This is a genomic window from Rhizobium sp. RAF56, from assembly GCF_052113965.1.
In the GTDB taxonomy this organism is placed as follows: domain Bacteria; phylum Pseudomonadota; class Alphaproteobacteria; order Rhizobiales; family Rhizobiaceae; genus Rhizobium.
In genome coordinates this window covers 55,791-110,732 of sequence record NZ_JBFRDU010000002.1, presented here as the reverse complement: position 1 = coordinate 110,732, position 54,942 = coordinate 55,791, and the positions used below count along the sequence as shown (strand labels likewise).

56 protein-coding genes and 1 tRNA gene (2 of these 57 running past the window's edge) are annotated in these 54,942 nt (G+C 62.1%); 31 read left to right on the top strand and 26 right to left on the bottom strand.

The features are described 5' to 3' along the window. From AB4048_RS02440 to AB4048_RS02420, 5 genes are all read left to right on the top strand, one after another. Window positions 1–251, top strand: the 3' end of a protein-coding gene (locus AB4048_RS02440) for a TonB family protein (RefSeq protein ID WP_442200320.1). The gene continues 982 nt to the left of window position 1, outside the view; only the last 251 of its 1,233 coding nucleotides appear in the window; the start codon falls outside the window, past its left edge; it ends in the stop codon at window positions 249–251. A gap of 111 nt (window positions 252–362) precedes the next feature. Continuing rightward, window positions 363–755 (top strand): DUF2325 domain-containing protein, encoded by a 393-nt coding sequence (locus AB4048_RS02435; protein WP_442200319.1) that lies wholly within the window; start codon window positions 363–365, stop codon window positions 753–755. Continuing rightward, window positions 752–1,024 carry a hypothetical protein gene (locus AB4048_RS02430; RefSeq protein WP_442200318.1) on the top strand — a complete coding sequence of 91 codons (273 nt, stop codon included), beginning with the start codon at window positions 752–754 and terminating at the stop codon, window positions 1,022–1,024. The genes AB4048_RS02435 and AB4048_RS02430 overlap by 4 nt, the downstream gene beginning before the upstream one ends. 10 nt (window positions 1,025–1,034) lie before the next feature. After that, the gene (locus tag AB4048_RS02425) at window positions 1,035–1,349 is read left to right on the top strand and encodes an antibiotic biosynthesis monooxygenase family protein (protein ID WP_442200317.1); all 315 of its coding nucleotides are present in this window, start codon (window positions 1,035–1,037) and stop codon (window positions 1,347–1,349) included. Window positions 1,350–1,351: 2 nt separating this feature from the next. Further along, entirely contained in the window at window positions 1,352–1,723 is a 372-nt protein-coding gene (locus AB4048_RS02420) for a bleomycin resistance protein (protein ID WP_442200316.1), read from the top strand. On the opposite strand, the gene AB4048_RS02415 is transcribed toward AB4048_RS02420, so the two are convergent. Together AB4048_RS02415 and AB4048_RS02410 are read right to left on the bottom strand one after the other, a co-directional pair. Then, window positions 1,724–2,101 carry a DUF423 domain-containing protein gene (locus tag AB4048_RS02415; protein WP_442200315.1) on the bottom strand — a complete coding sequence of 126 codons (378 nt, stop codon included), beginning with the start codon at window positions 2,099–2,101 and terminating at the stop codon, window positions 1,724–1,726. Beyond that, a complete protein-coding gene (locus AB4048_RS02410; RefSeq protein ID WP_442200475.1) occupies window positions 2,098–2,499 on the bottom strand; it encodes a group II truncated hemoglobin in 402 nt (133 codons plus the stop codon). Before AB4048_RS02410 ends, AB4048_RS02415 begins: the two co-directional genes overlap by 4 nt. Window positions 2,500–2,705: 206 nt before the next feature. On the opposite strand from AB4048_RS02410, the gene AB4048_RS02405 reads away from it, so the two are divergent. The 4 genes from AB4048_RS02405 to AB4048_RS02390 all read left to right on the top strand — a co-directional run bounded on the left by AB4048_RS02405 (window position 2,706) and on the right by AB4048_RS02390 (window position 5,634). After that, window positions 2,706–3,269 (top strand): TetR/AcrR family transcriptional regulator, encoded by a 564-nt coding sequence (locus AB4048_RS02405; RefSeq protein WP_442200474.1) that lies wholly within the window; start codon window positions 2,706–2,708, stop codon window positions 3,267–3,269. A 20-nt stretch (window positions 3,270–3,289) separates the two neighbouring features. Further along, on the top strand, window positions 3,290–3,631 hold the full coding sequence (locus tag AB4048_RS02400; protein WP_442200314.1) for a DMT family transporter: 342 nt from the start codon (window positions 3,290–3,292) through the stop codon (window positions 3,629–3,631). A 165-nt stretch (window positions 3,632–3,796) separates the two neighbouring features. Beyond that, window positions 3,797–4,582 carry a ThuA domain-containing protein gene (locus tag AB4048_RS02395; RefSeq protein WP_442200313.1) on the top strand — a complete coding sequence of 262 codons (786 nt, stop codon included), beginning with the start codon at window positions 3,797–3,799 and terminating at the stop codon, window positions 4,580–4,582. Between the two features lie 8 nt (window positions 4,583–4,590). After that, window positions 4,591–5,634: a Gfo/Idh/MocA family protein gene (locus AB4048_RS02390; RefSeq protein ID WP_442200312.1), complete on the top strand. Its 1,044-nt coding sequence runs from the start codon at window positions 4,591–4,593 to the stop codon at window positions 5,632–5,634. A 267-nt stretch (window positions 5,635–5,901) separates the two neighbouring features. On the opposite strand, the gene AB4048_RS02385 is transcribed toward AB4048_RS02390, so the two are convergent. Further along, on the bottom strand, window positions 5,902–6,297 hold the full coding sequence (locus AB4048_RS02385; protein ID WP_442200311.1) for a DUF1236 domain-containing protein: 396 nt from the start codon (window positions 6,295–6,297) through the stop codon (window positions 5,902–5,904). 332 nt (window positions 6,298–6,629) lie between these two features. Between AB4048_RS02385 and AB4048_RS02380 the strand changes: the two genes are divergently transcribed. Together AB4048_RS02380 and AB4048_RS02375 are read left to right on the top strand one after the other, a co-directional pair. Next, a complete protein-coding gene (locus tag AB4048_RS02380; RefSeq protein ID WP_442200310.1) occupies window positions 6,630–7,223 on the top strand; it encodes an ankyrin repeat domain-containing protein in 594 nt (197 codons plus the stop codon). A 14-nt stretch (window positions 7,224–7,237) separates the two neighbouring features. Further along, window positions 7,238–7,753 (top strand): YHS domain-containing (seleno)protein, encoded by a 516-nt coding sequence (locus tag AB4048_RS02375; RefSeq protein ID WP_442200309.1) that lies wholly within the window; start codon window positions 7,238–7,240, stop codon window positions 7,751–7,753. Window positions 7,754–7,766: 13 nt separating this feature from the next. Here AB4048_RS02375 and AB4048_RS02370 read toward each other — a convergent pair whose 3' ends face one another. The 5 genes from AB4048_RS02370 to xylF form a co-directional block, all read right to left on the bottom strand. Beyond that, entirely contained in the window at window positions 7,767–9,965 is a 2,199-nt protein-coding gene (locus AB4048_RS02370) for an adenylate/guanylate cyclase domain-containing protein (protein ID WP_442200308.1), read from the bottom strand. Between the two features lie 282 nt (window positions 9,966–10,247). Then, window positions 10,248–10,324, bottom strand: a tRNA-Arg gene (locus tag AB4048_RS02365). 160 nt (window positions 10,325–10,484) lie between these two features. Continuing rightward, on the bottom strand, window positions 10,485–11,270 hold the full coding sequence (locus AB4048_RS02360; protein WP_442200307.1) for an ATP-binding cassette domain-containing protein: 786 nt from the start codon (window positions 11,268–11,270) through the stop codon (window positions 10,485–10,487). Window positions 11,271–11,283: 13 nt separating this feature from the next. Beyond that, window positions 11,284–12,597 (bottom strand): sugar ABC transporter permease, encoded by a 1,314-nt coding sequence (locus AB4048_RS02355; protein WP_442200306.1) that lies wholly within the window; start codon window positions 12,595–12,597, stop codon window positions 11,284–11,286. A 258-nt stretch (window positions 12,598–12,855) separates the two neighbouring features. Continuing rightward, on the bottom strand, window positions 12,856–13,896 hold the full coding sequence (xylF, locus tag AB4048_RS02350; RefSeq protein WP_442200305.1) for a D-xylose ABC transporter substrate-binding protein: 1,041 nt from the start codon (window positions 13,894–13,896) through the stop codon (window positions 12,856–12,858). A gap of 232 nt (window positions 13,897–14,128) precedes the next feature. On the opposite strand from xylF, the gene AB4048_RS02345 reads away from it, so the two are divergent. Continuing rightward, on the top strand, window positions 14,129–15,373 hold the full coding sequence (locus AB4048_RS02345; protein WP_442200304.1) for an ROK family protein: 1,245 nt from the start codon (window positions 14,129–14,131) through the stop codon (window positions 15,371–15,373). 113 nt (window positions 15,374–15,486) lie between these two features. Here the strand turns inward: AB4048_RS02345 and AB4048_RS02340 are convergent, their stop codons facing one another. Both AB4048_RS02340 and iolG read right to left on the bottom strand, forming a co-directional pair. Beyond that, window positions 15,487–15,837: a hypothetical protein gene (locus AB4048_RS02340; protein WP_442200303.1), complete on the bottom strand. Its 351-nt coding sequence runs from the start codon at window positions 15,835–15,837 to the stop codon at window positions 15,487–15,489. A gap of 199 nt (window positions 15,838–16,036) precedes the next feature. Then, a complete protein-coding gene (iolG, locus tag AB4048_RS02335) occupies window positions 16,037–17,029 on the bottom strand; it encodes an inositol 2-dehydrogenase (RefSeq protein ID WP_442200302.1) in 993 nt (330 codons plus the stop codon). 151 nt (window positions 17,030–17,180) lie between these two features. Here iolG and AB4048_RS02330 point away from each other — a divergent pair, with 151 nt between their 5' ends. Next, on the top strand, window positions 17,181–17,435 hold the full coding sequence (locus AB4048_RS02330) for a hypothetical protein (RefSeq protein WP_442200301.1): 255 nt from the start codon (window positions 17,181–17,183) through the stop codon (window positions 17,433–17,435). A 9-nt stretch (window positions 17,436–17,444) separates the two neighbouring features. Here AB4048_RS02330 and AB4048_RS02325 read toward each other — a convergent pair whose 3' ends face one another. The 3 genes from AB4048_RS02325 to AB4048_RS02315 all read right to left on the bottom strand — a co-directional run bounded on the left by AB4048_RS02325 (window position 17,445) and on the right by AB4048_RS02315 (window position 19,649). Continuing rightward, entirely contained in the window at window positions 17,445–17,966 is a 522-nt protein-coding gene (locus AB4048_RS02325) for a hypothetical protein (RefSeq protein WP_442200300.1), read from the bottom strand. A gap of 338 nt (window positions 17,967–18,304) precedes the next feature. Beyond that, a complete protein-coding gene (locus tag AB4048_RS02320; protein ID WP_442200473.1) occupies window positions 18,305–18,532 on the bottom strand; it encodes a CopG family ribbon-helix-helix protein in 228 nt (75 codons plus the stop codon). A gap of 115 nt (window positions 18,533–18,647) precedes the next feature. After that, window positions 18,648–19,649 (bottom strand): LysR family transcriptional regulator, encoded by a 1,002-nt coding sequence (locus AB4048_RS02315; protein WP_442200299.1) that lies wholly within the window; start codon window positions 19,647–19,649, stop codon window positions 18,648–18,650. A 276-nt stretch (window positions 19,650–19,925) separates the two neighbouring features. On the opposite strand from AB4048_RS02315, the gene chvE reads away from it, so the two are divergent. The 5 genes from chvE to AB4048_RS02290 all read left to right on the top strand — a co-directional run bounded on the left by chvE (window position 19,926) and on the right by AB4048_RS02290 (window position 26,504). After that, complete coding sequence (gene chvE, locus AB4048_RS02310) at window positions 19,926–20,990, top strand: multiple monosaccharide ABC transporter substrate-binding protein (RefSeq protein WP_442200298.1); 1,065 nt, start codon at window positions 19,926–19,928, stop codon at window positions 20,988–20,990. A 108-nt stretch (window positions 20,991–21,098) separates the two neighbouring features. Next, window positions 21,099–22,637, top strand: a complete 1,539-nt coding sequence (gene mmsA, locus AB4048_RS02305; RefSeq protein WP_442200297.1) for a multiple monosaccharide ABC transporter ATP-binding protein — start codon at window positions 21,099–21,101, stop codon at window positions 22,635–22,637. Beyond that, window positions 22,634–23,830 carry a multiple monosaccharide ABC transporter permease gene (gene mmsB, locus AB4048_RS02300; protein ID WP_442200296.1) on the top strand — a complete coding sequence of 399 codons (1,197 nt, stop codon included), beginning with the start codon at window positions 22,634–22,636 and terminating at the stop codon, window positions 23,828–23,830. The genes mmsA and mmsB overlap by 4 nt, the downstream gene beginning before the upstream one ends. 178 nt (window positions 23,831–24,008) lie before the next feature. After that, the gene (gene araD1, locus AB4048_RS02295; protein ID WP_442200295.1) at window positions 24,009–25,007 is read left to right on the top strand and encodes an AraD1 family protein; all 999 of its coding nucleotides are present in this window, start codon (window positions 24,009–24,011) and stop codon (window positions 25,005–25,007) included. Between the two features lie 63 nt (window positions 25,008–25,070). Further along, on the top strand, window positions 25,071–26,504 hold the full coding sequence (locus AB4048_RS02290) for an aldehyde dehydrogenase family protein (RefSeq protein ID WP_442200294.1): 1,434 nt from the start codon (window positions 25,071–25,073) through the stop codon (window positions 26,502–26,504). Window positions 26,505–26,594: 90 nt separating this feature from the next. Here AB4048_RS02290 and AB4048_RS02285 read toward each other — a convergent pair whose 3' ends face one another. The 3 genes from AB4048_RS02285 to AB4048_RS02275 are packed head-to-tail and all read right to left on the bottom strand — an operon-like array spanning window position 26,595 to window position 29,777. Further along, complete coding sequence (locus AB4048_RS02285; RefSeq protein ID WP_442200293.1) at window positions 26,595–27,410, bottom strand: transglutaminase family protein; 816 nt, start codon at window positions 27,408–27,410, stop codon at window positions 26,595–26,597. An 8-nt stretch (window positions 27,411–27,418) separates the two neighbouring features. Then, window positions 27,419–28,360, bottom strand: a complete 942-nt coding sequence (locus tag AB4048_RS02280; RefSeq protein ID WP_442200292.1) for an alpha-E domain-containing protein — start codon at window positions 28,358–28,360, stop codon at window positions 27,419–27,421. 7 nt (window positions 28,361–28,367) lie between these two features. Continuing rightward, entirely contained in the window at window positions 28,368–29,777 is a 1,410-nt protein-coding gene (locus AB4048_RS02275) for a circularly permuted type 2 ATP-grasp protein (protein ID WP_442200291.1), read from the bottom strand. 367 nt (window positions 29,778–30,144) lie between these two features. Between AB4048_RS02275 and AB4048_RS02270 the strand changes: the two genes are divergently transcribed. Then, the gene (locus AB4048_RS02270) at window positions 30,145–31,053 is read left to right on the top strand and encodes a DMT family transporter (RefSeq protein ID WP_442200290.1); all 909 of its coding nucleotides are present in this window, start codon (window positions 30,145–30,147) and stop codon (window positions 31,051–31,053) included. Between the two features lie 52 nt (window positions 31,054–31,105). Here the strand turns inward: AB4048_RS02270 and AB4048_RS02265 are convergent, their stop codons facing one another. Continuing rightward, the gene (locus tag AB4048_RS02265) at window positions 31,106–32,707 is read right to left on the bottom strand and encodes a DEAD/DEAH box helicase (protein WP_442200289.1); all 1,602 of its coding nucleotides are present in this window, start codon (window positions 32,705–32,707) and stop codon (window positions 31,106–31,108) included. A 327-nt stretch (window positions 32,708–33,034) separates the two neighbouring features. Further along, window positions 33,035–34,624: a trimethylamine methyltransferase family protein gene (locus tag AB4048_RS02260; protein WP_442200288.1), complete on the bottom strand. Its 1,590-nt coding sequence runs from the start codon at window positions 34,622–34,624 to the stop codon at window positions 33,035–33,037. 234 nt (window positions 34,625–34,858) lie between these two features. Between AB4048_RS02260 and AB4048_RS02255 the strand changes: the two genes are divergently transcribed. Next, the gene (locus tag AB4048_RS02255; protein WP_442200472.1) at window positions 34,859–38,680 is read left to right on the top strand and encodes a response regulator; all 3,822 of its coding nucleotides are present in this window, start codon (window positions 34,859–34,861) and stop codon (window positions 38,678–38,680) included. Here the strand turns inward: AB4048_RS02255 and mnmD are convergent. Next, window positions 38,669–39,394, bottom strand: a complete 726-nt coding sequence (mnmD, locus tag AB4048_RS02250; RefSeq protein ID WP_442200287.1) for a tRNA (5-methylaminomethyl-2-thiouridine)(34)-methyltransferase MnmD — start codon at window positions 39,392–39,394, stop codon at window positions 38,669–38,671. The two genes, AB4048_RS02255 and mnmD, sit on opposite strands and share 12 nt — an antisense overlap. Between mnmD and AB4048_RS02245 the strand changes: the two genes are divergently transcribed. The 8 genes from AB4048_RS02245 to uraH all read left to right on the top strand — a co-directional run bounded on the left by AB4048_RS02245 (window position 39,393) and on the right by uraH (window position 44,425). Next, window positions 39,393–40,571 carry an NAD(P)/FAD-dependent oxidoreductase gene (locus AB4048_RS02245; RefSeq protein ID WP_442200286.1) on the top strand — a complete coding sequence of 393 codons (1,179 nt, stop codon included), beginning with the start codon at window positions 39,393–39,395 and terminating at the stop codon, window positions 40,569–40,571. The genes mnmD and AB4048_RS02245 overlap by 2 nt on opposite strands. 98 nt (window positions 40,572–40,669) lie before the next feature. Beyond that, complete coding sequence (locus AB4048_RS02240; RefSeq protein ID WP_442200285.1) at window positions 40,670–41,377, top strand: DUF1045 domain-containing protein; 708 nt, start codon at window positions 40,670–40,672, stop codon at window positions 41,375–41,377. Window positions 41,378–41,499: 122 nt separating this feature from the next. Continuing rightward, window positions 41,500–42,423, top strand: a complete 924-nt coding sequence (gene puuE / locus AB4048_RS02235) for an allantoinase PuuE (RefSeq protein ID WP_442200284.1) — start codon at window positions 41,500–41,502, stop codon at window positions 42,421–42,423. Then, window positions 42,420–42,917: a 2-oxo-4-hydroxy-4-carboxy-5-ureidoimidazoline decarboxylase gene (gene uraD / locus AB4048_RS02230; protein WP_442200471.1), complete on the top strand. Its 498-nt coding sequence runs from the start codon at window positions 42,420–42,422 to the stop codon at window positions 42,915–42,917. The genes puuE and uraD overlap by 4 nt, the downstream gene beginning before the upstream one ends. Window positions 42,918–43,008: 91 nt before the next feature. After that, the gene (locus AB4048_RS02225; protein WP_442200283.1) at window positions 43,009–43,209 is read left to right on the top strand and encodes a hypothetical protein; all 201 of its coding nucleotides are present in this window, start codon (window positions 43,009–43,011) and stop codon (window positions 43,207–43,209) included. Then, window positions 43,206–43,568, top strand: coding sequence for a HepT-like ribonuclease domain-containing protein (locus AB4048_RS02220; RefSeq protein WP_442200282.1), 363 nt, complete (start codon window positions 43,206–43,208; stop codon window positions 43,566–43,568). Before AB4048_RS02225 ends, AB4048_RS02220 begins: the two co-directional genes overlap by 4 nt. Window positions 43,569–43,571: 3 nt before the next feature. Then, entirely contained in the window at window positions 43,572–44,072 is a 501-nt protein-coding gene (locus AB4048_RS02215) for an ureidoglycolate lyase (protein ID WP_442200281.1), read from the top strand. After that, window positions 44,069–44,425 carry a hydroxyisourate hydrolase gene (gene uraH, locus AB4048_RS02210; RefSeq protein ID WP_442200280.1) on the top strand — a complete coding sequence of 119 codons (357 nt, stop codon included), beginning with the start codon at window positions 44,069–44,071 and terminating at the stop codon, window positions 44,423–44,425. Before AB4048_RS02215 ends, uraH begins: the two co-directional genes overlap by 4 nt. A 26-nt stretch (window positions 44,426–44,451) precedes the next feature. On the opposite strand, the gene AB4048_RS02205 is transcribed toward uraH, so the two are convergent. Further along, window positions 44,452–45,594 (bottom strand): alpha-hydroxy acid oxidase, encoded by a 1,143-nt coding sequence (locus tag AB4048_RS02205; protein WP_442200279.1) that lies wholly within the window; start codon window positions 45,592–45,594, stop codon window positions 44,452–44,454. A gap of 434 nt (window positions 45,595–46,028) precedes the next feature. Here AB4048_RS02205 and AB4048_RS02200 point away from each other — a divergent pair, with 434 nt between their 5' ends. Further along, window positions 46,029–47,240 carry an MFS transporter gene (locus tag AB4048_RS02200; protein ID WP_442200470.1) on the top strand — a complete coding sequence of 404 codons (1,212 nt, stop codon included), beginning with the start codon at window positions 46,029–46,031 and terminating at the stop codon, window positions 47,238–47,240. 33 nt (window positions 47,241–47,273) lie between these two features. On the opposite strand, the gene guaD is transcribed toward AB4048_RS02200, so the two are convergent. From guaD to AB4048_RS02185, 3 genes are all read right to left on the bottom strand, one after another. Then, entirely contained in the window at window positions 47,274–48,581 is a 1,308-nt protein-coding gene (gene guaD, locus AB4048_RS02195; protein ID WP_442200278.1) for a guanine deaminase, read from the bottom strand. Window positions 48,582–48,734: 153 nt separating this feature from the next. Continuing rightward, on the bottom strand, window positions 48,735–49,151 hold the full coding sequence (locus tag AB4048_RS02190) for a COG3650 family protein (RefSeq protein ID WP_442200277.1): 417 nt from the start codon (window positions 49,149–49,151) through the stop codon (window positions 48,735–48,737). Next, entirely contained in the window at window positions 49,148–50,389 is a 1,242-nt protein-coding gene (locus AB4048_RS02185) for a urate hydroxylase PuuD (RefSeq protein ID WP_442200276.1), read from the bottom strand. Before AB4048_RS02185 ends, AB4048_RS02190 begins: the two co-directional genes overlap by 4 nt. Before the next feature lie 291 nt (window positions 50,390–50,680). Here AB4048_RS02185 and AB4048_RS02180 point away from each other — a divergent pair, with 291 nt between their 5' ends. Continuing rightward, complete coding sequence (locus AB4048_RS02180; RefSeq protein WP_442200275.1) at window positions 50,681–51,013, top strand: hypothetical protein; 333 nt, start codon at window positions 50,681–50,683, stop codon at window positions 51,011–51,013. A gap of 52 nt (window positions 51,014–51,065) precedes the next feature. Here the strand turns inward: AB4048_RS02180 and AB4048_RS02175 are convergent, their stop codons facing one another. Next, a complete protein-coding gene (locus AB4048_RS02175; protein WP_442200274.1) occupies window positions 51,066–51,959 on the bottom strand; it encodes a LysR substrate-binding domain-containing protein in 894 nt (297 codons plus the stop codon). A 103-nt stretch (window positions 51,960–52,062) separates the two neighbouring features. Between AB4048_RS02175 and AB4048_RS02170 the strand changes: the two genes are divergently transcribed. Then, on the top strand, window positions 52,063–52,269 hold the full coding sequence (locus AB4048_RS02170; protein ID WP_442200273.1) for a hypothetical protein: 207 nt from the start codon (window positions 52,063–52,065) through the stop codon (window positions 52,267–52,269). Here AB4048_RS02170 and xdhC read toward each other — a convergent pair. Together xdhC and xdhB are read right to left on the bottom strand one after the other, a co-directional pair. Next, window positions 52,245–53,051: a xanthine dehydrogenase accessory protein XdhC gene (xdhC, locus tag AB4048_RS02165; RefSeq protein ID WP_442200272.1), complete on the bottom strand. Its 807-nt coding sequence runs from the start codon at window positions 53,049–53,051 to the stop codon at window positions 52,245–52,247. The two genes, AB4048_RS02170 and xdhC, sit on opposite strands and share 25 nt — an antisense overlap. A 190-nt stretch (window positions 53,052–53,241) precedes the next feature. Continuing rightward, window positions 53,242–54,942, bottom strand: the 3' portion of a protein-coding gene (gene xdhB, locus AB4048_RS02160; protein ID WP_442200271.1) for a xanthine dehydrogenase molybdopterin binding subunit. Its footprint extends 639 nt past the window's final position; 1,701 of the gene's 2,340 nt are visible here — the last part of the coding sequence; the start codon falls outside the window, past its right edge; it ends in the stop codon at window positions 53,242–53,244.

The window sequence follows — 54,942 nt, the reverse complement described above, 5'->3', positions numbered from 1 at the left end:
TCCATCGATCGGTGAAGGTGCCTTCCGAATACAAGCAAATGACCCAGGCTCTGCGCGTACGCGTGCGCCTGACAGTCGGCAGCGGCGGCGAGCTCAGCGGACTGCAGCTGGCAAGAAGCTCCGGTATTCCCGAACTCGACCAGTCCGTGCTTGCCGGTGTTCGGTCTGCTGCGCCTTTTCCGCCGTTGCCGCCTGAGTGGAGAAAGCCGAGCTGGACCTTTACCCAGGAGGTGCAGGTCACCGGCCGTTAAAAGTTATAAAAGATGATAAAAATACTCATCTTTATACTTTACTGAAAATGTCATGTTTTGTATGGTCGCCTCGCATCGCCGGAATCGGCGACCAATCAGGAGAGGGACAGCATGGCGCGCAAGGGCAAAAAGGACTTCGATCACAAGGGGAAGCAGCCCGAGGTCAGCGCGGAGCCCAAAACCGGTCTCGACGGGCGCAGCTTTCTCTATGTCGGCGGCCGCGATTGTCAGGTCGCGCATCTCAGGCAGATCGCCAGCAACTTCGGCGCGGAACTCATCCATCACGACGGCGGTCTTCGCGAGGCGGTTTCGCGCATAGACACCGTACTTCCTTCCGTCGACTGCGTATTCTGCCCGATCGACTGTATCAGCCACGACGCCTGCCTCAGGGTCAAGACGGGATGTAAGAAGTTCGGCAAGGCCTTCATTCCGCTGCGCAACGGCAGCAAATCGAGCCTGGAGCGGGCGCTCCAAACCATGCAGGAAAGAGACAATTCCCGATGAACGACGAATGCGCGCGGGCGCCTGTTCTGCTCGGCCTGCACCGGCTGGCGGCACGGGATGGCACGTTGGTGCCGGAGCTCTACGTCTTGCTGGAGAGGCGGGCCGAGCGCAAGCACAGCCTGAACGTCGTGCCATTTCCTGGCGCGGGAATGCGTGGTCCGGCGAGGTCGATCGAAGCGTCGCCTCGACCTGTCGCGGCCAAGGCATCGAACGTGGTTGCCTTTCCGCTCCGGTCTGGCGAGTATTCGGGCCGTCGGGGAGAGGTTTGAGAGGTCTCACATGTATATCGCGATGAACCGCTTTAAGGTCGCCCTCGGTTCCGAGGCCGACTTCGAAACGATCTGGAGGGGGCGCGATTCCAGCCTTCCCCAGGTACCGGGCTTTGTTGAATTCCGCCTGCTGCGCGGAAAGACACATGCCGAGGAAGGGTTCACGCTCTTTTCCTCGCATACGGTCTGGCGGAGCGAGGAAGACTTTCAGAACTGGACGAAATCAGAGAATTTCAGAATGGCCCATCGCAATGCCGGCGATCACAAGGGCATGTACCTCGGCCCTCCGGTTTTCGAAGGCTTCAACGTCGTCGAGGGAATTTGAACATGGACGCGCTTGACCCCAATCGCATCGAGGCCTTGCCGGTCCTGCCGTCGCTGGATCTGGCGGCGACGCTGGCCTTCTATCGCGATGGGCTTGGCTTTGGCGAAATCGTCTATCACGATGAAAACTATCTGATCCTGAGGCGCAAAGGCATGGAACTGCATTTTTGGCGCGCTGGCGACCGCGGCCTTTGTGAAAACACGTCCGTCTACCTGCGCGGTGGCGGAATTGCCGACCTGCACGCGGAATACAAGGCTAAGGGTATCGCAAGCCTCAGCGAAATGGCGGTGCGGCCGTGGAATATGGAGGAATTCTACATCCACGATCCGCACGGAAATCTCCTGCGCTTCGGACGGATACCGCAGCCGGCCTGATCAGCCCTTTGCAGGGGCCGGAGGCATGAGCGCGCCGACCGTCACCGCAAGCCAGCCCGCCATCATGGCAAATCCGCCAATGGGTGCCGCCAACGGGAAAATGCCGCTGGAGGTTGCATGCCGACAAACCAGGTCGATGACGAAGAGCAGCGTTCCAAGGCCGAGCAGTAGGGCGGCGACCGGCGCTGTGCGCAGTCGGCCGTAAGCGGCATAGAGCGCCAAAAGCGCGGGGGCATGCGCGAGCGACATGGTCGAGGCCGAGCCCAGCAGATGGGCATCGCCGCCATGGGAAGCAGCGGCGGCCAGTCCGACGCCCGCGCAGCCGAGAAGCCCCGCCAGCAACAACGTTCCCTTGGCGATGACGGAATGGAAGGTCATGCGGGGTCCTCTTCGCGGTTCTGCATATGGTGGGCGAGCCGCTCGATCGGCTCCCAGATGATGGCCCTCAGCTTCTCGTTTGCTATGGTTTCCTCCATGGCGCGCCGAAAGCACAAGAGCCATTCATCGCGCTCGGCAGGTCCGATCGCGGCGACGAAATGGCGGCTGCGCAAGCGGGGATGCCCCCGCTTTTCGACATAGAGCGGCGGGCCGCCGAGATAGCCGGTCAGATATTCGTAGAACTTTTCCCGGCTGCCTTCGAGGCTTGGCGGATGGACGGCACGGCAACGCGCAGCCTCGGGCAAGGTGTCCATCAGGTCGTAGAAACGGGTCGTCAGGTTGCGAACGGCGAGATCCCCGCCTATGGCCTCGTAAAGTGTGATGGTTTCGCCGCTCAATGGGGTATCCTTCGCCGCAGTCTTCATGCCTGCTGTCCGCTCCATGTGCCATGCGGCGTTTCAGCGCGAAAGCTTGTATCATAGGTCGCAGCGCCCCGTGATCATAGGCCATGCGCCCAAAGACGAAAGCCAAGGGAAGGGCGCCGATAGAAAATGTGATCGGACGTTGATTGACAAAACCGTCCAGGCGGTATGTTATCTTGCGCATGTCCGACGCACACCACAGAAAGAAGCAGCCCGCTCTCGTCCGCCAGCAACTGCTGACGGTCGCCGCCGAGCTTGCCGGACGTCAGGGAATGGCTTTTCTGACGCTCGATGCCGTGGCCGGCGCCTCCGGGGTGAGCAAGGGCGGCCTCCTTCATCATTTCCCGAGCAAGACGGCGCTTCTGGACGCCTTGTTCGATAGTCTTCTCGTCCGCTTCGACGAGGCGATAGAGCAGGCTATGCGCAGCGATCCCGTCCCGCACGGCCGTTTTTCTCGCGGTTATCTCCGCGCCGTCGCCGGGCTTAGAGACCGCCCGGAAGAGACCAGCGACTGGGCGCATGTGACGATGGCGTTGCTCACCGAGCCGCATCTGCGCGAGCGCTGGCGGGCCTGGGTGCGCGAGCGCTCGGACGAATATGTCGGCACCGATTCCTCGCCCAACGCCGAGATCGTGCGCTTTGCGGCGGACGGTTTGTGGCTCGCCGACCTGCTCGGCAGTCACGACCTGGATGGGCCAGCGCGGCAGGCACTGTTCGATGCCCTCGTCGAACTGACGATGAAATAACCCGGTTAGGAACGATATTCATGGCAAGCGCACCGGTCTATGCGATGCTTTTGGTCGCCATCGTACTCGAGGTCGTCGGCACGACGGCGCTGCAGATGTCGCAACAGTTCACGAAGCTCGGGCCTACGGCCGTCATGGCGGTGTGCTACGCAGTCGCGTTTTACTTCCTGTCGATGACGCTTCGCGTCATCCCGGTCGGTGTCGCCTATGCCATCTGGAGCGCGCTCGGCATCGTATTGATCTCGCTCGTAGGCCTCGTCCTCTTCCGTCAGCGGCTCGATTTCCCGGCGATCGTCGGCCTCTCCTTCATCGTCGTCGGCGTCCTCATCGTCAATCTGTTCTCGAAATCCATTTCCCATTGACCTGACCGGCGTTTGAAAAAAAACGCTGTGTTGGCCTTTGTCAAATTCTTGACGAGGTCCTATGTGTTTCTCGTCGAACCGAACAAGGCGTTGCTGCGCCTTGTTTCCCAAAGCGCTTTGGGCGCCCAAACCTGCAGAGACCATCGAGCCAGAGGAGCATTGCAAATGACCATTCGCGCAGTCGTATGGGGGGAGAATATTCATGAGAGGACCGACGAGGTGGTCGCTGGGATCTATCCCGAGGGTATGCATGCGACGATCGCTACGGCGCTCAACACCGGCGGCGGCATCGCTGCGACCACCGCGACCCTGCAGGAACCAGAGCACGGTCTTACCGAGGCGCGTCTCAAGGAGACGGACGTCCTCTTGTGGTGGGGTCACAAGGACCACGGCGCGGTTTCCGACGAGGTCGTGGAGCGCGTTGCCAAGCGCGTTTGGGAGGGCATGGGGCTGATCGTGCTCCACTCAGGCCATTTCTCGAAAATCTTCAAGCGGCTGATGGGAACACCCTGCGCGCTCAAGTGGCGCGAGGCGGGCGAGCGGGAGCGGCTCTGGGTCATCAATCCGCGCCATCCGATAGCGGCAGGCCTCGACGAAAATTTCGTGCTGGAAAACGAGGAGATGTATGGCGAGCAGTTCTCCGTGCCCGAACCGCTTGAGACCGTATTCATCTCCTGGTTCCAGGGTGGCGAGGTGTTCCGTTCCGGCATGACCTGGCGCCGCGGCGCCGGCAACATTTTCTATTTCCGCCCCGGCCACGAGACCTATCCGACCTATCATGACGCCAATGTGCGCAAGGTGCTGATCAACGCGGTGAAATGGGCCCACAATCAGCAGGGCGCCTTGACCAGCATTCACGATGCTCCGAACGTCCCGGTCGAACAGGCGCTCGAGCCGATCGTCGAGCGCGGTCCGAAAGTGCACCAGGCCGGCGAAGCCGGTTACCGCTGAGGTCGACCATGCGTCTCATCATCGTTGGCACCGGCGGCATGGCGAAAAACCAGGCCGAACACTTCACCAGGATCGAGGGCGTCGAGCTCGTCGGAGCGGTCGATACCGATCCGGCCCGGCTTGCCGCTTTTGCGGATCAATTCAATATAGAACAGCGATTCGCCTCGCTCGACGCCGCAATCGCCTGGGGCAAGTTCGATGCGGCGACGAACGTCACGCCGGACCGCGCCCACCATCCGACCACCCTGCCGCTATTGGCCGCCGGCAAGCATGTCTTCTGCGAGAAGCCGCTCGCGGAAAACTACGACAAGGCGCTGGAGATGACTGAGGCGGCCGAGCGCGCCGGTGTGGTCAACATGGTGAACCTGACCTACCGCAATGTGGCGCCCCTCCAGCAGGCCCGCGAAATGGTCCTTGCCGGTGAGATCGGCGCGGTCAAGCACGTGGAAGCGTCCTATCTGCAAAGCTGGCTGGTATCGAAGGCCTGGGGTGACTGGCGCAGCGAAACCACCTGGCTTTGGCGGTTATCGACTGGTCACGGCTCGAACGGCGTGCTCGGCGATATCGGCATCCATATTCTCGACTTTGCTGCCTATGGTGCGGCGACGGATATCGATCATGTGTTCGCGCGCCTGAAGACTTTCGACAAGGCGCCGGGCGGCCGCATCGGGGAGTACACGCTCGACGCCAACGACAGCTTCACCATGTCCGTGGATTTCACCAATGGCGCCCTCGGCGTGGTGCATGCGAGCCGGTGGGCGACGGGGCACCTGAACGAGCTGAAGCTGCGTATCTACGGCGAGCGCGGCGGGCTCGAGGTCTGCCATAATCCGGACGGATCGAGCCTGCGAGCCTGCCTCGGCGCCGACGTCGAAGCGGCGGCCTGGAAGACGCTCGATGTTCCCGCGGTGCCGACGAACTATCAGCGCTACGTCGACGCGGTGAATACGGGCAGTGCGCAGGATCCCGATTTCCGCCGCGCGGCCGACCTGCAAAAGGTGCTCGACCTCGCCATGGTCGCCGAGCGGGAACGGCGCGAAGTGAAGGTGTAACGGTGCTAGGCGATCTGCCGGATTGCTGCTTGGCCGCCGGCGCCGAAGCACTGAGACGCTGCCGAGCCGGCGAGCAGTTGTCGCTTCGCCGCGTCCGGCCCCCAAGAAAAAAGAGGCCCCGCCGTGGGCGGGGCCAGGAGGGCCTCGCCACTTGGCAGGCCGCTTGGGAGGTCCACTGCATACTTCCCGCAATCGCAATCGATCGTGGATGCGGCATTTCAACTGCTGCAGCGTGCCTGGCGGGGCTTGCGCGGCGCTGTATTGGCGTTACTGGACGATCTGGACGACGCGGTGCGTTTTCGGTTCGACGATAACGCGCTGCTGGTTGACGACAGCATAACCGTAGCGAGGCTGATCGGGGATCGGCATCACCTCGACACTAGAGGGGACAGGGTGGCCGACGACGACCGGCTCCGATACGACGGTTGTCGCCTGCGGAATGGGCTGCTGCTGGACATAGGTGACGACCTCACGCGGCGGATCAAGCACCGCGCCGGTAATCGCGCCCGCTACGCCACCGACCGCGGCACCCACCGGCCCGCCGACGATCGCACCCGTGATTGCGCCACCGGCGGCACCGGTTGCTGCACCGCTCGCGGCCAAAGCATTCGACGAAATCGAGGCGAGCGCTACGACGCCCGTTACAAGTAGAGCCTTGTACATTTTCAATCTCCTTAACTCTTGTTCACAAGGCAGCTAATGGATTTGGCTCTTTCATTGTTCCCTGTTGCTTGAGATATTCGTCGTCACGCTTACTTTTCCTCCGTCACACGGTGTGAAGAGCAGGGTAGATCCTCGGCACTCACTCCGTCGGCTCGGTCCAACGTCGCTTACGCCGAGCTCGGCGGCCGCAAAACGCTGCGAGATTGTCGGTCAGAGGGGCCTGAGTTCTTGCGGGCGGCGTATATAAGCGTCATCGCTTACGCCATGCTAGCTATCCGATGTTGCCAGCCAACAGCGCTAGGCTGCATTCCCTGATTGTGCTATTGATGGGAATGCGATGGCTTCTGGCGCTCCTGATTGCTGGGTCTGCTATGGCGAGCACGGCGGCGTCGGCGCAGTCGTTGTTCGATGCGATAGCGTCTGGCGATACCCAGGCCGTTGAACGGGCGCTCGGCAGCGGCTCCAATGTCGACAGCCGAGCCGCCGATCAGGCGACGCCGCTGATCGCGGCAACATTGGCCAACCAACCTTCCATGGTCGAATTGCTGCTGAAAAAGGGCGCGGACGTGAATGCGCGCAACTCCGGCGGTTTTACGCCGCTGCACGCAGCCGCCTATGTCGGAAGTGCGGCGATCGCAGGCGAACTTCTGGCGAAGGGTGCTGAGCTTGAGGATGCGGACAACAAGGCGGGCGTCACGCCGCTGATGGTGGCGGGCGAGGAAAATCATGCCGACGTTGTCGAGTTGCTGATCGCGAAGGGCGCCAACCCCGGCCACCCCGAGATTCATGGCTACCTTCCAATCACCCGCGCTCTCTGGAAAGGGAACAAGGATATCGTTCATCTTTATAAGCAGCACGGCGTAGCGTGCCCGCCGGTGAATATTCTCGGCAGCGAAGAGTGGCATCAAAAGTGCTTGAGCGACTGATTGGAGGACGGATCATGGTCAAGCCGGTCTTGGGGGCCAAACGCGCAAAGCCAACACATTATATTGCCGGAGCGGCATTGTTCGTCGTCGCGCTGGGCTATAGTGCGCCCGTGCTTGCGGACGGCACCGTCAATACGGGCTATTTCGGTGGAGTTGCCATCGGCGGCTACGATCCGGTCGCCTATTTCGTGGATAACAAGGCGGTTAAAGGGTCGGAGAAATATGCCTACGATTGGCTGGGGACGCCCTGGTATTTTGCCAGCGACGCGCACCGCGAACTGTTCAAGAACAATCCACTGAAATATGCGCCGCAGTATGGCGGCTATTGTGCCGCGGAGGTCGCCGGTTCCGGGTCGGTCACCGTCAATATCGACCCGGAGGCTTTCGCGATCGTCAACGGCAAGCTTTATCTCACATATGACAATGTGGATACGCAGGACTTTGCGATGCATGCCAGCGAAGCCGTGCCGAAGGCCGACGCGAATTGGCCGAAAAAGCAGGCTGAACTCGCGAAGAACGACTTTCACTGAGGCGCATAGAGCGTTACTCGACGGTGGTGAAGTGGAAGACCGCGGCCGAGTTGACATATGTATAGCCTTCGCCAGTTTCTCCACTGCGTTTGTAAACGGGACCGCAATCGGGCCGCCCGAAGATGTTCTCGCTCTGCTCGCACAGCAGGTCGCGATCGACGTAGAATTTCGCGGTGTACATGCGGCTCTTGGAGCGGAATCCCGCGCTGCCATCCTGGCTGATTTGTAGGATGGCCGGCTGACCGCCGGGTTCGAGTTGGCCCTGCATCGTGTGGCCGAGGACGATGGAGGCGAGCGCCTCTCCCTTCACCCGATCCTTTTCGTCGGCGGTGAACCCAAACGGCCATTCGGGCAAGCCGGCCTGGCCCAGAGCGTCCATGATCAGCGCCAAATCCTCGGGGTTGCGGAAATGCGCAAAGGCGATCCGCCAATCCGACAGAGACCGTTCACTGGGTTCAGATCCGGATAAAAGCTGCAAACCCTCGGCGAGTGTCGCGCGCGCTTCCGCCAAGCGATTGGCGCGTGCGTAGGCCGCGGCGAGCATTATCCTGAATTTGCTGACCGCAGGGGCGTCGTCGCGCGTGCGTTCGAGGGTTTCGACGGCCTTGTCGGTGTCCCCGTTCAGGAGAAAGACAAGACCGGCGATTTCCCGGTCGATGGGCGATAGATTGGGGTCGAGCCTCAGCGCCGTTTCGACGGCCGCGACCGCCTCGGTGTGATTACTTGCGAACAGTTGAACGTAGCCCAGCGCGATCTGTGCTTCCGCATCGCCCGGACCGAGCGCGACGGCTCGCTGCGCCGAGGCAATCGCTTCCTCGTAGCGGCGATCCACGACTTGCATGATGCCGAGGATGGCGTAAGGCGACGAAAGGTCCGGGTCGAGCTTCAAGGCAAGGCTTGCCTTCTCATAGGCTCTCTTACGCGCAAGAGCGCTCTGGATTATGTGGTCGAAACTGGAGCGCCAGATATTGACCGTCGCGCGTGCGTCAAAGGCGAAGGCCTCCGCGAAAGCGGGGTCGAGGGCTTCCGCCTTGCCATAAAATGCAAGCGCCTGTTGCAGCCCGTCGCGCTCGCCGCTGCGCGCCGCTTGCTCACCACGCAGAAAATAGTCGTAGGCCTCAAGATTGGACGTCGGCGCGCGGGATAGTCGCTTGGCCTCGGTGGCCGATGGCTTTATGCCGAGCGCGCTTACCAACTCTTGCCTCAGATCGTCCTGAATGGCGAATACATCCGACGCGTTGCGGTCGAACCGGTCGGCCCAGACGCTTTTGCCAGTCGTCATGTCGACGAGTTGCGCATTGATGCGGAGCTCGTCCCCGGCGCGCTGAACGCTGCCTTCGACCAGATAGCGGACGCTGAGCTCGCGCGCCGCGTCCGCAAGGACGACAGGCTTGCCCTTGTAGGCGAAGACGGAATCGCGGGCGATGACGTCTACGCCTGCAAGTTTGGTAAGGTCGGTGATCAGATCCTCGGTGATGCCGTCGGAAATATAGTCCTGCTTTGGATCGCCGCTGAGGTTGGTAAACGGCAGGATCGCGACCGACGTCCGGTCGGAGTTCGAGGGGTGACGCCAATCGTGGCGCCATAGGACGCTTGCGAGCACGGCAACCAGCAATACCGCGATCCCGATTGCCGGCAGGATCATGGCGCGAACGCTGGGCCGCCGGGCGTTTCCGGCAACCGATCCCGCCTTGTTGGAATCGAGCAGGACGCGGTAGACCCGAACCGGGTCGGGAATGTTCTTGAGCCGTCGTTCGCCAAGGCTTGTGAACCCGACATCCGCCTTGTGGACGACGTGATCGAAGGCGGTGCCCGATATGCAGATGCCGCCGGGCTCCGCCATGCCCTCCAGCCGGGCGGCGACGTTGACGCCGTCACCGTAGAGATCGTCGTCCTCGACGATGACGTCGCCGAGGTTCACACCGATGCGGAACCTAATCTTGCGCGCTTCCGGGACAGCCGGATCGTGCTCCGCCATCCGGCGCTGGATCGCCGCGGCGCACTGGACGGCATCGACGACGCTTGCAAACTCGACAAGCGCACCGTCTCCCATGAGTTTGATGATGTGGCCCCGAAACTCCGCCACGGCCGGATCGAACAGCTCGCGGCGACAGATCTTTAGCCGTTCCAGCGTGCCGACCTCCTCATTTCCCATGAGGTTGCTGTAGCCGACTACGTCAGCGGCCAAGATCGCGGTTAGCCGTCGCTCCATGGATGTGCCTTGCGCGTTCGACGCTGGCTCAGGCGATTTGCCGGATGGTGTATTAGAGTCCTATTCCCGAAACCTGAATGTGTCCAGCCGGCAGTCCATCCGGGTATGGGCACTTTCGATAGTGCTGAGCTCGAGCGCCCTGATGAGGCGCGTGACGGATGGGGTATCAGCTTGGGTGTTTAACGAACAGGTCGAAGACCATATCTGGCTTACAAGCTTGACCCTTTGCCGAGCCCGTTAGGTCCAAAAGTGTCATGTCTCCGGGTCGGACAATGAAAAAAATGGCGCGCCCGACAGGATTCGAACCTGTGACCTTTGGAATCGGAATCCAACACTCTATCCAGCTGAGCTACGGGCGCATGCCTGAGGCGAGGTGACTCGCCTGTCCGATTTGTGGTTCTTAGCCTAGGATGCCTTGGGCTTCAATGCGGAAAATGCGTGAGGGGCGGGGATTGTTTGTCGCGCTCGTCTCGACGTGAAGGCCGCGAGACGGATCTCGCGGCCTTGGTGTCTGCGCCGTCAGGCGACCTTCATGGCGCCGGGGCCGGGGATCGCCTTCGGGGGCACCTTGCCGAGAATGATCATGCCGAGCACCTCGTCCTTGGTCACATCCTCCGTGCGCGCGTGGCCGACGACTTGGCCGTTCTTCATGACAGACACGCGGTCGGCGAGATCGAAGACGTCGTGGATGTCGTGGCTGATCAGGAAGATGCCTATGCCTTCCTTCTTCAGCTGCTTGATGAGTTCGCCGACCTGCGCCGTTTCCTGCGGGCCGAGCGCCGCCGTCGGCTCGTCCATGATCAGGATGCGGGCGTTGAAGAGGATGGCGCGGGCGATCGCCACCGACTGGCGCTGACCGCCGGAAAGCGCCTTCACCGGCTCCTTGAAGCGCTTGAAATTGGGGTTGAGGCGCCCCATCACCTCGCGCGCGGACGCTTCCATTGCGACATCGTCGAGCGTGCCCCAGGGGGTGCGCAGTTCGCGGCCGAGATAGAGGTTGGCGGCGGCGTCGACGTTGTCGGCGACGGCGAGCGTCTGGTAGATCGTCTCGATGCCGTATTTCTTGGCGTCGCGCGGATTGCGGATATCGGCTGGCTCGCCGTTGATCAGGATATCGCCGCTGTCGCGCCTGTAGGCGCCCGAGAGGATCTTGATCAGCGTCGATTTGCCGGCGCCGTTGTGGCCAAGCAGTGCCACGACTTCGCCGGGATAGAGGTCCACCGAGGCGTTGTCGACGGCGTGGATGCCGCCGAAGGCAATGGAAATGTTGCGCATTTCCACAAGCGGAGTTGTTTGATCCGTCATTGTCAAATTCCTCTTACTTGGCGCGCTTGCGGTAGACGGTGTCGAGCCAGACGGCGACGACCAGCACGGCGCCGACGACGACGCTCTGCAGCGGCGTGTCGAGGCCGACCAGCACCATGCCCGACTGAAGCGATTGCATGACGAGGGCGCCGAGCATGGCGCCGGCGATCGTGCCGGTGCCGCCGGCGAGCGACGTGCCGCCGATAACGGCGGCTGCGATGGTGTAGAGCTCGTAGGTATCGCCCTGGGAGTTGGTGGCGGCATTGAGGCGGGCGGTGGAGATCGCCGCGGCGATGGCCGCCAGAAGCCCCATCAGCGCGAAGATCCTGACGGTGACCCAGCGGGTCTTGATGCCTGCAAGTTCGGCTGCTTCCGGGTTGCCGCCGATCGCAAAGACATAGCGGCCGAAGCGCAGGCGGGTGGCGATGAAGGTCATGACGATGCCGACGAAGATCGCGATCAGCACCGGAACGGCAATGCCGTAGGGGATGTCGAGGCCCTCATCCGGCCACACGATGTTCTTCGCCTCGGCATATCTGCGGGCGATGGCGATCGGCCAGTAGTAGTTGTTGAACACCAGGATCGCGCCGAGAACGAGAGCGCAGCCCAGCGCCGACAGAAAATACTCCGCCCAAAGCGGACGCCGCGGAAAACCGAAGCGCTTTCTCTGGCGGCGCGAATTGATGATGCCGATCACGATGAAGACGCAGGCGATGACGCCGACGATCCAGCTCCAGGTGGCGCCGATCGAGCCGTCGGCTCCGCCGCCCATGATGCGGAAGTTGGTGTCCATCGGCGCGACCGTCTGGCCGCTGGTGACGAACCAGGTGGCGCCGCGCCAGACGAGCAGCCCGCCGAGCGTCACGATGAAGGAGGGCACCTCGAGGAAGGCGATGATCATGCCCTGGAAAAAACCGATCGCGAGGCCGACCAGAAGGCCGCAGCAGAGCGCGAGGATCCAGGTCATCGAGCTGTCGAAGCCGAGATATTGCGGCAGCACTCTCGCCTGCACGACGCCCATGATCATCCCGGAAATGCCGAGGATAGAACCGACCGAAAGGTCGATGTTACGGGTGACGATGATCATGACCATGCCGGTCGCCATAACGGCGATCTCGGTGGTCTGAACCGAGAGGTTCCAAAGGTTTCGAGGCGTCAGGAAAAGGCCGCCGGTCAACACTTGAAAGCCGATCCAGATGATCAGAAGTGCGCCGACCATGCCGAGCAGACGCGTGTCGATCTCGGTGGCACGCAGGAAGCGCGTGATCGCGCCCGCTTCTGCGTCTCGCGGACCGCTCGATGTTGTGGGATGTGTCGTGTCGGCCATCGCTTTGCCGTTCTCCACTGTTGAGCGCGTGCCTGCGATCCCCAGGGGCAATCGCGGTATCGTCGCCTGTCATAAAAATTCCGCCGTAGCCATCCCCGTCTCAGGCCCGCCGTGGGGCCGGGAACCGGGGGTTGGCTCAATGAAATGCGTGCCGGCAATGCGGCTCGGGCGCGTGAGCATCCTACCACCACATCCGCATTCGACGCCGCAACGGATTGGCCGCTGCGGCGTCGGCATTCTCAAAGGCTCAAGTAAGGCTTACTTGCAAGCGGCAACGGTGCCCGCCTTCACGCCCTGGCAAACTTCCGCCTTGGTGATCCAGCCAGCCTTGACGACGACGTCGAGGTTGTCCTTGGTGATCGCTTCCGGCTTCAGGAAGATCGACTGCATGGCAACGCCCTTCGGGCCGCCCTTGAAGGTTTCAACGCCCTTGATCTTCTCCATCTTCGTGCCCTTGGCGAGCTGGATGGCGATTTCCGCGGCGCGCTTGCCGAGTTCACGCGAGTCCTTCCAGACGGAAACGGTCTGGGTGCCGAGCGCGATGCGGTTCAGAGCGGCCTTGTCGGCGTCCTGGCCGGAAACCGGAACGGAGCCGGCGAGGCCCTGGGCGTCGAGAGCAGCGATCGCGCCGCCCGCGGTGCCGTCGTTGGAGGCGACGACCGCGTCAACCTTGTTGTTGTTGGCGGTCAGGATCTGCTCCATGTTGCGCTGAGCGTTTTCCGGGAGCCAGCCGTCGGTGTAGGCTTCGCCAACCTTCTTGATCTTGCCGGCGTCCATGGCCTTCTTCAGCACTTCGAGCTGGCCGGAGAACAGGAAGTCCGCGTTCGGGTCGGACGAGGAGCCCTTGATGAAGACGTAGTTGCCTTCCGGCTTTGCCTTCAGCACGCCGCGTGCCTGCATGCGGCCCACTTCCTTGTTGTCGAAGGTGATGTAGAAGGCGGCCGGATTTTCGATTAGGCGGTCGTAACCGACGACCGGAATGCCTTCGTCTGCAGCCTTTTCGATGGCCGGGCCGATGGCGTCGCTATCCTGAGCGAGGACGATCAGGGCGTTGGCGCCCTGCGAGATCAGCGATTCGACGTCGGTCAGCTGCTTGGAAGCGGAGGACTGGGCGTCGGCGGAGATGTACTTGGCGCCGACAGATTCGAGAGCCTTCTTGATGGCTGCTTCGTCGGTCTTCCAACGCTCTTCCTGGAAGTTCGACCAGGAGACGCCCACGACGAGGTCCTTGGCGAAAGCCGCCGTCTGCATGGTCAAAACAAGGGCTGCGCCTGCGGCGAGCCGAACAAATGCTTTCATGATTTACCCTCCCGAGATGGATGCGACCGCACGTCCCTGAGGCTCCCGCCGGCCGCCGCGATAGAGCTGACGAGAAAGGTTTTGATTTTTTTCTCGACAGTCGAGAAATTCAGTGTCAGAGATTTTTACCACTGTCAACACCGTGGAACGCGGGGGACGGCGCGCCGGGATCGGAAGGATGAGCCGACCTTCGTTGCGCTGCGGGGAGGGGAGATGAACGGGAGACAGCTTGATGCTGGGCAAGTCGAGCACGGAGCTGGTTCGCCAGAGAAACAGTGCGCTCGTGCTCAAGGCGCTCAGGCGCCACGGGTCGCTCGCCCACACCGAAATATCTGATTATACGAGACTTTCGTCGGCGACCGTATCGGTCATCACCAACGATCTCGAGCGCGCGCAGATCCTTTCGAAGTCGGAGCAGATTGCCGGCGCCGGGCGCGGGCGACCACGCGTGTTGTTCTCGCAGCGGCGGGACTGCGGCTATCTCGCGGTCGTCGTCATCTCCTCAGATGTCGTGCAGTATTCGCTCGTTGACTACGCCGGCACCTTGCTCGACCGGTTCAACGAGGCGCGCTCGCAGAAGGGCGCGGACGCCACCGTTTTTGCAACGGCGATCGCCGAAGGGCTGCGGCGGCTTGCCACGCGTTCACAGATCGCGCCCGACCGTATGTTCATGATTTCCATCAGCAGCAAGGGGGTGGTGGACGGCACCGAGCCCATTCTGCGCTGGTCGCCGATCCTGGGCCGGGAGCAGATCGATTTTGCCGAGGTGCTCAAGGCCGATTGGCCTTCGAAGGTCATTCTCGGCAATGAGACCCTGCTGGTTGCCGCCGCTCTCGGTGAGCGCGAAGAGACCGGGAATGGGAAGGATTTTCGAGCGCTTGCAGCTCTTTCGCTTGGCCACAGCATTGGGCTCGGCATTGTTCGCAGCACCGGCACCGGCGAACACGAGCTTACGGCTCCCAACTTTGGCCATACGCTGCATGTGGCGAATGGCGGCCTTTGCCGTTGCGGATCGCTGGGCTGCGTTGAAGCCTATGCGGGCTTCTATGCCATTCTGCGCGCCGCATTCGGCGTGCCGCTCGACACGATCCCCGCGGCTTTCGTACCCGTGGCGGAATTGGACAAGATCGCGGCAAGCGCACGGCAAGGAAATCGAAGGAACGGGCTTGCTTTCCGCCAGGCGGGTCTGGCGCTCGGCAACGGTTTGTCGCGGGTGCTCAGCCTCAACGAATTGATGCCGATCGTGCTCACTGGTCCGGGGATACGCTATTACGATCTGTTGCGGGAGGGCGTCGAGGAGGGGCTGGCGCAATCGCACGTGGTGCGGATGGAGGGTATGCCGGAGCTGCGCGTGGTGGCCGACGAGGAGGCGCTTGTCTTCGAAGGACATCTCAACCGCGCATTCACAATCATCGACAATGAAATCGTCCTGTCGCGAGCAGCGGCAGCCGCGGAAATGCATCATCGCGCAGGCTGAGGGCAGGTGTCAGGCAGTGGCAGGGGCATTCTCAAGCCGTCGCCTACTGTGATTCGAAGAAAGACGTTCAGAAGGTGGATGCGTTTTTCCACCGACAAGGAAGCTGGTGGGGATCAGCCCTTGCCGCCCCCTCCGCCTTTTCCGCCGCCACCCCCTCCGCCGCCGCCTTTGCCGCCGCCACCGCCTCCACCTTTGCCGCCTCCTCCGCCGCCGCCCTTGCCGCCTTTGCCGCCCTTGCCGCCGGAGCCGTTGGTGCCGCCCTTGCCGCCGTTCTGGCCGCCGCTGAAGTCATCGTCGCTTTCGCTGGCCGCCACCGGGGGCGGGTTCTTGGGCCTGCAGTTGTTCACCGATCGGGATGTCGTGTATCTGCTCGTGCAGGGATCCCCGTGCTTCCGGGCCTCGGCGAGAGCCGGCGCAAGGCCGGCGATCAGAACCACCAGTATGAACTTGAAGAGCGTCCGCATGTCGTTTCCCCCCAGGCACGACATCTAGAGTGGGCCGCGCATGTTCCAACGGAAAGCCGGCAGTTAGGAGACTGGTATCGGCAATTCGATTGATATCGATGCGCCGCCGCGGGGCGCGCGAGGCCGTTCGAAGAAACGACATGGCCGGGCGAGAGGCCCGGCCATGTCGCGGATCGGTACGGGAAAAAGGGAGGAACCGCTACCCGATCCGAACAAGCTTGCCTTCCTTGGCCGATTGCAGCGCCGCATCCGCAAGCCTCAGCGCGGCAAGGCCGTCGGCGCCGGAAGGCGAGATCGTCGCGCCCTTCTCGATCGCAGCGATGAAGCTTGCGATTTCATTGGCATAGGCCTCGGTGTAACGGGTCATGAAGAAATCATGCAGCGGCGGGCGCGTGTAACCGTCGCCGTTGGCGACCTCGATGGAGACCGGCCGTTGATTCTCGGCGGAAACCATGCCTTTGGAGCCGTGCACCTCGATGCGCTGGTCGTAGCCATAGGTGGCGCGGCGCGAGTTCGAAATCATCGCCTGCTTGCCGGACGCCGTCTGCAATAGAATCGAGACGCTGTCATAGTCTCCGGCCTCGCCGATCGCCTTGTCGACCAGAACGGCGGCGGTTGCGCTGACGGCAATCGGCTCCTCGCCAAGCAGGAAGCGCGCCATGTCGAAGTCATGGATCGTCATGTCGCGGAATATGCCGCCCGAGCGCTTGATATAGTCGACAGGCGGCGCGCCGGGATCACGCGAGGTGATGGTCACCATTTCGACTTCGCCGATGCGGCCGTCGTCAATCGTCTTGCGTACCGCCATGAAATGCGGGTCGAAACGGCGATTGAAGCCGACCATCAGCTTCGCGCCGGTCTGATCGACGACCTTGATGCAGGCTTTCACGCGCTCGACATCGAGATCAACCGGCTTCTCGCAGAAAATCGCCTTGCCGGCGCGCGCGAAACGCTCGATCAGGTCGGCGTGCGTATCCGTCGGCGTGCAGATGACAACGGCGTCAATGTCTTTCGCCGTCTCGATCGCTTCGATGGACCGAACCTCGCAACCGTAAGCCGTGGCGATCGCGTCGGCGGCCGCTGGAAATGCGTCCGCAACGGCGACCAATTTTGCGTTCGCTTCGCCGCTCACCGCCTTGGCATGCACCTTGCCAATGCGGCCGGCGCCCAGAAGACCGAATCTCACTGTCATTTCGTCCTCCCAATTCGGAATGAATAAACCGAATTATCACTTACATGGAATTTTCATTCCATTTTCTTGTGCCCGCGTCAAGCCCCGACGGGGTATCGCAATCTCGAAATTCATCTTAAATGAAGGGGCCCTTTGAGGAGAAGACCGACCCATGCAACTGATCGATCCGAATCATCCCGCCTATCGGCCGCTATGGGTACGTCTGCTCGTCGTCGGCGTCTGCCTCGGCTGGGCGATACTCGAAGCGGCTACAGGCACACCGTTTTGGGCAGTCATTGTCGGCGCCCTCGGCATTTACTCGGCCTGGGTGCTGCTTTGGACGTTCAATCCGCAGCCGCCCGAAGAAAAGGTCGTCCTGCCTGAGGAGACTGAAGATCCCAATCCGGAGAATGATCGCCGCGACTGACGCTGGCGTTCACTTCGGACGGCGCGTGGTTCGCGATGCTGGCGTCAAACGCCGCAGCGCCTGGTCGATCAAGAGGTTGGCAATCTTCATGCGTGCCGTCGCATTGTCGCGGAAGGGAAGGGCGATGCCGTCGGGGTGGTTGCCCTTGGCGAAGGCCCGCCGTTTGTCGTTAAGTGTCTGCACGGTATCCGCCTCGGTGATCGCGAGCTCCACTGCAACCTCTTCAGGTGCTGTGCGCGCCAGATGCTGAGGCATCACCGGCTCCGCCGCGACCGGTTCTTCCACAGCCGGCAGTTCGCCTGTCGATGCTGCCGTCCCCGCGAAGGCGAACTCATCGACCTCGAACGTCTCGACATAGGCCTGGTCGGGGCGTGCGGCGGCAACCGATACGCCTTCCCGAACCGCGGCGGCAAAGCCTGAATTCAGCCCGCGAATGCGGAACGACGAGGCTTTGTCCTCTTCCTCGCCCTCAGGCTTCTCCGCCTCGAGGCGGTCGAGGACGGATTGAAATATCGATTGCCCGAACAGCATGTTTCTCTCTCCAGCGTCAACACCCTACGAAGGGAAAATTGAGCCGGGCTTATGGCGAGGCGTCCGTTTCGCCGATCCTAGCGGAAGTCTTTCCTGAAGGTTCCGGTAGATGCTTCGGGTTCTTCGAAGTCGAAATCGTCTTCAATGGCCACACCCGGTGGTCGCTGCTGACCACGGGATTTCATCGACGATCTGACCCATATGAGGGAATTGGCTCAGGTGTTGCCTCAGTCTTTTCAAGCTATCGCTGAAGTGGCTCCCAGCCTGCGGCCTGTGCGCCTTGAGGTAGGTGGCTTCCAATTTCGCATAACTCCTCGCATCCGGGGAGAGAATGACCTTCACGCAGCCGCTCCCTTGACGATCGCCTCGACTTCTTCGATCACCTCGTCAAGATCGTAGCCTTTGCCCGCGTCGACTTCCCGGCGTGCCTTTGCCAGCTCGCGGATTTCCCTGCCTTCCGCTGCCAGATAGGATTTGAGCGCGCGCACGATGACCCAACTGCGAGTGCGCTCGCAAATCGCTGCAATCTCTTCGATTTCGGATAGAACATCCCGCGGCACGCGCATGGTGATCGGGTCGGAAAGGTCACGTTGATCTGACATGGTTATTTCCTCTGTTTGTAATACACGATAACGCTTTGGCCACCGAAAATCAAACCTGCCCAGGTGCGCAAGCGTACCGCTAGGTCCCGCGCCGGCCCTCTTCGAGAATCAGGTCGTAGAGCAGCCGCGCGCTTGGAGGCATGGCGCGCTCCCGGGCGGTGATCAGGCTGTATGGTTTGACATCGATGTCGAAATCGATCGGCAGGATGCAGGCTTCGCCGGCGCGAGACGTCTGGCCGCAGATGAACTCAGCCATATCGACCGCGATCGGCGCGATTGCGTCCGTCTTGCAGACGACGGCGAGCGTCAAGAGCAGCGACGAGGTGTTGACGATATTCTCCGGAAGCGGCACCCCGGCGGCCAGGAAGACGTCCTCGACCCGGCGTCGGAGCAGCGTGCCCGGCGGCTGGAAGACCCAGTCGTGGCCGGGGAGGTCCTTTAGGCTGACGACGCCTTTCTCCAGCAGCGGATGACCGTTGCGCACGATCAGACAGGCCTTCTCCACGCCGAGTTCATGGGCTGCGAAGAGGCGCGGATTGAGTTCGTCCGGAATGCGGCTGATGATGAAATCGTGATGGGCGGCGAGGAGCTCGCGCGCCAGCACATTGCTGGTCTCGACCTGAATGTTGATCGCAATTCCCGGATAGTTCCGCGTCACGCGGCGGATCGCCGGTACGACGAGGCTGATCGCCGGAGCCGTCACGGCGCCGATGTAGACCGAGCCGCCTTTACCAGTGCGCAGCTCGCCGATCTCCCGGCTCGCCTCTCTGAGTTCGAGGAGAATCTTACGGGCGCGCTTTGCGAGCGCCGAGCCGAACGAGGTCAGCACGACGCCACGCGCTATCCGCTCGTAGAGCGGCACCTTGACGATAGCCTCCATCTCCGAGAGCATGCGTGACGCCGCTGGTTGGGAGATCGCCATGGCTTCGGCCGCCGCCGAAATCTGTCCATGATCTTCGATCGCGACAATCATGCGCAGATGGTTAAGTTTCAGTCCTGTGCGTAAAAGCGTGTCATCGCGAAAACTATCGGTATGAATTTCAATACCTTCGCGGGAATATTCGTTGTATGGTTTCTCCATCGCTGCAAAAATCCCTTCGTTGCCGGCTAAAAAGTACGATTTTTTGATACCATATCAAAGATGGTATATGAGGTGCCAGCTATTCTATTTGACAGTTATACGAATTGATTCCAGTTTGCGCGGGTGTGCTGGTAGCAGCTCAACCCGTGTGAGATCGTGGAGGAGACGTACTTCGTTTCTCACAATCTGAAGTAACCATCCATTCTACGGAACCTGCCACAGTTTTCGCGGCGGGCCTTTTTTGGTCCGCTGATTCATTAGCAAAGGGAGAGAGAAGTGAAATCCATTATCTCAATGATGGCCGCAGCGGCGTTTGGCGTCGCTTCGTTCGTGGCGCCTGCACTGGCCGCTGACAAGGGCACGGTTGGCATCGCCATGCCGACGAAGACGTCGCAGCGCTGGATCGCCGACGGCAACAACATCGTCAAGCAGCTCCAGGAAGCCGGCTATTCCACCGACCTGCAGTATGCTGACGACGATATTCCGAACCAGCTCTCGCAGATCGAGAACATGGTAACGAAGGGCGCCAAGGTTCTCGTCATCGCCGCCATCGACGGCACGACGCTTTCCGACGTGCTGCAGAAGGCCCATGACGCCGGCATCAAGGTCATCGCTTACGACCGTCTGATCCGTGATTCGGGCAACGTCGACTACTACGCCACCTTCGACAACTTCAAGGTCGGCGTTCTCCAGGCTACCTCGATCGTCGACTCGCTCGGCCTCAAGGATGGCAAGGGCCCGTTCAACATCGAGCTTTTCGGCGGTTCGCCGGACGACAACAACGCCTTCTTCTTCTATGACGGCGCAATGTCTGTCCTGAAGCCCTACATCGACAGCGGCAAGCTGGTCGTGAAGTCCGGCCAGATGGGCATGGACAAGGTCGGCACGCTGCGTTGGGACGGTGCCGTCGCCCAGGCTCGCATGGATAACCTCCTGTCGGCCTACTACACCGACGCCCACGTCAACGCCGTTCTGTCGCCCTACGACGGTCTCTCCATCGGCATCATTTCCTCGCTCAAGGGCGTAGGCTATGGCACCAAGGACCTGCCGCTGCCGATCATCTCCGGCCAGGACGCTGAAGTCCCGTCCGTCAAGTCGATCATCGCAGGCGACCAGCATTCGACGATCTTCAAGGACACCCGCGACCTCGCAAAGGTCACGGTCGGCATGGTCAACGCGCTGATGGAAGGCAAGACGCCGGAAATCAACGACACGAAGACCTACGACAACGGCGTCAAGGTCGTTCCGTCCTTCCTGCTGACCCCGGTTGCCGTCGACAAGACCAACTACGAGAAGATCCTCGTGGAAGGTGGCTACTACACGGCCGACCAGCTGAAGTAATTTCGGCAAATATTTTCCGGTCAGGGCCCGTTTCGCGGGCCCTGACTTTCTCATATTCTGACGAACGCCGGGCTCTTCAACCTCTGGCTCCGGCGCTGGATACCGACCATGGACAATACCATCCTGGAAATGCGCGACATCACCAAGTCGTTCCCCGGTGTGAACGCGTTGGAGAACGTCAATCTCAAGGTGCGGCAGGGCGAGATCCACGCACTTGTAGGCGAGAACGGCGCCGGCAAATCGACGCTGATGAAGGTTCTCTCCGGCGTCTACCCCGCGGGCAGCTACTCCGGTGACATCCTCTACGAAGGGGACGTCCGCCAGTTCAAGACCATCAAAGATTCCGAAGAAATCGGCATTATCATCATCCACCAGGAGCTGGCGCTCGTGCCGCTTCTGTCGATCGCCGAAAACATCTTCCTCGGCAACGAGATCGCCGCCAAGGGCATGATCGATTGGCACGCGACATTCAATCGCACCAAGGCCTTGCTCGGCAAGGTAGGCTTGAAGGAATCTCCGAACACGCTCGTGACCGACATCGGCGTCGGCAAGCAGCAGCTCGTCGAGATCGCCAAGGCCCTGTCGAAGAGCGTCAAGCTTCTCATCCTCGACGAGCCTACCGCATCCCTTAACGAGCGCGATTCCGACGCGCTGCTCAATCTGCTGATAGAGTTCCGCCGGCAGGGCATCACCTCGATCATCATCACCCACAAGCTGAACGAAGTTCGAAAGGTGGCCGATTCGATCACGGTTCTGCGCGACGGCATGGCGGTGAAGACGCTCGACTGCCAGAAGGAAGATGTCAGCGAAGACATCATCATCCGCAACATGGTGGGCCGCGAACTTGCCGACCGCTATCCGCCGCGCTCCGTGCCGATCGGCGAGACGGTCCTTGAGGTCCGCAACTGGAACGCCTTCCACCAGCAGCACCGCGACCGGCAGGTCCTCCACGACATCAACGTCACCGTTCGCCGTGGCGAGGTCGTCGGCGTCGCGGGCTTGATGGGCGCCGGCCGCACCGAGTTCGCCATGAGCGTTTTCGGCAAGTCGTACGGCCACAAGATCAGCGGCGAAGTCCTCATCGACGGCAAGCCTGTCGACGTCAGTACGGTGCGCAAGGCGATCGATGCGGGCCTTGCCTACGTCACCGAGGATCGCAAGCAGCTCGGCCTGGTGCTCAACGACAACATCATGCACAACACCACGCTTGCCAACCTCATGGGCGTTTCGAAGGCGACCGTGATCGACGATATCCGCGAGCTGCAGGTTGCCACCAACTACCGCGCCAAGCTGCGCATCCGTTCGTCGGGCGTCTTCCAGGAAGCCGTGAACCTGTCGGGTGGCAACCAGCAGAAGGTGGTGCTGTCGAAGTGGCTGTTTTCCGACCCCGAGGTCTTGATCCTCGACGAACCGACCCGCGGCATCGACGTGGGTGCCAAATATGAAATCTATTCCATCATCAACCAGCTCGCCGCCGACGGGAAAGGCGTTCTGATGATATCATCGGAAATGCCCGAACTTCTCGGCACGTGCGACCGCATCTACGTCATGAACGAAGGACGCATCGTTGCGGAACTGCCGAAGGGAGAGGCGAGCCAGGAAACCATCATGCGCGCTATCATGCGCTCAGGGGAGAAAAGACAATGAGTACGGCCAACCCAGCCACCGAAGAGAGCAACGTCATCTCCGTCGGCGATTATATTCGCAACAACATTCGCGAATACGGCATGCTGATCGCGCTTGTCGTCATCATGGTGTTCTTCCAGCTCTATACGGGCGGGATTCTGTTCAAGCCGGTTAACCTGACGAACCTTGTGCTTCAGAATTCCTTCATCGTGATCATGGCGCTCGGTATGCTGCTCGTCATCGTGGCGGGGCATATCGACCTGTCGGTCGGCTCGATCGTCGCCTTCGTCGGTGCGCTCGCGGCCATCTTCACCGTGAAATTGCAGATGAATTTTCTGGTCGCGGCGCTCGCCTGTCTGATAATCGGCGGCTTGATCGGCGCGGCGCAGGGCTATTTCATTGCCTATCACCGCATCCCTGCCTTTATCGTGACCTTGGCCGGCATGCTGGTCTTCCGTGGCTTGACGCTAACCGTGCTCGGCGGCACGAACATCGGACCCTTCCCTGCCGACTTCCAGCTGATCAGCACCGGCTTCATTCCCGATATCGCCGACATCGGCGGGCTGCATTCCACCTCGCTCATCCTGTCGGTTCTGCTCGCCGTACTGCTCTTCGTGCTGGCTTGGCGGCGCCGCGTCGTCAACGAGAGCCACGGCATCGACGTCGAGCCCTTCAGCTTCTTCCTGGCGCAGAACCTTCTCGTCTCAGCCGCGATCCTGTTCTTCGGGTACATGCTGTCGACGTACAAGGGCTTCCCGAACGTCCTGATCGTCATGTTGGTGCTGATCGCGGCCTATGCGTTCGTGACACGCCGTACGACGATCGGCCGGCGCATCTACGCCATGGGCGGCAACTCGAAGGCGGCGAAGCTTTCCGGTATCAACGTCGAACGCCTGACCTTTTACACCTTCGTCAACATGGGCGTGCTCGCGGGCCTCGCTGGCATGATCATCGCTGCTCGCCTGAATTCGGCGACGCCGAAAGCGGGTGTCGGCTTCGAGCTCGACGTGATCGCAGCCTGCTTCATCGGCGGCGCGTCGGCCTCGGGTGGCGTCGGCAAGATCACCGGCGCGGTTATCGGCGCGTTCATCATGGGCGTCATGAACAACGGCATGTCGATCATCGGTCTCGGCATCGACTTCCAGCAGATGGTCAAGGGCCTCGTGCTGCTCGCTGCCGTCTTCTTCGACGTCTACAACAAGAACAAGGGCTGAGCGCGAAAGCGCTCCGTCCCCGATTTTGCGGCCAGGGGCATGACGGAAGCCGGCTCTCCAAGGGAGCCGGAAGGATCGATTATTTCCGCAGCCTATCAATCACAGAAATAGAGCACGATCGCGTCCGAAAGCGCTTCACATTTTTCGGCCTCAGGCTCTAGAGACAAGGATGGAACCCATGCTCATTTCTCAGATCAGCGGTCCCGGCGGCGAGATCGTCGTTGCGGTTCGCAAGGCGCCGGGCGTGGCCGCAAAGGCCGTGCTCAACGCCCGGAGCGTCTATGCGCTGGCGATGGAAGCCGCCGATGCCGGCAAGTCGCTGGTTTCCGTTATCGAGGCCCATGGTCTCGGTGATGAGGTCGATCTCGAAAAGGCCTATTCCCAAGGTCGTTTTCTGCCGCCGATCACCCATCCGGACGCCGCCCACCTTCATCTGACGGGAACTGGACTGACCCATCTCGGTTCCGCCGCCACGCGCGACAGCATGCACAAGAAGGCGACGGAAGCTGCCGAGGAAACGCTGACCGACTCCATGAAGATGTTTCGCATGGGGCTCGAAAACGGCAAGCCGAAGGCCGGCGAGACCGGGGTGCAGCCGGAATGGTTCTACAAGGGCAACGGCCATGTCGCGACAGCACCGGGTGCTGCGCTCGTTTCTCCTTCCTTCGCGCTTGACGGCGGCGAGGAGCCGGAAATGGCCGGCATCTATGTGATCGCGACGGATGGCTCGCCGTTCCGCGTCGGCTTCGCACTTTCGAACGAGTTCTCCGACCACGTCACCGAGCGGATCAACTATCTCTATCTCGCCCATTCCAAGCTTCGCCCCGCGAGCTTCGGTCCGGAAATCCGCATCGGCACGCCGCCGGAGGATATTCGCGGCACCTCGCGCATCCGCCGCGGCGACAAGGTGATTTTTGAAAAGCCCTTCCTTTCGGGCGAAACGAACATGTCCCACACTTTCGCCAACCTTGAATACCACCACTTCAAGTACGGTCTCTTCCGTGCGCCTGGCGACGTTCACGTCCATATGTTCGGTACGGCGACGCTCTCCTTTGCCGAAGGCATCAAGCCGGAGGCGGGCGACGTATTCGAAATCGAAGTGGCCGATTTCGGACTGCCGCTGCGCAACCCGCTTAAGGTTGCCGACGAGGAGAAGGTGGCGGTTCGCCAACTCTAATCTTTAAAGAAGCCGGCGCCACCGCCGGCTTTTCCGTCAAGACGATAAGGAGGCTTCGAGCCCATGACCATCCATCAGAACCTGATCGCCGGCGAATGGACCGGCACGAACGGTGTCGAAAACGTCAATCCGTCGAATACCAACGAAGTCGTCGGCCTCTATGCCAGCGCCGATGCGCGGGACGTCGCCGAGGCGATCGCCGCGGCCAAGGCTGCGTTTCCCGCCTGGTCGCGCTCCGGCATCCTCGAGCGCCACGGCATCCTGCGCAAGACGTCCGACGAGATCCTGGCGCGCAAGGACGAGCTTGGCGCATTGCTGGCGCGCGAAGAGGGCAAGACCCTTCCCGAGGCGATAGGCGAGACGATCCGCGCGGCGCAGATCTTCGACTTCTTCGCGGGCGAGGCGCTCCGGCTTGCCGGCGAGATGCTGCCGTCGGTGCGTCCGAACATCGGCGTCGAAATCACCCGCGATCCGCTTGGGGTGATCGGCATCATCACGCCCTGGAATTTCCCGATCGCCATCCCCGCTTGGAAAATCGCGCCGGCGCTCTGCTACGGCAATACCGTCGTCTTCAAGCCCGCCGAACTCGTGCCTGGCTGCTCCTGGGCGATCGTCGATATCCTCAACCGCGCAGGCCTGCCGAAGGGCGTGCTCAACCTCGTCATGGGCAAGGGCTCCATCGTCGGTCAGGCGATGCTCGACAGCCCGGATCTTTCCGGCATCACCTTTACCGGGTCGACCGGCACGGGCAAGCGCGTCGCGCTCGCCTCGATCGAGCACAACCGCAAATTCCAGCTCGAGATGGGCGGCAAGAACCCGATGATCGTGCTCGATGATGCCGACCTCACCGTCGCAGTCGAAGCCGCCGCCAACTCCGCCTTCTTCTCGACGGGCCAGCGCTGCACGGCGTCGTCGCGCCTCATCGTCACCGAAGGCATCCACGACAAGTTCGTGGCCGCGATGACGGAAAAGCTGAAGGGCCTCAACGTCGACAACGCCCTGAAGTCGGGGACCCATATCGGCCCTGTCGTCGACGAGCGGCAGCTGAAGACCGACACCGACTATATCGCGATCGGCAAGCAGGAAGGCGCCAAGCTGGCTTACGGCGGCGAAGTCGTCAGCCGCGACACGCCCGGCTTCTACCTTCAGCCGACGCTCTTCACCGAAGCGACCAACCAGATGCGTATTTCCCGCGAGGAAATCTTCGGACCGGTTGCAAGCGTCATCCGCGCGAAGGACTACGAGGAAGCGCTGGCTCTGGCCAACGACACGCCGTTTGGCCTTTCGGCCGGCATCGCGACCACCAGCCTCAAGCATGCGACGCATTTCAAGCGCAACTCGGAAGCTGGAATGGTGATGGTCAACCTGCCGACGGCGGGCGTCGATTTCCACGTCCCCTTCGGCGGCCGCAAGGGTTCGTCCTTCGGCTCGCGCGAGCAGGGCAAGTACGCGGCCGAATTCTTCACCACGGTGAAGACTGCCTACACGCTTGCCTGATCGAATGGCGGACCGGCTTCTGCCAGTCCGCGCTCCAACCGTCGTTTTCAGACGTTCGAGAGTGCATTTTCAGGGGCGGGCTGCCGCGGGTCAGCTTTGGCTCTGCACCTGCCCTTGGCGCTCGACGCTGAGGCTCACCGTCAATTGTTCTCCCGGTCGCCCGATGCGCATCCCCGAAACCGGTGCGGCATCCCGATAGCTAAGGCCGGTGGCGATGCGCACGTAGCGCTCGTCCGGGCATACGCAATTGGCCGGATCGAAGCCGACCCAGCCGAGCCCGTTGACATAGGCTTCCGCCCAGGCATGCGTCGCCGTCTGCTCGACGGTCTCCATCAGGAGGTAGCCGGACACATAGCGGGCAGGGATGCGCATGGCGCGCGCGGCGGCGATGAAGATGTGGGCGTGGTCCTGGCAAACGCCGCTTTTTGCTTCCAGCGCCTCCTCGGCCGTCGTCTCGATGTCGCTGCTGCCGGGCTTGTATTCAACGGCCGCGTGGATCGCCTCCATCAGGCCATGCATCCGCGCAAGCTCGTTGTCACCGGCGATGCCGCTGACGAGCTGCTGCGTTCGCGTTCCGATCTCGGTCAGCGGCGTATCGCGCAGGAACAGCCATAGCGGACAGAAGGTCGCGTGTGCGCCGACAACGCCATCGCGGTTCTCCGTCTCGACTTCGCCTGTCGCGACGATACGGGTGGTGCTCTGCGCGCCGTCCAGGGAAACGAGATTGACGTGATTGCCGAACTGGTCGTCATACTCGACCTCCGGATGCGCACCCTCGACGGTCAGCTTCCAGTCGAGCACGCTCTGCCCGCCACGGTTAAGAGGCCGCAACCTAAGGCGCTGCAGCGAGAATACCGCAGGCTCGTCATAACGGTATTCGGTGATGTGGCTGATCTTCAGGCGCATGGGTTCACTCACTCGTTGAAACGGTAACCGTTTGAAATTTCGGCGCCGAGCCTGTTGTTTTGCGAGACGAAGTCGTCCAGGAACTCATGCAGCCCCTTGTCCATGATGTCCTTGACGTTGCCGTTCTGCAGCGTCGCAAGGATGGCGTCCGCCGTATCGTGGGCCGCAAGGCGTTCGCCGTATTGCCGGGAGAGATAGCCGAGATTGGCGACGATCTTCTCGTAGCAATAGGCAAGCGACCGCGGCATCTGTCCGTTGAGGATCAGGAAGTCGGCGATATTGGCCGGCCGATAGTCAGGTTCGTAGACCCAGCTGTAGGAGCGGTGCGCCGAGACCGAGCGCAGGATCGATTCCCACTGCACATTGTCGAGGGAGGAGCCGACCGCCGAGACGGATGGGAGGAGTACGTAGTATTTGACGTCGAGGATGCGGCTCGTATTGTCGGCCCGCTCGATGAACGTACCGATGCGGGCGAAGTTGTAGAGCTCGTTGCGGAGCATGGAGCCGTGGAACGCGCCGCGGATAAGGCCCGCACGGCGTTTGATGGTGTCGATGGTCTCTGGCATTTCTGCCGGCTTCAGGGGTTTGTCGAGCAGCGCCCTCAAATCGATCCAACACTCGTTGGTTGCCTCCCAGGTCTCGCGCGTCAGGGCCGTGCGCACCATGCGGGCGTTGTTGCGCGCAAATTCGATACAGGACAAAACGCTCGAAGGGTTGGAGCCGTCGCGCATCAGGTAGTCGATCGCGTTGGCGCCGGTCAGCTGGCCGTGGCCCTCGTCGTAAGCGTCGCGGACGCCGGCACTCTGCAGGACGCCGTCCCAGTCGTCTTCGACCGCATCGCTGCGCGTCAGCGACATGCGCAGGCCCGCGTCGACGAGACGGGCGATATTTTCGGCACGTTCGATGTAACGGAACATCCAGTAGAGGCCGTTGGCGGTTCTTCCAAGCATGTCCGTTTCAGTCCTCCAATACCCAGGTATCCTTGGTGCCGCCGCCTTGGCTCGAATTGACCACCAGCGAGCCTTCCTTCAACGCCACTCGCGTCAGGCCGCCTGGGATGATCTGTACCTTGTCGGAGACGAGCACGTAGGGGCGCAGATCGACATGGCGAGGCGCAATCCCCTTGTCGACGAGGATAGGGACGGTCGACAGCGACAGCGTCGGCTGGGCGATATAGTTCGCCGGCCGCGCCTTCAGCTTTTCAGCAAATTCCGTCCGCTCCTTCTTGGATGCCGTCGGGCCGACGAGCATGCCGTAGCCGCCCGAGCCATGCACTTCCTTGACCACCAGCTCCGCCAGGCGCTCGAGCACATATGCGAGGCTTGCCGGCTCCGAGCAACGCCAGGTCGGCACGTTTTCGAGGATCGGCTTGCGGCCGGTGTAGAACTCGACGATCTCCGGCATGTAGGAATAGATCGCCTTGTCGTCGGAAATGCCGGTGCCGGGGGCATTGGCGATGGTGATGTTGCCGGCGCGATAGACGTCCATGATGCCGGGAATGCCGAGCGCCGAATCCGGCCGGAAAGTCAGCGGGTCGAGAAAGTCGTCGTCCACGCGCCGATAGAGCACGTCGATCGCCTCATAGCCGCGGGTGGTGCGCATCTTCACCTTGCCGTCGATGACCCGCAGGTCCGAGCCTTCGACCAGTTCCACGCCCATCATATCGGCAAGGAAAGAGTGCTCGTAGTAGGCGGAATTGAAGATGCCGGGGGTGAGCACCGCCACGCGTGGCTTGCCGGCGCAGCCGCGAGGGGCAAGCGAGGCGAGGCTCTGGCGCAGCAGCATGGGATAGTCTTCGACGCGCCGGACCTTGTTCTGGTGGAACAGCTCCGGAAACATCTGCATCATGGTTTCGCGGTTTTCCAGCATGTAGCTGACGCCCGAGGGCGTGCGCGCGTTGTCCTCCAACACGTAGAACTGATCCTCGCCGGTCCTGACGATGTCGGTTCCGACAATATGGGTATATACGCCGCCGGGAGGCCTGAAACCGATCATCTCGGGCAGGAAGGCGACGTTCCTTTCGATCAGCTCGCGCGGGACGCGGCCGGCGCGGATGATTTCCTGCTTATGGTAGATGTCGTCGAGGAAGGCATTGAGCGCGATGACCCGCTGCTCGATCCCTTGCGCGAGCTTGCGCCATTCGCGGCCGGAGATGATGCGCGGAATGATGTCGAAGGGGATCAGCTTTTCCGAGGAGTCCTCATGGCCGTAGACCGCGAATGTGATGCCGGTCTTGCGGAAGATGTTTTCCGCGTCGCGGGACTTGGAAATCAGATGCGTTCGATCCTGGCTGGAATACCATTCAGCATATTTGTGGTAGGGCTCGCGCGAACTCTCGTCCGCCTTGATCATTTCGTCGAATGCCACGCTGTCATCCCCGATTTTTTTCCATTTGAATACAACGTCTGTTGCGATGCAAGAAGCATGCTCGATCAGGCGCCGAGGATGTCGGGGGCGGCAATGCCGAATTTCAGGGCAGTTTTCCGCTCGTCTCCAGAAGTGGCACGGAACGGCGAGGGTTATTGCATAAAATTTATGCAAATCACGCGGATTTCCACCCCTCGCATGCATGTATGGAGGCATACGGCAAGTTCTCGCCTATATGAATTAGCAGGGCTGGAGCACGGTTTGGCATCAATGTAATTCAATGGAGGTTCAGCCGATGGCTTTTGACCCTGCTTGATACGCGCGTTATCCGGGTGCATCGGCAATTGTGCAATAATCTGAGTCCTTCATGTCCCTTGATAGTTTGGCGCCCGCGATCTTCGTACTTCTGTGGTCGACGGGTTGGATCGTCGCGAAATATGCGGCGATGCACGCCGGCCCCCTGACCTTCCTTACGATCCGTTACGGCCTTTCAGCGGTGGCCTTCGCTGCCCTTTGCGGTATTTCCGGCGCACGGTGGCCGCGCGGGCGCATGGCCATCTTCCATGCCGTCTGGTCGGGCGTTTTTCTGCATGGCGCCTATCTCGGCGGCCTCTGGTGGGCGATCGCAAACGGCGTGCCGGCGGGACTGTCGGGCGTCATCGCCGCGCTGCAGCCGCTGTTTACGGCGCTTGCGGCACCCTATCTCGTCGGAGAACGGCTGCGGCCGATCCAGAAGTTCGGACTGCTCATCGGCTTTATCGGCATCGCCATAGCGATATCGCCCAAGCTCCTGTCGACGGACGCGGCCAATCTTGGCCATGCGGCGGTGCCGCTCGTCGTCAATCTCATGGCTATGGTCGCGGTGACCTACGGTACGCTCTATCAGAAGCGGCATCTGCAGCATGGCGACCTGCGCAGCATCGCGACGTTGCAATATGTCGGCGCGCTGGCGGTGACCCTGCCTTTGGCGTTCGCCTTCGAAGATCTGCATTTCGACGCCTCGGCCGCGGCGTTCGTCGCCCTCGCCTGGTCCGTCTTCGGCCTGTCGATGGGGGCGGTCGCGCTGCTCCTCTATCTCATTCGCAAAGGGCAGGTATCTCGGGCGGCCTCGCTCATCTACCTCATTCCGCCGACCGTCGCCGCGCAGGCCGCGATCGCCTTCGGCGAACCGCTCACGGTGCCCTTGATGGTCGGTACGGCGGTCGTGGCTTCCGGGGTTTATCTCACAAACCGCCGGGCTGCGGCTCAGGCGCCGCGTGCCGCCGCTGCCCAATAACAAATGCGGCGGGCTTTCGCCCGCCGCATTCCTTGAAACCAAACTTCAGGTGTTAAGCGCGTTCGCGACGCTGACCGTTGCTGCCGCGCGACGGACCGCCGCGACGGTTGCCGCCATTGCCTTCACGACGCTCGCCACCCTGGGCCTGCTGCGCGCCGCGATCTTCGCCGTGCTTGCGTGCCGGGCGACCGTGCGCGTTGCGGGCGCCGCCGCCGGGATGATGACGGTTGGCGTCGCCATTGGCATGGTTGCCGTGCTGCGGACGCTGCGGCTTGCGAGCCGGACGGAAGTCCGACGCGGCGGCCAGATCATTGTCCGGACCTACCGGCGGCGCGTCCTCGCCACGGCGCTGGCCGCGGAAGTCCTCGTTGCGGGCGGTCTGGCGCTCGGGACGCGGGCGACGTTCCGGGCGGTCGCCCGAACGGTGCTGTTCGCCACGGCCTTCGCCGCTACGACCTTCACCGCCACGACCTTGGCCGCGGTTGCCGCCATTGGCGCGACGCGGAGTCGCATTCATGTTGGTCGGTGCTTCACCACCGGCAACCGTGATGTTGATGTTCATCAGGCGTTCGATGTCGCGCAGCAGGCGGGACTCGTCCGGCGCGCAGAACGCGATCGCGATACCGTCACGACCTGCACGGGCCGTACGGCCGATACGGTGGACATAGGCTTCGGCAACTTCAGGCAGGTCGTAGTTGTAGACATGGCTGACGGCCGGGATGTCGATGCCGCGGGCGGCAACGTCGGTGGCGATCAGCGTCTTGATATCGCCGTCCTTGAAGGCCTTGAGGGCGCGCTCGCGCTGGCCCTGGCTCTTGTTGCCGTGGATCGAGGCAACGGAATAGCCGACATGCTCGAGATGCTTCATCAGCTTCTCGGCACCATGCTTGGTGCGCAGGAAGACGATGGCGCGGCCATCCGGGTTTTCCGTGAGCGACTTCTTCAGGAGATCCGTCTTGTCGTTCTTGCCGTTGACGAAGTGAACGTACTGTTCGACCTTGTCGGCGGCCTTGCCGGGAGGCGTGACTTCGACGGTCACCGGGTTCGTCAGGTATTCGCTGGCGAGATCGGCGATCGACTTCGGCATCGTAGCCGAAAACAGCATCGTCTGGCGCTTCTTCGGCACCATCTTGGCAATCTTGCGCAGGTCGTGCACGAAGCCGAGATCGAGCATCTGGTCGGCTTCGTCGAGAACGAGGTAACGCACGGCGGTCAGGCTGATGGCGCGGCGATTGACGAGATCGAGGAGGCGGCCGGGCGTGGCAACGAGGATGTCGGTGCCTTTTTCAAGCTGCAGCTGCTGCTTGTTGATCGATACGCCGCCGACGACGAGGTTGATGCGCAGGTGCGACTTGCGCAGGAAGTTCTTCAGGTTGGTAGCGATCTGGTTCACCAGTTCGCGGGTCGGGGCGAGGATGAGCGTACGGGTGGTACGGTTGTCCGGGCGCCGTTCTTCAGGGAGGAGCTTTTCGATGAGCGGCAGGCCGAACGCGGCGGTCTTGCCGGTGCCGGTCTGGGCGAGGCCGATAAGGTCGCGGCCTTCGAGGAGAAGCGGGATCGCCTTTTCCTGGATGGGGGTCGGCGTTTCGATGCCGAGCTGGAACAGGGTGGCGACGATCGGCTTGGAAACACCAAGCGATTCAAAATTGGTCAAGTCATAACCTTTTTAGGGCGCGCCAAAACAAATCCGCCGGATCGCGTAAGTGCAGTCCGGTGTCATTCTGGCGTCAAGAACCCCGCGTGAAGTGGGAACTTGTCTTGTTGGAAAAAGCTTTCCAGCGCTTCTGCCGCGTCTTGGGGTGCGGCATGTATGAAATGCGCTTTTGTCCTTCTTCCTGCATCCTATTTGCTGGCAGGGGCACGCTCACGCGGCGGCCGGAAGGTGAAAGCTGCCGCGCATTTGGTCCTATTCGAGCCGAATGTCAAGAGCGCGCGTCTATTTTCGGCAATCCGTGGCTGAAAACCTTCGCGAATTAATCGCTCAGAAATCGGTGGCCACGCCGCCTTCTGCTTTCCTCCGCGCAACGAAGGCGTCGAGTTCTTCTTCGACCGCCGGATCGAGCGGTGGGCGCTCGTAGCGGGCGAGCGTTTCCTTGTAGATCCGGTTGGCGTGATCGTAGGTTGTCGGACGGCCGGCTTCGGTCCAGCTTTCGAAGTTGCGCCAGTCGGAGAGGATCGGCGAATAGAAGGCGTTCTCGTAACGCGCCAGCGTATGCGGCGTGCCGAAGAAGTGGCCGCCCGGACCGACATCGCGTACGGCGTCGAGCGCCAGCGCGTCGGGGCTGACGTCGAGGGGTGTCAGAAACTCCGCGACCATCTGCAACAGGTCGACGTCGAGGATGAACTTTTCAAATGAGGCAGTCAGCCCGCCCTCGGTCCATCCGGCCGCGTGCATGATGAAGTTGCCGCCGCCTTGGGTGAGCGCCCAGAGCGACAGGGCCGATTCGTAAGCCGCCTGTGCGTCGAGGGTATTGGCGGCGTTGGTGTTGGAGGTGCGGTAGGGCACGCCGTAGCGGCGCGCGAGCTGGCCGCCGGCGATGACGGCCTTCATATATTCCGGCGTTCCGAAAGCCGGCGCGCCGGTCTTCATGTCGACGTTGGAGGTGAAGCCGCCGTACATAACCGGCGCTCCGCGGCGCACCATCTGCGTAAAGGCGATGCCGCACAGCGCTTCGGCGTTCTGCTGCACCAGCGCGCCGGCGATGGTGACGGGCGCCATGGCGCCGGCGAGCGTGAACGGCGTGATGACCACCACCTGATTGCGCGACGACATTTCGATGATGCCTTGCAGCATCGGCCCGTCCAGGCGGAGCGGCGAGGAAGAGTTGATGATGGTGAAGAGCGACGGCTCTTGCTCCATCTGCTCCATGGAGATGCCACGCCCGATGCGGGCGATCTCGATGCCGTCCACATTGCGCTGCTTGCCGAGCGAGTAGCAGTGAAAGGCCTTGTCGGTCAGCTTGACCAGATCGGACAGGCAGTCGAGATGGCGAACCGAGGCGTGGATGTCGACAGGCTCGACCGGATAGCCGCCGGTCAGGTGAACGACATCATAGGATTGCGCGAGCTTGACGAGCTTGCGGTAATCTTCCTGGTTGCCGGTGCGGCGGCCGCCGTCGCGATCGGCGACGAAGGGGGCGGATGCGATCTGGGCGAAGACCAGGTTGTTGGCGCCGATATTGACGTTGCGCACCGGATTGCGGGCATGCAGCGTGAATGTCGAGGGCGCGGACGCCACCAATTCCAGAATGAGCCCACGATCGAAACGAACGCGCTCGGTGCCCGGCGTCACGTCAGCACCGGCAGCCTTCATGCGCTCTCGCGCTTCCGGCAGCAGGATGTCCATTCCGATTTCCTCGAGAATGGTCAGCGAAGCGTTGTGAATGTCCTCAAGGGCATCGGCGGACAGCAGTTCCGTTTTCGGCATGTTATTGACGAGGTTGAGATATTTTCCGCTGCTGGGCTTGCGGCTGCGGTCGGCCCCACGCCCGCCGGCGCGTCGGCGGCGGTCGGCTTGCGCGGGTTCCGCCGTTGCCGTGTCCTCGGGGAGGGCTTTCGAAATGTCGCTCATCGATCCTGATCCGCATTGGTCTCATCCCACGATTCTTGTCAGAACTCCTACCGGCATGCGCATGTCATTGCGACGGCGGACTGGTTATTCTGGGATAGTCGGTGGCCTGATCGCGACGTGGACCGAGAACCCGGACAGGGGATGTCATGGTTAACATCTTGTTAGCGCGCGATTGCTAACCTTGTTGGCTAACCGAAGCATCCTGTCGGAAGCGTTAGAGGGGTCCCGTTGACCGTGCCGGGAGAATTACTCGAATTGGCCTGCCGCCGGATCACCGATCTGGACCGGCCGGCCTATGTCAAGAACAGCGACATGCGCTACGTCGCCGTGAACGACGCCTATGCGCGCTTCTTCGGACGGGACATTTCGGATTTCATCGGCCAGCGAAGTGCTGATCTATTCGATCCAAGCGACGAGCAGGATTGCGAGGACAAGGAACGCCGCGCGCTGATTTTCGGCTCCGAGGAGATCGCGATCCGCTTCGGCGTCCGCGACCACGAGCCGTTCAGACTGCAGATCGAAAGCTTCACGACGTCCGAGCAGCGCAGCTATGTCTTCGGGGTGTTTCTCGACGACCCCGCGGGACACGAGCCGCATCCGGAAAAAGATCAGGCGGCCATGGATCTGGCGCTCCTGCGCGAACGGCTTGAGGGTGTGCCGAATCCGATCGGCGTCTTTGCCGAGGACGGGCGACCGATCGTCGTCAATGCCGCATACCGGGCACAAGGAGAGGGCGGTCCCGCGCGAGCCGCAAAAGCCGCGCCCGAAATCGAAGCGCCGGCTTCCGCCGATGCCGCTCTCCTCGGCTCGTTTTTGGCCGAAAGCGCGTTCGACCTGATGGAGGTCGCCGTCTGCGTCTACAGCGAGAGCGACGAGCTGGTTTACGCCAATGGCGCCTGGCGAGAGATTTACCGGGAGGTCTTTGCGGAAGCACCGATCGGCAAGACGCTGCGCGAAATCTGCGAAAAGATCGCCGCATACCGGCAAGAGCATGATCCCGAGCAATTGCCGTCAGTCGGCTTGACGGCGGAAGCCTGGGTGGAAGGCCGACTGGCCGCGCATCGGCTGCCGTATAGCGAGTTGACCGAACGCTTCCTCAAGGGGCGCTGGCAACGCAGCATCAACAAGCGGATGCCGAACGGCCTTCTGGTCGGTCTGCGCATCGACGTTACGGATCTGAAGGAAAACGAACTTCAGCTCAGAAAGCATATCGAGGAGATAGGGCTCTACCGCACCATCCTGGAGGATCTGCCGAGCGCCGTTTTCATGCGCGACGCAGATCATCGGCTCGTCTATGCGAACGCGGCCTATGAAACGATTACGGGTTTCTCCCGCGCCGATAGCATTGGAAAGACCGAGCACGAGACGTTCAAGGAGGGCGCCGAAAACCACTTCGCCGAAAATGACCGCGCCCTGAACGACGACGGCATGATCGAACGCGAGACCGTGGTCTACGATCCCGAGGGCGTTGCCCACCCGATCATAACCCGCATCCGCGGCGCGACGACGTCCAATTCGCGCTACGTCCTTGGTTCGGTCATGGATATCGCGACCTTGAAGCAGCGGGAAAGGTCGCTGATCGAGGCGCAGGCAAGGGCGGACGCTGTCCACCAGGACCTGAAAAACATCCTGCATTCGATGCCGGTCGGCGTGCTGATGCTCAACGCCGACTACCGCGTCGACTACGCCAACGATTGCTACTACGACATGTGGGGCTTCCCGAAGGAAGACCCGCTGGAAGGAAAGGCGCTGCGCGATCTGTTCGCCGTGCAGCTTGCGCTCGGCCGCTATGGCACGCAGCCCCTCGACGAACTCTATCAGTCGCGACTGCAGTATCTCGCTTCCCTGCCGTCGCAAAGCCAAGGCGAAATAGTCTTTGAGGATGGCAAGGCCCTGGTGATCCACACCCGCCGGATCCCAGAGGGGCGCATGCTTCTGGCCTATATCGACATCACGTCGCTGCGCAAGCGCGAGCGCGAAATCACAGCGGCGCGTGAAGAGCTGGAACAGCTCGGCGAGCTGATGAGCGATACCACGCACGCCATGTCGCAGGGGCTCCTGATCGTTCAGGACGGTACGATCCTGCTTTCCAACGACGCGCTTGCCGAACTGTTGCAAGTGCCCCCGGAGTGCGTTGCAGCCGGCGAGCGCTGGCTCAAGGCGTTCGATCTCTGCGCGGGGCGTGGCGATTTCGGCGACGATCAGGAGTTGCAACCGCGCGCATGGCTCGAAAGCCTGGAGACGCGCAAGCCGATTTCCCAGGTCTTCCGCGTCGCAGGCCTGCGCTGGGTCCAGCTCGAGGGAAGGCTCAGCAACGGCGATCGCTGGGTGTTCGTGCTGACTGATGTCACTGAGATCAAGGAGCGCGGCGAAGAGCTGGAACGGCTTTTGTCCCGCAGCGAAGCAGCCGATAGGGCAAAATCCGAATTCGTCGCCAATATGAGCCACGAGATCCGCACGCCGATGAATGGCGTGTTGGGGATGGCGGAACTATTGGCGAAGACCAACCTGGATGTGCGGCAGAAGACCTTCATCGACGTTATCGTCAAGTCCGGCAACGCCCTTTTGACGATCATCAACGATATACTCGACTTCTCGAAGATCGATGCCGGCCAGATGGTCTTGCGCAAGGTTGCCTTCGATCCGTCCGAGGCGATCGAAGACGTGATGACGCTTCTGGCGTCGCATGCGAACGATAAGGATGTGGAATTGCTCGTGCGCTCCGGGCCTCGCGTTCCCCAGATGGTTCTGGGCGACCCTGGACGCTTCCGCCAGATCGTTACCAATCTCGTCGGCAACGCCATCAAGTTTACCGAACGCGGCCACGTTCTCGTCGGCATGTCCTATGACAGCCCCGAAAACGGCGAGGCGATCTTGACGCTGAGCGTCGAGGATACCGGCATCGGCATCCCCGCCGACACGATCGAAACGATCTTCGACAAGTTTTTCCAGGCGGACTCCTCGTCGACCAGGCGTCATGAAGGAACGGGCCTCGGGCTCGCCATTACCGCCGGCTTGGTCGATCTTTTCGGGGGCTGCGTGACGGTGACGAGCGAAGTGGGCAAGGGCTCGGTCTTCACGCTGCAGCTGCCGTTGCCGCAGTCAGGTGCCGACAAGCCGAAGTCCGTTCCGATGAACGTGCTTGGAGCGCGCGTCCTCGTTATCGACGACAATAACATCAACCGGAAGATATTGTCGGAACAGCTCAAAATGTGGGGTTTCGACGGCGTGGCCGCGGAAGACGGTCCGACGGGCCTGGCGATCCTGGATGCCGCCTTCTCCATGGGTGTCGAGGTCGATGCCGTGATCCTCGACTATCACATGCCCGGCATGAACGGGACCGCCGTCGCTCGCGCGATCCTGGAGGACAGCCGCTTCGACGGCGTTTCGCTGATCTTCCTGACGTCCATGGACGTGGCCATCAACGATCGGGAATTCGCTCTTCTCAGCGGGCAGGCGCACCTCACGAAGCCGGCGCGCTCCAACGTCCTGCGCAGCACGGTGATCGAGGTCGTCCGCGCGGCGCGAAGCCGCCGCGCCATGGGCGTCGGACGCGAGCGCGACATGGTCGATCAGGCCCGCCTGGGTCCTCCGCCTGGGGCAGCTGTCAGCGAGCCCGCGCGTGCGCTTGCGCAAAAGCCGGCAGCCACCGTCGATATTCTCGTGGCCGAGGACAACGAAGTAAACCAGATCGTCTTCACGCAGATCCTGCAGTCGATGGGACGCACGTTCGCGGTCGTCGAGAACGGCCAGAAAGCCGTTGATGCGTGGCGGGAACTACAGCCTCTGGTGATCATGATGGACGTGTCCATGCCTGTCATGAACGGGCACGAGGCAGCCCGCACCATCCGCCGGATGGAAATCGAGGAAGGGATCGCCTGGCATACGCCCATCATCGGCGTCACCGCCCATGCGCTCGATAGCGACCGCGACATGTGCTTCGACGCGGGCATGGACGACTACATGTCGAAGCCGATCAGCCCCGAGCTTCTGGAAGCGAAAATCGAGCGCTGGCTTGACGACGCCGTTGCAATGGCCGGCCTGTCAAACGGCTGAGATCGGCTTGACGCCGCAGAGCATCTCCCGCTTTCCGGCGAAGCCCTTGCGCCGTTCGACCGCAAAGCCCGCGGCCTGGAGGTTGCGGCGCACGAAGCCGGCCGCCGCATAGGTGGCAAACGTGCCGCCTGGGGACGACTTCTCCGCGACGAGCTGCATCAATTCCGCCGACCACATGTCGCCGTTGCGCGATGGCGCAAAACCGTCGAGATACCATGCGTCGAAGCCGCCACCGGCGCCGGCGACGCCATCGAGGGCCGGCCCGCAGACGACGGTGAGCTGCGTCTCGTCATCGACAGCAAGCCTGACCGTGCCGGCTGGCGTGTCCGGCCATATCGTCGTCAGCGCCCGCCGTTCGGCATCGATTTCCGGCCAGTGGGACAGCGCCCGGTCGATATCGACGCCACGCATCGGATAAAGTTCGAAGGACGTGAAATGGAGACGTGCTCCCGGCTGGCGGTGGAGCTTCCAGTGTCGCCAGGTCTCGCAGAAATTCAGGCCGGTTCCAAAACCGAGTTCGCCGATGCGGAAAATGTCTTTGTCTCCCCAGCGCTCCGGCAAACCATTGCCAGCGAGAAAGACGTGGCCGCATTCGAGGCGGCCATCGGTCTGGCAATAAAAATGGTCGCCAAAGGCTTGGGAATAGGGCATATCGCCGTCGCGCCATTCGAGAGGCGGAGCGGCGGCGTTCTTTTCAGGATCTGTGTCTGTCATGGGAAAAGGCGATAATCCGGTCGCGTCCGCCGGTCAATCTTATGCGGAATTGCTGATCGTCGGCGGCGGTATCATGGGCTTGTGGGCAGCCGTTCACGCGGAGCGTCTCGGCATTGATACGGTTCTGGTCGAGGCGGGACGGCTGGGCGAAGGGGCAAGCGGCGGCCTGCTCGGCGCGCTGATGCCGCACATGCCCGACCGCTGGTCCGACAAGAAGCAGTTTCAGTTCGATGCGCTCGTAGCGCTCGAGCGCGAGATTGAGACGCTGGAGGCCGCAACCGGGCTGTCGGCCGGCTATCGCCGCTCCGGGCGACTGATACCACTTCCCAAGCCGCATCTGCGCACCATCGCGCTCGGTCATGAACGCGATGCCGAGGCGCATTGGCGCAGCGGCGCGCGGCGTTTTTCCTGGAACGTGGTCGATCAGCCCCCGACAGCGGACTGGATCGATCCCTCGAGCGGCGGCAGCGGCTTTGTCCATGAAACACTTGCCGCCCGCGTCGCCCCGCGCTCCGTGATCGCTGTTCTCTCGGCCTTCCTGCAAGCTGCGCGGCATGTGCGCGTAGCCGAGGGCGTCGCGGTAAGCGCGGTCGATCCGCCGCATGGGATTGCGCAAAGCAGTGCCGGCGACATCCGCTTCCGCCGTTGCATCGTCTCGGCGGGACACCGATCCTTTCCGCTGCTCGAAGGGTTGACATCAGGTCTCGGCATGCCGCTCGGCCAGCCGGTCAAGGGTCAGGCCGCGCTCCTGAAGGCCGATGTCGATCCGGACTTGCCGGTGATCTTTCGCGGCGGCCTTTACATCGTGCCGCATGAGGGCGGAACGGTGGCCGTCGGCAGCACCAGCGAGGACCGTTTCGACGATCCGGCGGCAACCGATCCTCAGCTCGATACGCTGTTGGCAGCGGCGGCGGCGCTGGCGCCGAGCCTTGCCGGTGCCGAGGTCGTCGAGCGCTGGGCGGGCTTGCGGCCAAAGGCGATCGATCGCGATCCGATGGTCGGCTCCCATCCCGAGCATTCAAGTATCATTGCGTTGACCGGCGGCTTCAAGGTGAGCTTCGGACTGGCGCACCGTCTGGCCGAGTTCGCGGTGCGCGAGGCGATGGCCGCGCCTTCCTTCGAACTTCCGACGAGCTTTGCCCTCTCAAGCCATATTGCCGTGGCTTCGCGCCTTTAGCCTCGGCGCCGCGTCGTTAATCTGTCACGCAAATCACCTATCCCATGCCTGTTGCGCCGGTGCCGGTTAGCCGTTGGAAGGCCTGTGAGGGAGGTAGAATGCGCTACGCGATCTGCTTTACGCCGCCCGCGAGTGATCCGCTGACACTGGCCGCCGCCGAGTGGCTCGGACGTAGCGTCTTTTCCGGCGAGACCGCCGAGCGGCCGCCAATTCGCGGTCTCGGTATTCAGGAAATTGCCTTCTATACCGCCATGCCACGCCGCTATGGCTTCAGCGGCATGCTGAAGGCGCCTTTCCGCCTGCGGGAGGATTGTTCCGAGGCGCAGCTGCTACGCGACCTCATGCATTTCTCCGGCACGTTTTCCCCGTTCACCATGCCGCCGCTTGGGGTCGCCCGGATCGATGACCTCTTTGGCCTTGCGCCGACCAATCCATGCGGCGACCTCGATGCCCTTGCCGCAACCGTCGTCCAGCACTTCGACCGTTACCGTGCGCCGCTCAGCGAGGCGGAGCTCGAGCGTTGCGATCCGGACGCCCTTTCCGGTCTGCAGTTTACCAACCTCTTTCGCTGGGGTTGCCCCAACGTCATGGGGCAATACCGCTTCCACATGCCGTTGACTGGGCCTGTGGCGCAAAGGGACGCGACAAGGATCGAGCATGCCCTGAAGTCGTGGTTCGCGGCCCTCCTCACGCAACCCGTCACCTTCGGCAATATTGCGCTGATGGTAGAGGTAGGGGCGGGCGGTCCGTTCCGCGTTCATTCGTTGCATCCACTCGGCAAGGTCGGCGCCCGCAGGATTGCATAAGTTCCAGCGGGAGTTGCGGGCGGTAACGGCTTGCACCGAAACGGAAATCGGAGCGCAAATTTCCGTCTCGACAAGCTTGCGCGCGATGCTTACCGTCTCGAAAGTTTCGAGAAGGTGATCCGATGCATTCCGATACCTATCCGCGTGACCTGGTTGGCTATGGGCGCAATACGCCCGATCCGAAATGGCCGGGCGACGCCCGCGTCGCCGTACAATTCGTGATCAACTACGAGGAAGGCGGGGAAAGCTCCATCCTCGACGGCGATCCGGCCTCGGAAAACCTGCTGTCGGAAATCGTCGGGGCGCAACCCTGGCCGAACCAGCGCAACCTTAATATGGAATCGATTTACGAATACGGATCGCGCGCCGGCTTCTGGCGCTTGTGGCGGCTGTTCACGGAGCTCAAGGTTCCAGCAACCGTGTACGGCGTGACGCTTGCGATGGCACGCAATCGCGAGGCCGTTGCGGCCATGAAGGAGGCCGGCTGGGAGATCGCGAGCCACGGCTATCGCTGGCTCGAATACAAGGATTTCCCGGAGGAACTTGAGCGTCAGCACATTCTGGAAGCGGTGCGCCTGCACACCGAACTGACCGGCGAGCGCCCCTATGGCATGTATCAGGGCAAGCCCTCGGACAACACCCTGCGGCTGGTCATGGAAGAGGGCGGCTTCCTCTATTCCTCCGATTCCTATGCCGACGATCTGCCCTACTGGGTCAAGGGGGTCGACGGCAATCCGTTCCTGATCATCCCCTACACGCTCGAGACCAATGACATGCGGTTCGCCACGCCGCAGGGCTTCAACTCCGGCGACCAGTTCTTCACCTACCTGAAAGACGCCTTCGACACGCTCTACGAGGAGGGCAAGGAGGGCAGCCCGAAGATGATGTCGGTCGGCCTGCATTGCCGGCTAGTGGGCAGGCCCGGCCGGATCGCGGCGCTCAGGCGCTTCATCGAATATACGCAGAAGCACGACAAGGTATGGACACCTCGGCGCGTCGAGATCGCGCGCCACTGGCACCAGCACCACAAACCGGGGGCGGTCTGATGACGCGCGACGAGTTTGTGCAGCGCTTCGGCGGCGTCTTCGAACATTCGCCCTTCATTGCCGAACGCGCCTATGATGGCGGCGAAATCCGTGAACAGCTGACGTCAGGCGGCACACACACAGCGCTTGCGCGCGCGTTTCGCGCTGCGAGTCCCGAAGAACGGCTGGGCGTGCTTCGCGCCCATCCCGATCTTGCCGGACGGCTTGCCATTGCCGGCGAACTGACTGAGGACAGCCGCAAGGAGCAGGCAGGCGCGGGCCTCGATCGGCTCAGCCCTGAAGAACATGCGCGATTTACCGAACTTAACGCCGCCTATGTGACCAAATTCGGCTTTCCCTTCATCATCGCGGTCAAGGGACTGAACAGGCAGGATATTCTTGTCGCGTTCGAGCAGCGGCTCGGCAATGGTCGTGACGAGGAATTTGCCACAGCCGCCGCGCAGGTCGAAAAGATCGCCCTTTTGCGCCTGCAAGCAATGCTTCCTGAGAGTTGAGCGACCGGTCTTGCCAGCCATCCCGAAGCGTGAGTTCTTTTCAGCGCTTCACCGCTCGCCTATAGTCTCAGGCATAGGGAGCGGCGAGGCGATGAGATCGTCGGAAGTGCTGGAAAAGAACAGGCAGGCGATCCGCGAGGCAACGACACGCTTCAAGGCGGCGAACCCGCGCGTCGGCCTGCTGGAGGAATTGCAGGAATTGATGGACGGGACGGGGATTCATCTTTTGACGCCCGGTGACCTTCCGGAAAGAATCCGTGGGCGCGTGCTGCGGGAAGCAAAGCCGATATGAATTTCGACCGAATTCCGCACCTGCTCCAGCGCATGTATCAGGCTGCGTCCGAAGCGCACTCGATGATCGAGAAAGTTGACAAGGAGGCGTTTCGGCAGGACATGGTCCTTCAGCGAGCGGTCGGAATGAGCCTTCTCATGGCTTCCGAAATTGCCACCCAGCTCCTGACGCACTATCCCGAATTCACCGCTGAACATCCGGAATTTCCATGGGAGGCGATGCGGGGTATGCGAAACCGGATTGCGAATGAATATTTCGATATCGATCCGGAGCGGGTATGGGAGGCCGCCAGGAACGATGTCCCCGACCTTCTGGCCAGGCTCGATCTCGTCCGCCACTGGCGGGCGGAGGGCGAATGAGCCGTGTCTGAATTTCTTCATATCCGTCCCCTGACGCAATCGGCCTTTGCTTCGTTCGGCGAGGTCATCGAGGCCGATCCGGCGCGCATGCGGTTGATCAACGGCGGCACCACCGAGCGTTTTCATGCCTTGGCGGCGGCGGAGGCCGCGGGCGAGGGCGCCCGCGTCGTCATCAACCTCTTCCGGGGGCAGCCGCGCGTATTTCCGTACGCGGTCAATATGATGGAGCGCCATCCGCTCGGCAGCCAGAGCTTTTCGCCGCTCTCGGGCCGGCCCTATCTCGTCGTCGTCTCCAAGGACGAAGCGGGAAGACCCGGGCCGCCGCAGGTCTTTCTTGCGCGCGGCGATCAGGGCGTGAACTATCGCCGCAACGTCTGGCACCACCCGCTGATGTCGCTTGATGCGCCGAGCGATTTTCTTGTGGTCGACCGCGACGGGCCGGGCAACAATCTGGAAGAGTTTTTCTTCGACACCCCCTTCATCATCGGAGCGCCGGCGCCATGACAGGTCTTACCACGCACGTCCTCGATACCGCTTCCGGCAAGCCTGCCGAGGCGATGAGGATCGACCTCTACCGGATCGAAGGCGAGGGTCGCACCCATCTCAAGACGGTGAGGACGAACGCCGATGGCCGGGTCGACGGCGGACCGCTTCTCGTCGGGGATATGTTCGCCGCCGGCACCTACGAACTGATTTTCCATGCCGGCGACTATCTCAGGGCGAGTGGCATCAAACTGCCCGACCCCGCCTTCCTTGAGGTTGTCCCGATCCGCTTCGGCATCGCCGACACGGCGGCGCATTATCATGTGCCGCTGCTGATCTCACCCTACGGCTATTCGACCTACCGAGGGAGTTGAACCGAGGGCTCGCGACCGTCGTTTCGCTACTGACGTCCCGCGATGATCGACGAATTGACGTCGTTAATGTCGCGCTTGCCGCAGAGCGCCATGGTGATGTCCATCTCCTTGCGGATGATGCCGAGTGCGAGGCTGACGCCTTCCTTGCCCATGGCGCCGAGGCCGTAGAGGAAGGGGCGGCCGATGAAGGTGCCTTTGGCGCCGAGCGCGACCGCTTTCAGCACGTCCTGTCCCGAGCGAATGCCGCCGTCGAGATGCACCTCGACCTTGTCGCCGACCGCATCGACGATCCTCGGCAGCATGCTGATCGAGGAGGGCGCACCGTCGAGCTGGCGGCCGCCGTGGTTCGATACGATGATGGCGTCGGCGCCGGTCCTTGCGGCGGCCTCAGCGTCTTCCACGTCGAGAATGCCCTTGATGATCAGTGGGCCGCCCCAGCGTTCCTTGATCCAGGCGACGTCGTCCCACGACAGCTGCGGGTCGAACTGTTCGGCCGTCCAGGACGACAGCGAGGAGAGATCGGAGACGTTCTTCGCATGGCCGACGATGTTGCCGAAGCTGCGGCGCTTGGTCTGCAGCATGCCCATGCACCAGGCAGGCCGCGTCGCCATCTGCCAGATGTGCTTGGGCGTGAATTTCGGTGGCGCGGAGAGGCCGTTGCGCAAATCCTTGTGTCGCTGTCCGAGGATCTGCAGGTCCGCCGTCAGTACCAGAGCGGAGCATTTCGCCGCCTTGGCGCGGTCAATCAGGTTGGCGACGAAATCACGGTCCTTCATGACGTAGAGTTGGAACCAGAAGGGTTTGGTCGTCACCGAGGCCACGTCTTCGATCGAGCATATGCTCATGGTCGAGAGCGTGAAGGGGATTCCGAACTCCTCGGCCGCGCGCGCCGCCAGCATTTCGCCGTCGGCATGCTGCATGCCGGTGAGGCCCGTCGGCGCCAGTGCCACCGGCATCGATACCCGTTGCCCGACCATGGTCGTTTCCAGCGAGCGGTTCGTCATGTCGACGAGCACGCGCTGGCGCAGTTTGATATCGGCGAAGTCCCGCTCATTGGCGTTGTAGGTCGACTCCGTCCAGGCGCCCGAATCGGCATAGTCGAAGAACATCTTTGGTACGCGGCGTTGGGCAAGGCGCTTGAGATCGGCGATGGTGAGCGGAGTGGCCATGGTCTGGATGCCTTCACATGTGAATGTCATATTTGCTTATAAGGCAATGGCTCGACAATTGGAATCCTTTTCATGCCTTCAGGCAACAAGAAGGAAACGACTGCCGCGCGGCCCTCTTCAAGCGCGCCGCGAGCCTGCGCGACCTCGGTCGATGAAAACTCCCCAGCAATCGATCGAACTATGCCGATCCGCAAAATCTCTAGCAACGTATTTGTTGAGTGCGGGCGATTCTAGGAACAGGCGGGCCGGCGGCCAAAAAAATCGACTGGAGATGTCGAAATGCCGATGCCCCGCGCGTCTTTGAGAGGTGAGGGCATGGCAAGGCGCCAGGTCCATGGAACAGGGTGGCCCCACCCTTCGAAGCCGGCGCGGCGCGGCCGCTGCAACGCGATCGAATGTGGTGCATAGTCGCCTGCAAGGGAGGATGGATGAGCATGACAGTTCCCTATCGATGGGTGATCGTCGCCGTGGGCGCGTTGATGACCTGCGTCGCCATGGGCGCGATGTTTTCGCTGGCGATCTTCCAGCAGCCGATTGCGGCAGCGACGGGTTGGTCGCATCTGGGCATTTCGAGCGCCATGACGCTGAATTTCATTGTGATGGGTCTCGGCGGCTTCATGTGGGGCATGTTGAGCGACCGTTTCGGGCCGCGCGTCGTCGTATTGATCGGCGCCGTCATCCTCGGCATTGCGCTGGTGGTCGCGAGCCGGGCCGTTTCCCTGCTGCAGTTCCAGCTCGCCTACGGCGTCTTGGTCGGGCTTGCCGCCAGTGCCTTCTTCGCACCGATGATCGCCGCAACGACCGCCTGGTTCGACACAAATCGCGGCCTTGCCGTCTCGTTGGTCACGGTCGGCATCGGCGTGGCGCCGATGACGATCTCGCCGCTCGCCCGCTGGCTGATCACCGCCTACGACTGGCGCATGGCCATGCTGATCATCGGTATCGGCGCCTGGGCGCTGCTCTTGCCTTCGGCGTTTCTGGTTCGCATGCCGGCGGGCGGCGCGACGGGCTCCGGCGTCGATCACTCATCGCACAATGAACGGCCGTCGCTTTCGCGCGTCTTCCGCTCGCCGCAATTCCTGGTGCTCGGCTTTACCTTCTTTGCCTGCTGTGCGGCCCATTCCGGGCCGATCTTCCACATGGTCAGCTATGCCACGATCTGTGGTGTGGCGCCGATGGCGGCCGTCAGCATCTATAGCGTCGAGGGTCTTGCAGGATTGGGCGGTCGGCTGGTCTATGGCGCCGCGGCCGACAGGTTCGGCGTCAAGCCGGTGCTGGTCATCGGCCTGCTCGTCCAGGCGATCGTGCTCTCGCTCTATCTCTTCGCTCACGAGCTCACGCAGTTCTATGCTCTGGCCATGATTTTCGGGAGCGCCTATGGCGGGGTCATGCCGCTCTATGCCGTGCTGGCGCACGAATATTTCGGCCCGCGTATCATCGGCACGGTGTTCGGCGCGGCGACGATGCTCTCCAGCATTGGCATGGCCTTCGGCCCCCTGATCGGCGGCTGGATCTACGACACCTATGCCAGCTATTCCTGGCTGTTTATCGGCTCTGCGCTCGTAGGCCTCGGTGCAGCCGCGATCGCGCTCGCCTTCCCGCCCTTGCCGGCGAGGAAGGGTGAGGCGGCGCTGCAGGGGTCGTGAAGCGTGACACGCTGTCCCAGTGGCCGGTGAGTATCAGAGGGCAGTCTTTACTGCCTTGCCCGCCACATAGGTTTCCGCCACGGCGCGGTCGTCGCCCATGGTTTGGAGCAGGAAGAGTTCTTCCGGCAGCGTCTTCACAACCTCCATCTTCAGCGCCATCGCAGGTGTCGCGGCGGCGTCGAGAACGACGAGATCGGCATCGGTGCCGGGGTCGAGCGTGCCGATGCGGTCGGCAAGCGACAGCGCTTCCGCGTTGCCGAGCGTCATGTGATAGTAACTGTCCAGCGGGTTGAGGCGCTCGCCGAGCAGTTGCTGGATCTTATAGGCCTCGTCCATGGTACGCAGCATCGAATAGCTCGATCCGCCGCCGATATCGGTGGCAACGCCGATGCGCACCGGCTTTTCACGACGAGCGAACGCCTTCAGCGGGAAGAGGCCCGAGCCGAGGAACAGGTTGGAGGTGGGGCAGTGGACGGCAACGGCCCCCGCCTCGCTCATCGCGTCGGCTTCCCGTTCCGACAGGTGGATGCAGTGACCGAAGAGGCTTTTCCTGCCCAGCAGACCGTAGCGGGCATAGATGTCGGTGTAGTCGATCGCCTCGGGATAAAGCTCGCAGGTGAAGGCGATTTCGGCGTGGTTTTCCGAGAGATGCGTCTGGATGTGGAGGTCGGGAAATTCGCGGGCGAGTGTGGCTGCCGCCTCCATCTGCTCGGGCGTCGAGGTGATGGCGAAGCGCGGCGTGATGGCGACGTGGTTGCGGCCCTTGCCGTGCCATTCGGCGATGACCGCGCGGGTTTCGTCGTAGCCCATCTCGGGCGTGTCGAGCAGCCCCTGCGGCGCGTTGCGGTCCATCATCACCTTGCCGCCGACCATGCGCATGTTGCGGCGCAAGGCCTCCGCGAAATAAGCGTCGCCCGAGGCTTTGTGGACCGAGCAATAGGCAACCGCCGTCGTCGTCCCGTGGCGGATCAGTTCGTCGTAGAAATGGGTCGCGATGCGTTCCGCATGGGCGCGCTCCACGAAGCGACATTCCTCGGGGAAGGTGTAGGTGTTCAGCCATTCCAGAAGGTTCGCCGCATAGGAGGCAATCACCTGCATCTGCGGAAAATGCAGATGCGTGTCGATGAGGCCGGGCAGGATGAGATGCGGACGGTGATCAATCTCGATCGTCTCGGCGGGCGCTTTCGCCTTGATCTCCGCATAGGCGCCGCGCGCGACGATGCGGCCATCTTCGATCAGCAGCCCGCCGTTGGTTTCATAGGTATAGCTTCCTGCGTCGGTCAGGCTTTGTGGTGCCCGATTGAAGGAGAGAAGGCGACCGCGCAGGAGTGTGGATGTCATTGAATATTGCCTTGATCTGATGATGCGTCGCGCCCCGGTCGCCCGGACCGCAGCCGTTTTCGGCGCAAGTTGCCCGGCAAGGCGCGCGTCCGACGTAGTAGCACAAGCGGCTTAAGGTGCAGAAGTCTTGTCGCGCGCAATTGCCGCTTGCGCTCAGGGAGCGGGCTTAGCCGCCAGCATCGCGGGCGTGGCCGCGCAGCCGCCAAGCACTCTTTCTTCAAAGGTCAGAAGCGCCTTGTAGGGATAGTGCCGGTCCGACATGTTGTCGGAACAATCGCCTTTCGTCACCGTCACCGTAAACGGCTTTGTGCCGCCGCTGACGGTCCAGGTGGCGCTGCCGCCTTCGAATTTTGGCCCGGCATTGCTGCCTTGAATGTCCTCCTCGCCGGGGCGGCTGAGGGTTACATGTTCGGCGCGGATCGAGACGCCCCAGAACGGCTCGGTTCCGAGCGCATTGAGGTCGCCGCTGAAATCGCCGGTCGCCGCCGTATCGTTCCCCTCCTCGCAGCCGACAAGTGCGGCCGCGAGGAGGAGTGCCCCGCCGGCCATGCTGAGACGCCTGGACTTCATTGCGCCGTACCTCCCGCGACCGCGCTTTCGTACCAGGCGACCAGCAGCTTGCGTTCCTCCGGCGTTACGTCCGTGACGTTGCCGGGCGGCATGGCGTGGCTGCGTCCGGCCTGAATATAGATCTCGCGCGCACGCATGGCGATCTCGCCTTCACTTTCCAGCGTCACGCCCTTCGGCGCCCGCGCGATGCCTTCATATACGGGTTCGGCGGCGTGGCACATCGAACAGCGCGACGAAATCATTTCCTTGACCGCGGGAAAATGTGCGTCCGCGGCGAAAGCCTGAAAGGCGGGGGAGAGCGCCTGCGCGTCCTTCTCTCCGGTCAGCACCTTTGGCACGGTCGAGAGCCAGATGATGACGATGAAGAGGATGACGGTGACGATCCAGGTCCAGGTTGGTCGGCCCTTGCGGGCGTGAGTCGTGTTGAACCAGTGGCGGATGGTGGCACCCATCAGGAAGACCAGCGCCGCGATCACCCAGTTGTAGGCGGTCGCGAACGCCAACGGATAGTGGTTCGACAGCATGAAGAAGATGACTGGCAGCGTCAGGTAGTTGTTATGCAGCGAGCGCTGCTTGGCGATGAAGCCGTATTTCGGGTCGGGCGTGCGCCCCGCGATCAGGTCGGCGACGACGATCTTCTGGTTGGGAATGATGATGAAGAAGACGTTGGCCGACATGATGGTGGCGGTAAACGCACCGAGATGCAGAAAGGCGGCACGGCCGGAAAAGACCTGCGTATAGCCCCAGGCCATGACGACGAGCGCCACATATAGCACGGCCATCAGGGTCCACAGGTGCTTGCCGAGCGGCGATTTGCACAGCAGGTCGTAGATGATCCAGCCGAGCGCCAGCGATGCGATCGAAAGGAAGATAGCGGTGGTTGGGCTGACATCGAGGACATGACGGTCGACGAGGAAGAGGCTGGCGCCACCGTAATAGACGATGCAGAGCATCAGGAAGCCGGAGAGCCAGGTGAAGTAGCTCTCGTATTTGAACCAGGTCAAATGCTCCGGCATCGTGGCCGGCGCCACCAGATATTTCTGGATATGATAGAAGCCGCCGCCATGGACCTGCCACTCTTCGCCGTAGGCGCCGGGGGGGAGATGGGGTCGTTGGACCAGGCCGAGATCGAGCGCTATGAAATAGAAGGAAGAACCGATCCAGGCGATCGCGGTGACGACGTGGAACCAGCGAGCGGCAAAGGCCAGCCACTCCCAGGCGATGGCATATTCGTACATTCAGATCCCCTTTTTGCCTTCTGCCCAACACCTTGCAAAAACTTCGGGCTCTAGGAAAGGGGGGAGTTGGCGCGCCGCGACTTTCCCACGGCCTGCGCACGGGACCTTACGCGATACACGATCCTGTGAATTGTCGATTGGCCGCGAATCCGTAATTCTCGGGTGACCGATGCGCCTTCTCGCCTTGCCGCGATGCTTTGGCGGCATAGATGACTAGAAAGGCGGCCTCGATAGGGGCCGGCGCCGGATGGAGAAGCCTCCACGGCAGCTATCATCGGCGGAGAATTGCCAATGCGCGGTCTTCTGACGCTGGTCGTAATTGCCTTTGCGGGCTCGGTTGCAGCGCACGACGCTCCCACCGGCTGGAGATACGATCCCTATTGCTGCAACGGCGATGGCGTGACCGGCGATTGCCAGATGATCCCGTCACGCACCGTCAAGGTCGTAGAGGGCGGGTTTCAGATTACGCTCGAACCGGGCGATCATCATCTCGCCACCCGCAACCATATTTTCATGATGCCGACGCGAAAGACCATGCGCTCGCCGGACGGAGCCTATCACCTCTGCCTATTCCCCAATGAAAACACGCCACGCTGCTTTTATGCGCCCGACATGGATTTTTGACCCGCCGAGGAGCGCTGTCGAAGACCTCGGAGCGCGACGGGAGAACCGCGCATCAATCCTGCGCAACGCCGAATTCGCCAAGAATCCAGTTGCGAAACGCCTTGATCTTCAGGACGTTTCGCCGGTTTTCCGGGTAGGCGAGCCAATAGTCGCGGCCGTCGGTGCAGGTCAGATCGAACGGCTGGTATAGCCGCCCCGCTGCGACGTCATCTGCGTAGAACTGCGGGGTCAGGATCGCCACGCCCTGGCCGGCCATGGCGGCGCTCGCCGCCAAGGTCTGTGCGCCGAGCAGATTGCGCGGATGTGTGCCAACGGTATCTGCGACCCCGGCAGCGTGGAGCCAGAGGTCCCACCAGGGATCTTCTGGATCGATAATGCGCAGGTTGAGCAGATCGGCTGGCGTCGGAATGCCGCCGGCTGCTTCGGCCAGCTTCGGATGAAGCATCGGGGTGAAGTCGATTTTCATCAATGGATGGGCGCGAAGGCCCGGCCACTCGCCGCGACCGCTTCGGATCGCAACATCGGCCGCTTCCTTCGAAAAGTCGATGAGCGTGTCCGACGTCGTCAGCCGCACGGCGATATTCGGATGATGCATTTGAAACGAACCGATGCAGCGCGCCAGCCAATGAATGGCAAATGTCGGCGTCGTGTGGATGTGGAGCGTGGCTTCCGTATCGTCGCGAACGGAAGCCATCACTTCAGCGAGCATCTCGAATACCTCGGCGATCTTGGGGGCCAGTCGCTTGCCCGTGTCCGTCAGCTCGATCTGGCGGGGGCGTCGCAGGAACAACTGCTCGCCGATGTTCTCTTCCAGCAGCTTTATCTGGTAGCTGACCGCGGTCTGGGTCAAGCCCAGCTCCTCCCCGGCCTTGGTGAAGCTTGCGAGCCGCGCCACCGCCTCGAATACGCGCAGGGCATTCAGCGGGATCTGCCGGGACAGCTTCATGGATAAGCTCTCTTTATGCATGCAGACGATTGTTCGATTGGAATTACAGCATTTTTGGCGGCAAACTGCAACTTGATCTATCAATTGAATTAGAGGTGATGTTATGAACTGCACCGTTGTTGCCGCCGGGGTCGAGGAAAGACAGCCGCTGTTCGTTCGCCTGATGCCGTTGGTCGCCAGCATGCTGAAGCGGCATTTCCGCCCGCACTATAAGCAGTTGGATTTCGAGGCCATGCCGGACCACATGATGCGCGATCTCGGATTTCTCGATGGGAACGATCCGCGCTACGAGGATGAGCGCTGGCGGTAGACGGCAAAGGCCGTCAGGATCTCGGCGGCCGTCAGGGCGGCGATGACTTCGGGCCGCTTGTCCTTGACCACAGCGCCGCCGATCGGCAACGTCAGATGGTCAAGTGCGGCGCCGTCGCCCTCGCGAACGAGCCAGCGGGCAAAGGTCGCCCGCTTCGTTGCCGAACCGATCATGCCGACATAGGCGAGGTCGGTTCGCAGCAATGCCTCGCGTGCGATCATGAAATCGAGCGCATGGTCGTGGGTGAGAATGACGGCAGCGCCACCCGGCTCGATTTCCTTGACGAGCGCTTCCGGCAGGGCGACCAGTCGGGTTTGCGAGCCCGGCGGCAGCGTCTCCAGTTCGTTCGCGCGCGTCTCCACGACGACTGCCCGAACGGGAAGCGGCGCCAGCGCTGCAACCAACGCATGACCGACATGGCCGGCGCCGAAGATGTAGATGTGCGGTCGCACTGCCGCCTCCGCCTCCAGCCGCCTTTCGATGTCCCCGGCAAGCTCAGCGGTTACCTGACGGAAGAGCAACTGCGTGCGTCCGCCGCAGCACTGGCCGATCTCCGGCCCAAGCGGGATGTCCATGACCTCCTGGCCCCCGCCTGAAAGCAGCGCTCGGGCATTGGCAATCGCCATGAACTCGAACTGCCCGCCGCCGATGGTTCCCCAGATCGAAGTTTTCGATACCAGCATGACAGTTCCGGCTTCGCGAGGCGTGGAACCCTGGGCGCGGGCAATCTCGACAGCGATGCATCGTGGATGGGCGGCAAGGAAGGCGCGGAAATCAGCCATGGCCGGTGAGTGCCGCGGCACCCCCCTCTGTCCTGCCGGACATGTCCCCCACAAGGGGGGTGAGCGCTGGGGCTTGCTTCCGCCACTCATTGAGCGTCGGGAGGAAGGTAGGGCGTTCGCGGCCAATCTCCCCCCTTGTTGGGGAGATGTCCCGGAGGGACAGAGGGGGATAGGCCCGCCTTAGCATTTCTCACAGGGCCTTCAGCCGCTCGACCGCCATCAGCACGCGCTCCGGCGTCGCCGGCGCGTCCAGTTGCGGGCAGTGCTTATAGTCGGCGACGCTTGCCACCGCCATTGAGAGCGCCTCCAGCACCGAGATCGCCAGCATGAAGGGCGGTTCGCCGACGGCCTTGGAGCGGCCGATGGTGGGCTCGGCGTTCTCAGCCCATTCCGCCAGCTTGACGTTGAAGATCTTCGGGCGGTCGGAAGCGAGCGGGATCTTGTAGGTCGAGGGTGCGTGCGTGCGCAGCCGCCCCTTGGCATCCCACCACAGTTCCTCCGTCGTCAGCCAGCCCATGCCCTGCACGAAGGCGCCCTCTACCTGGCCGATGTCGATCGCCGGATTGAGCGAGCGGCCGACGTCGTGGAGGATGTCGGCGCGGTCGATCAGATATTCCCCCGTCAGCGTGTCGATCGACACCTCCGAGCAGGCGGCGCCATAGGCGAAATAATAGAAGGGGCTGCCGCGCCCGGCCTTGCGGTCCCAATGGATCTTCGGCGTTTTGTAAAAGCCCGCGGCGGAGAGCTGCACGCGGCCAAAATAGGCCTGGCGAATGAAATCGGGGAAGGGGACTTCCTCATCGCCGACCCGCACCCGGTTCGGCAGAAACTGCACCTCTTGCGCCTCGACGCTCCACTTCTCGGCCGCGAAGGCGACAAGTCGCTCTTTGATCTGGCGTGCCGCGTCGAAGGCGGCCATGCCGTTCAGGTCCGAACCTGAAGAGGCGGCTGTGGCCGAGGTGTTCGGCACCTTGCCCGTCGTCGTCGCGGTGATCTTCACCCGGTCGATGTCGACCTGAAAGGCGTCCGCCAGCACCTGCGCCACCTTGGTGTAGAGCCCCTGGCCCATTTCAGTGCCGCCGTGGTTCAGGTGGATCGAGCCGTCCTGATAGATGTGGACCAGCGCGCCTGCCTGGTTGAAGGCGGTCATGGTGAAGGAGATGCCGAATTTTACCGGCGTCAGCGCGATCCCGCGGCGGATATAGCGGCTGGAGCGGTTGAACTCGATGATTTCCTTGCGCCGCGCCTGATACTCGGCGGAGGTTTCGAGCTCGTCGACGATCCGCGCGATGATGCTGTCCTCCACCTCCTGATGGTAGGGGGTGAGCGTCCGGCCCGATCCCGGCTGGCCATAGAAATTCAGCTTGCGGATATCAAGCGGATCCTTGCCGACCGCATAGGCGACTTCCTCGATCATCCGCTCGGCCCCGAGCATCCCTTGCGGCCCGCCGAACCCACGAAAGGCCGTGTTGGAGACGGTGTGGGTCTTCAGCGGTTTCGACGTCAGATGCACATGCGGGTAGAAATAGCTGGAATCGGCGTGGAAGAGGGCGCGGTCGGTGACCGGGCCTGACAGGTCCGAGGAGAAACCGCAGCGCGCCGCATAGGTGGCGTCGACAGCGTGAATGCGACCCTCTTCGTCGAAGCCGACTTCGTAGTCGACGCGGAAATCGTGGCGCTTGCCGGTCGCCACCATATCCTCGTCGCGGTCCGGGCGGAATTTTATGGCGCGGTTGAGCTTCTTGGCGGCGATGGCGGCGAGTGCGGCGAACTGGTTGCCCTGCGTTTCCTTGCCGCCGAAACCGCCGCCCATGCGTCGCACATTCACCGTCACCGCGTTCGACGGAATATTCAGGACATGGCCGACGATATGCTGGATCTCGCTCGGATG

What these genes read in the sequence shown, in the direction of transcription:
- AB4048_RS02425 (WP_442200317.1), top strand. Translation starts at nt 1,035, where the DNA reads ATGTATATCGCGATGAACCGCTTTAAGGTCGCCCTCGGTTCCGAGGCC.
- araD1 (WP_442200295.1), top strand. Translation starts at nt 24,009, where the DNA reads ATGCTCATTTCTCAGATCAGCGGTCCCGGCGGCGAGATCGTCGTTGCG.
- AB4048_RS02175 (WP_442200274.1), bottom strand. Translation starts at nt 51,959, where the DNA reads ATGAAGCTGTCCCGGCAGATCCCGCTGAATGCCCTGCGCGTATTCGAG.
- AB4048_RS02170 (WP_442200273.1), top strand. Translation starts at nt 52,063, where the DNA reads ATGAACTGCACCGTTGTTGCCGCCGGGGTCGAGGAAAGACAGCCGCTG.
- AB4048_RS02280 (WP_442200292.1), bottom strand. Translation starts at nt 28,360, where the DNA reads ATGCTTGGAAGAACCGCCAACGGCCTCTACTGGATGTTCCGTTACATC.
- xdhC (WP_442200272.1), bottom strand. Translation starts at nt 53,051, where the DNA reads ATGGCTGATTTCCGCGCCTTCCTTGCCGCCCATCCACGATGCATCGCT.
- AB4048_RS02340 (WP_442200303.1), bottom strand. Translation starts at nt 15,837, where the DNA reads ATGCGGACGCTCTTCAAGTTCATACTGGTGGTTCTGATCGCCGGCCTT.
- iolG (WP_442200302.1), bottom strand. Translation starts at nt 17,029, where the DNA reads ATGACAGTGAGATTCGGTCTTCTGGGCGCCGGCCGCATTGGCAAGGTG.
- AB4048_RS02330 (WP_442200301.1), top strand. Translation starts at nt 17,181, where the DNA reads ATGCAACTGATCGATCCGAATCATCCCGCCTATCGGCCGCTATGGGTA.
- AB4048_RS02245 (WP_442200286.1), top strand. Translation starts at nt 39,393, where the DNA reads ATGGGAAAAGGCGATAATCCGGTCGCGTCCGCCGGTCAATCTTATGCG.
- AB4048_RS02290 (WP_442200294.1), top strand. Translation starts at nt 25,071, where the DNA reads ATGACCATCCATCAGAACCTGATCGCCGGCGAATGGACCGGCACGAAC.
- AB4048_RS02360 (WP_442200307.1), bottom strand. Translation starts at nt 11,270, where the DNA reads ATGACGGATCAAACAACTCCGCTTGTGGAAATGCGCAACATTTCCATT.
- mmsB (WP_442200296.1), top strand. Translation starts at nt 22,634, where the DNA reads ATGAGTACGGCCAACCCAGCCACCGAAGAGAGCAACGTCATCTCCGTC.
- AB4048_RS02435 (WP_442200319.1), top strand. Translation starts at nt 363, where the DNA reads ATGGCGCGCAAGGGCAAAAAGGACTTCGATCACAAGGGGAAGCAGCCC.
- AB4048_RS02205 (WP_442200279.1), bottom strand. Translation starts at nt 45,594, where the DNA reads ATGGCCACTCCGCTCACCATCGCCGATCTCAAGCGCCTTGCCCAACGC.
- AB4048_RS02355 (WP_442200306.1), bottom strand. Translation starts at nt 12,597, where the DNA reads ATGGCCGACACGACACATCCCACAACATCGAGCGGTCCGCGAGACGCA.
- AB4048_RS02405 (WP_442200474.1), top strand. Translation starts at nt 2,706, where the DNA reads ATGTCCGACGCACACCACAGAAAGAAGCAGCCCGCTCTCGTCCGCCAG.
- AB4048_RS02220 (WP_442200282.1), top strand. Translation starts at nt 43,206, where the DNA reads ATGAATTTCGACCGAATTCCGCACCTGCTCCAGCGCATGTATCAGGCT.
- guaD (WP_442200278.1), bottom strand. Translation starts at nt 48,581, where the DNA reads ATGACATCCACACTCCTGCGCGGTCGCCTTCTCTCCTTCAATCGGGCA.
- AB4048_RS02395 (WP_442200313.1), top strand. Translation starts at nt 3,797, where the DNA reads ATGACCATTCGCGCAGTCGTATGGGGGGAGAATATTCATGAGAGGACC.
- AB4048_RS02325 (WP_442200300.1), bottom strand. Translation starts at nt 17,966, where the DNA reads ATGCTGTTCGGGCAATCGATATTTCAATCCGTCCTCGACCGCCTCGAG.
- AB4048_RS02185 (WP_442200276.1), bottom strand. Translation starts at nt 50,389, where the DNA reads ATGTACGAATATGCCATCGCCTGGGAGTGGCTGGCCTTTGCCGCTCGC.
- AB4048_RS02260 (WP_442200288.1), bottom strand. Translation starts at nt 34,624, where the DNA reads ATGAGCGACATTTCGAAAGCCCTCCCCGAGGACACGGCAACGGCGGAA.
- AB4048_RS02225 (WP_442200283.1), top strand. Translation starts at nt 43,009, where the DNA reads ATGAGATCGTCGGAAGTGCTGGAAAAGAACAGGCAGGCGATCCGCGAG.
- AB4048_RS02375 (WP_442200309.1), top strand. Translation starts at nt 7,238, where the DNA reads ATGGTCAAGCCGGTCTTGGGGGCCAAACGCGCAAAGCCAACACATTAT.
- AB4048_RS02200 (WP_442200470.1), top strand. Translation starts at nt 46,029, where the DNA reads ATGACAGTTCCCTATCGATGGGTGATCGTCGCCGTGGGCGCGTTGATG.
- AB4048_RS02415 (WP_442200315.1), bottom strand. Translation starts at nt 2,101, where the DNA reads ATGACCTTCCATTCCGTCATCGCCAAGGGAACGTTGTTGCTGGCGGGG.
- AB4048_RS02390 (WP_442200312.1), top strand. Translation starts at nt 4,591, where the DNA reads ATGCGTCTCATCATCGTTGGCACCGGCGGCATGGCGAAAAACCAGGCC.
- uraH (WP_442200280.1), top strand. Translation starts at nt 44,069, where the DNA reads ATGACAGGTCTTACCACGCACGTCCTCGATACCGCTTCCGGCAAGCCT.
- AB4048_RS02240 (WP_442200285.1), top strand. Translation starts at nt 40,670, where the DNA reads ATGCGCTACGCGATCTGCTTTACGCCGCCCGCGAGTGATCCGCTGACA.
- AB4048_RS02430 (WP_442200318.1), top strand. Translation starts at nt 752, where the DNA reads ATGAACGACGAATGCGCGCGGGCGCCTGTTCTGCTCGGCCTGCACCGG.
- mnmD (WP_442200287.1), bottom strand. Translation starts at nt 39,394, where the DNA reads ATGACAGACACAGATCCTGAAAAGAACGCCGCCGCTCCGCCTCTCGAA.
- mmsA (WP_442200297.1), top strand. Translation starts at nt 21,099, where the DNA reads ATGGACAATACCATCCTGGAAATGCGCGACATCACCAAGTCGTTCCCC.
- AB4048_RS02370 (WP_442200308.1), bottom strand. Translation starts at nt 9,965, where the DNA reads ATGGAGCGACGGCTAACCGCGATCTTGGCCGCTGACGTAGTCGGCTAC.
- AB4048_RS02345 (WP_442200304.1), top strand. Translation starts at nt 14,129, where the DNA reads ATGCTGGGCAAGTCGAGCACGGAGCTGGTTCGCCAGAGAAACAGTGCG.
- puuE (WP_442200284.1), top strand. Translation starts at nt 41,500, where the DNA reads ATGCATTCCGATACCTATCCGCGTGACCTGGTTGGCTATGGGCGCAAT.
- AB4048_RS02315 (WP_442200299.1), bottom strand. Translation starts at nt 19,649, where the DNA reads ATGGAGAAACCATACAACGAATATTCCCGCGAAGGTATTGAAATTCAT.
- AB4048_RS02180 (WP_442200275.1), top strand. Translation starts at nt 50,681, where the DNA reads ATGCGCGGTCTTCTGACGCTGGTCGTAATTGCCTTTGCGGGCTCGGTT.
- AB4048_RS02285 (WP_442200293.1), bottom strand. Translation starts at nt 27,410, where the DNA reads ATGCGCCTGAAGATCAGCCACATCACCGAATACCGTTATGACGAGCCT.
- AB4048_RS02420 (WP_442200316.1), top strand. Translation starts at nt 1,352, where the DNA reads ATGGACGCGCTTGACCCCAATCGCATCGAGGCCTTGCCGGTCCTGCCG.
- AB4048_RS02385 (WP_442200311.1), bottom strand. Translation starts at nt 6,297, where the DNA reads ATGTACAAGGCTCTACTTGTAACGGGCGTCGTAGCGCTCGCCTCGATT.
- AB4048_RS02320 (WP_442200473.1), bottom strand. Translation starts at nt 18,532, where the DNA reads ATGCGCGTGCCGCGGGATGTTCTATCCGAAATCGAAGAGATTGCAGCG.
- AB4048_RS02190 (WP_442200277.1), bottom strand. Translation starts at nt 49,151, where the DNA reads ATGAAGTCCAGGCGTCTCAGCATGGCCGGCGGGGCACTCCTCCTCGCG.
- AB4048_RS02400 (WP_442200314.1), top strand. Translation starts at nt 3,290, where the DNA reads ATGGCAAGCGCACCGGTCTATGCGATGCTTTTGGTCGCCATCGTACTC.
- AB4048_RS02270 (WP_442200290.1), top strand. Translation starts at nt 30,145, where the DNA reads ATGTCCCTTGATAGTTTGGCGCCCGCGATCTTCGTACTTCTGTGGTCG.
- xylF (WP_442200305.1), bottom strand. Translation starts at nt 13,896, where the DNA reads ATGAAAGCATTTGTTCGGCTCGCCGCAGGCGCAGCCCTTGTTTTGACC.
- AB4048_RS02380 (WP_442200310.1), top strand. Translation starts at nt 6,630, where the DNA reads ATGCGATGGCTTCTGGCGCTCCTGATTGCTGGGTCTGCTATGGCGAGC.